Here is a 44,043-nt window from a genome sequence, read left to right on the forward strand (position 1 = left end):
ATGCACGAGCGCAATGCTCACAACTTCCCCCTCGACTTGGCCAGCGCCGAGTCTGCACCTGTGGCCATGATTGCTCCTAGCATCAACGGCTAACTCTCAGAGCAACTCTAACTAGCGTTTTAGTTAAAGGAACCGCTCCTTCATCGGGGGCGGTCTTTCTTTTATGATGGTCAAAGGGTAGAGCCTATATTAATGAATGGCTGGACGAGTCTCTTGATAGTAGCAGCACCCCTTGTGGTTCAAGCGGTAACCCCGGCGCCAGAGATCATTGCGCGGGCGATCGCGATCGCTGCCGAGCAGTTTGGTGAAGAGCCAGAACAAATTACCGTGGTTCAAGTTCAGCCCAAGGTTTGGTCTGATGGCTGTTTAGGTTTGGGGGGATTGCGGGTTGATTGCAGCGAGCGCTTGACCCCTGGTTGGGAAATTACGCTGACGAATCCTAGCGCCCCCTACCCCCAACAGTGGGTCTATCGCACCAATCAAAGTGGTTCGCTAATTCTGTGGGATGCTGCAGGCAGTCAGATGATTGGCACCCTGATTCAGCGACCCCAACGCCTGAGTCCAGAAGAGTTGCCACCCTCCCTGCCTGAAGGGGTGAGTTTTCGCGTGATTCGGCAAAGCGATGCCTCTGGGAACCGCCCACCCTCAACGACAACAACACTGCTCTATAACGATGGTCGGATTGTGCAGCAAACCACGAATGCTCGCGGGGAAACTCTCAGCCGCACGCTGCGTACAGTGACACCTGCTCAAGTGAGTCAGTTTAATCAACTGTTGAGCGATCGCCGATTTGATCGGTTCAATGGCTTTGATTTTGTGCCCACCCCCCTAGAGCGATCGGTGCCTGTTAATCTCGTCTCTACCCCCACCGCAACGGTGCGCTTTGCTGAAGCCAATGAATACCGCCTTGCTTCTGACTTGGTCGCTGTTTTGCGCTCATGGGAGCTATTGGTTGCTAAGGGTCAGCTTCCTAAACCCGCATCGAATTGAGAGTATGGAATATGCTCAAAACATAGCTATGATTTGCGATATTTGCAACTAAAACTCAATCGGCAGTGTTTCATTTGATCTTTGACCAGCAGCCAGAGCTACTTACCGCTTGAAATTTTGAGTTTTGTTGCACGATTCAACACTTCTGCTGGGTTACTAGTGATTAGATAACATCTTCAAATAGCTTGAAGTGATCCTCTAGCTTAGGACATTGCTCAAGATTTAGAGGAATCCCTATCAATTTTAGGGCTTTATAAAATAAGTGGGGGTTATCTAATTTGCTACAGAGGACAAAAGCTATACTGAGCCATCTTGATCTGAAGCTTGGGTAAGGTATCAATTGAAACTCATCTTCGTCAGCACTCAAAAATAATTTAATTTCTTTAATTGATGAAACTTCAGAAACTTCAAGTTGATCAGAATAGACTTTAATTTTTAAATGGCTCTTACTAAGATAAATATCTCCAAAACAAGCATCATTACCTTGTTCTATTAAATTTTTAACTTCTGACCACTGCGTAGCAACTATATTACCTGCCCACATAACGCATTAAGACTAGAGATTCAGAAGACAAAAAGCATTCTTCTTGATTTTCCAAATAATACTTATAGATAATTTTAGCCGAAGAAGGAAAAAATAATCGTATTGCACTGATATCATGATATCTACCAGCTTTGTGTCTGTGTTTTTTAGGGAGTTTGATATCATCATAAATAAAGCCATGAGTTAGGATAATAGTCCGAGATTCATAAGGTTGTATCGAGTACCAGTAGAGCCAACCGTAAGTTCCAAGAAAGCCTAAGGCTCCGATAAAAGCCATGAAATTTTCAAGCGACACTGACTTTATGAAAGCAGTGATAGCCTCATATTCGCCTTGAAATAGCAGGATTACCTCTATAATTGCAAATAAAGGGAAACCTATGAATGCTGCTGCTGATAATCCAAAAATCGTGGCTACAACGAGTGAAGTAAAAAAATTGAATTTATATGGTGGTACTTCCTCAATATCAACAATACTGCCTAAAGAATTACTGAAGACTAACTGCGGCTCTACTCTAGATAAAGACATTCGAGATGAAGACATAATGCAAATCCTTGAAGTATCAAAATACTTTAAAAGACAAACAGAAGCAAAATCTTTTTACCTGACAAACACTAGCAAGCTAGTGTACAACGCTTTTCTAAAAATATGCAGTACATAAAGGAGATGAAATGCTGTTCTAGATTAGCTTCTACACAGAGGCTTTAGCTATGTTATCATAATTATCCGTCACCAGAAGTGTTGAATCCTGCAACGAAACTTAATATTCTAAGTTAAAAAAAGCTCTAGCCGCCGATCAAAGCTCCAATGGACGATAGAACACCGCCGACTAAGTTCTAGTTACCAGTATCATAACTAGTTTAATAGTTCCTTCTCCAAGCATTCTAGTATATCCACCATCTCTAAAATTGAATATTTAATTCATCCCAGCGGCTTGAGGGAGCAATTGCTTTCAGTTCATCCACAGATTTAAATCTTCTACCTTCCTGAATTTGCTGGATGATTATTTCAGCTTCTTTATTTTTTAAGTTGGGAACACGTTTAGTAAGATTCTGAGGGTTTCTATAGCGGTTGATTAACACACGCTCCTCAGTCATTGTTTGCCTAGAGATAGGCTGCTGTAATTCACGAAGACTTAAGCGTTTTTTGAGTTCATCCAATTCCTGACTGATTTTTTGCAGAGAGTTATTTTGTTCATCCAATTTGTTTTCGAGCTTGTCAAACTGATTCTTAAATGTCATCTTATTCTCTTCTATAAGAATCCTCACTAATTGAGCAATCTGATCCATAAAGGTACTTTGCAGCAACATTTGTGAATAAGAACTGCTAGCTTTTTGATTCATTCCGAAAATAGACTTGAGTCTTTTTTGAAAGGGTAAAACATCTTCATCTTGCAGCTCGATTCTCGATGCGAATAAGTGATTAATACCAAGCTCGCGGGCAAATTCAACTATCTCTTTGCCAAAAATAACTTCATATTCTCCCTCCTCTACTGGCCGAATAATTAGCGGTATAAGGTTTGTTCGATGCCGTTGCAAGTCCTCACGAATAAGCTGCGGTGAGGAGGACAGTAAGTCCGGAGGGTAACTGCTTGGCACTCTCAAAGAGTCAACATGAATTTGACCCTGAAATGCTGGGCGGGGAGTCAGATGTTTTGAGATTTTTTCTAGATCACTCATCATTTTGCGAGAGCTTTACTAGAGAGGTAACGAGCTAAGTTTTGAAAGGATTGAGTTAAATCATCAATCGAGTTTCTGTCTCGTCTAAGTTCGTGGTAAAGTTTTTCGCTGAAGATGGGTTGACCGAAGTTTATACTGTGCAGCATGGTAACTTTCTCCGGAATCCATGTACTCTCAGGTAAAATCTCTATGGCATGGTTGTACTTTGAAAGGATGCTCTCTAGTTTGCTTCTCATCTGCTGGTTTGCTGCGGATTTGGAACGGTTGTACATACTAACAGCAATACCCAGTGGGCGAGGTGGATTTTCCATGGCATTTCTCATGGCTTCTAGTCGAGCAAGCACGTACTCTATTGCTCGAATGGGGTAAGGGGCAAGTTGAGTGGGGATAAGCACACCGTGAGAAGCCATGAGTGCAATTGTATTTACTTTGCCGAAGGCTGGTGGTGGATCAATGAGAATGACATCATAACTGTGATTAGAGAGCTTTCGTTGCAACACCCGATCAATATCAATAGTATTAATCAGAGCAGGTTCTTTGTCAGCAAGGCGAATATGAGAGGGAACCACATCTAGCTGTAAATCATCCCAAGATTTTCTATAGATCACTTCCTCTAGGCTGACCCGTGGCTCTAGCAACAGATCGCTAATGTCTTTCCTCCCTTGTTCTTCGACATCCCTGAGGGGGTCAATCCCTACACCGATGGTTAAATTTGCTTGTGGGTCGATATCAATCAGAAGAACTCGCTTACCCATTTCAGCAAAAGCAGCACCAAGGTTAAGGGTCAGCGTGGTTTTACCAACCCCTCCCTTGTGGTTAAAAACCGTAATGATCATGGATGCCTCCTTAGCTGGGATTGATGAGATAAAGAATGAAAATTTCTTAGTCAACTCTTTTTCAAAATGATGGTAAACTTTCAATTGCTGGTGAGTAAGGGCATTCATCAATGCTGTAGCAGTGGAGCGCTGGAGAAGTTTACCCAATTTTTGCAACGCTTTTTTGTCAAGTTCTCCTGAACAACAGTTGATTTGCCGCCGTGGCTCCTTCAGCGGGTTCTGGTAAAACAGTTGGTATTCTCGACCATTGGTCAAGAGACCAAAGACAGTGCGGCCAATTTCCATGTATTGCTTGAGTTGTTGACTGCCGCTGAGTTTTTTTTGTTGCGGACTTTTGACTTCAATGATGAGATAGTTAAAGGGGGAAACATCAGTTCTGGGCAACCTGACAACGAAGTCGGGATACCCATTGCCAATCCGTGGCTTGGCTTGGTACTCAGCGTCACTGTAGCCCCACTGCTTGAGCAACGGCAGGATAATCTTCTGTTCAATGTTTGCTTCATTGCTCATGGGAAGCCGCTAGGCAGGGAGCCCGCTTAGAAACACATCCAGCAAAATTATCCTTGATAACAATGAGCAATTCAATATGTTAACAAATCTTTAAGACAAGATGAGCAGAAAGTTATTTTCCCTGCGTGAAGAACCGCTCCACAATAGCAATAGATGCTTGAGGTAAAACTGATGCCCTCTCTCCGTTATCTCGATGCGTTGGAATATGCGGCTCTTCTGCATCGTGAACAAACTCGTAAGGGGTCAGATGTGCCCTATATTTCCCACTTAGTTGCTGTGTCCATGATTGCCCTTGAGTATGGTGCCGATGAGGATGTAGCGATCGCCAGCCTCCTGCATGATGCAGTCGAAGATCAAGGGGGATTGCCGACCCTAGAGGCGATTCGTGAGCGTTATGGCGATCGCGTGGCTGCAATTGTCCGGGCTTGTTCTGATTCAGTGGTCAATACCCAAGACGGTGAAACCAAACTCCCTTGGGCAACTCGCAAGCTAGCCTATATCCAACACATCCAACAGGGAACCACCACTGATCGCGATGCTCAACTGGTTTCCGCCAGTGATAAGTTCCACAACCTACTGTGTATTCTTAGAGACTATTGCAACATTGGCAGTGAGCTTTGGCCACGTTTTCAGGCAGGTCGGGAGGGTGTTCTTTGGTACTACCGCGAGTTAATTGCCGCCTTTGAGCGTGCGCATCTGATTCCTCCGGAACTGTTAGCGCAGTTGCAAGACACCTACCAAGAACTGACCCGTGCAGTTGCAAGTCGGGAGGGCTTTGTATTGCCGTCTGGTTATGTACCTGTGGCATAGGCCAAGGGTGTTGCTTCCCTGGAGTCTCTACTGGAGTAGTATCATGAAAGCAACTTCAAGCCCGTTGGCGTCACCAAATTAGGAGCAGCAATCAATGGATGGCTTTTGGGAAAATGTTCTGCGCTACCAACGCTATTTTGTCACCGTCTTACTGGGGGTGGTGTGGAATTTGGTCGAGCCATTGGTGCCTCTTTTTAAGCGTCCGCTGAGCGCGATCGCCCTTATTAGCCTCATGGTAGGACTCCTTACATTTGTGGCTCTGACGTTACGCGCAATGTTGGGCTTGACCACTGCATAGGGTGGCACGATGGCCTCTTCCTTGCCCATCAAGGCACAAATTGACCTGATTTTGCTGAGTCTGGAAGCCTTGGCGCAGGTGGGTTCGGCAGAGGTACTTGCATTGGCAGAAGCCATGGGGTTTGAGGCCTATTTGCCGGATCGCGTGGGGTTATGGCGATTGCGGCAATCGAGTCCCCTGCGGCGGGGTCGCAATGGGCGACGCAAATTAGATGTGGATGAAGCCCGTGCCTTGGCCTTGATCTGCACCCGCTTAGCCCAGCAACACCGGCAAGCCATCCGCACCGCTATTGAACGCTGGCAACAGCAGACAAGCCAAGGTTGCCCCCCTCATTTAGATCCTGTTCTTGGGGATTATATTGACCGCTTTACCAGTTTGTATCAAGAGCGAATGGCCGACGACAGTAGCGATGGTACTGCATTGGCACAACTGGCCTTAGATTTACTCGTGGATTTGCTCTTTTACAGTACGCCCCAAGGGGCGCGTCGGCTTTGGATCACCCTGCTAGAGCGCACGACTCCCGCGACTCCTTCCCTATCGTTGGTGGAACCCGACCCTGTACCTGCACCGGCACCTGAATTACCCACTCTGTTTCCCCATTCCGATGTCTGATGAGTACGACCCTTAGCTATTCTCAGCCCACCTGCCAACTGGATGTTGCGGCTGAATTTTTGCCCTTCAGTCAGAAGTTGCGCCGTGTGCCGGTGCGATCGCTCCACTTTACGCTGGCTCTCGGGGAAAAACTAAGCTTTGAGGGCAATGATCGCCAGCTCTATCAACTAAAAACGCTCGTCAACGAGTATGTTGAGGCTTTCCTTAGTCACCACCCAGCACCGACAGAAGTAACCGCAGCGGGCTTTGTCTTGCGATCGCGATCGCCCCTCGAACATGAACTGCATCTCCCCGATGGGCGGGTGATTCTGCTACAACTAACCGAGCTATACGATTTGGTAACCGTTCTTGACGAGTGGTCTGCCGTTATGGAACCGTTGCCAGAACTCGTGGAGCGCGCTCAATCAATCATTGCTCAAATCCCAATCTGGGTCAAAAGTGCAGCGGTGGCTGTGGGTGTGGTTGCTGCCTTTACCCTTGTTACCCAACGCTGGCTAATACCCCCAGCTTCGATGGTTGTTACCTCCCCTGAGGCTGCCCGTGAGGAACCCAACCTGCCTTCCCCTTTGCCAGAATCTCCAGAAACCCCACAACTGGCTCCTCTACCCAGTCCACCTGCGACTCCTCCTGCAACTTCTACCCTTGTGCCGCTACCCTCACCCCCAGAAATGCCTCCCTCGGCTAGCTTGCCTGCGCCCCCTCCGCCCGCCGTTGCTCCACCACCTCCCCCCATTGCTCAACAGCCGCCATCCCCTCAAACCCCTGATCAAAATAACATCGTGGTACAAGCTCCCCCTGACCGTGCCCCTGCGGCTATTGAACCTACGCCGATGATTGTGCCACCCATTGAAACACCCCCTGTTTCTGCAACCACCCTACAGGAGGTGAAAGCCTATTTTCAAGATCGCTGGCGCCCACCGGCCAGCCTAGACACCGCTCTGGAATACCGCATCGTCCTGAATCCCGACGGTACCCTTGCCCAAGCACTGCCCCTCAATGGTGCGGCGGTTCGTTTTATTGATCGCACGCCCATTCCGCTGCGGGAAAGTCCTCTAGTGAGTCCCTTTGGGGGCGATCGGCCAATCTTACTGCGCTTGGTCTTAATGCCCTCGGGAAGCGTGCAAGTATTTGGGGAAAATTGATGTTCTATAAGGCACTTGAAGAGACGGCAGGGGTAATAGTCGCCATTTCCTGCAAGCGTTTCTTAACTTCGGCAGCATTGGGGTAGCGTTCCCGAGGATCGGGGTGGGTCAAGCAATTAATCAAATCCACCATCAGCGGATCTAAATGGGGAATATCCTCCGCATAGAGACGATACTCACGGGTGCCCCAGCGGAAATAGGTCTCCGGCTCATAACCCGTCAGCAAATACACCATCGTTGCCCCCAAAGCAAAGAGATCTGAAGCGGGTTCGGGTTTTCCCTCCTGCTGCTCTGGCGCCGAATAGCCCACGGTACCAATAAATGTTCCAGATTCAGAAGTTAAAACGGATGCTTTGCCCCAGCCCACAAGCACGAGTTCTGTTGTTTCCCGTTTAACGTAGGGATAAATGAGATTGGAAGGACGAATGTGCAAATGCAAAACAGGGGGATCTTGCTGGTGCAGCAGTTCGAGCAACTCACAGACAGGAATCAGCCAACGACTGACCTCAATTACGTTCATTGGCCCTTGTTCCTGAATCCGCTGTTTCAGGGATTGGCCATAGACCATTTCTGAGACCAAGTAGGAATCGCTGCCGCACTGAAATGCTTCCCAAAACTGGGGCAGGGCAGGATGCTGAAGCTGACACAATTGGCGTGCTTGGCGTTGAAAGGCACGGATTTCCTTGCGTGAGGCAGCAAGACTATGTCCCTTAATCACTGCCGTTAACCCACTGCGCCAGCCCAAATAAATGTTGCTTTGACCAAGGGCGCGAATAATCTGGTAGTTACCCAGAGTTTTCCAGACGCGCAGCGGCACACCACAGTCAATGCAAAAAATATCATTCTCTTGGGCATGGCTGTGCGGGCAATCGGGGGGAGCACGCCACTCACTCAATAAATGCACCGGCAGTTGACCTTGAACTGCAAACTCTTCTTCCTCTTCTTGTTCTGTGGTAGCACCCGTCGCACTTGATGTAGGCGCACTTTGTTCAGGAGCGGCAATAGGCTCAGCCTCTGTTCCAAGAACTTCTTCACCCCCTGAATAAGTCCCTTTCTCCATTTCCTTCAATTGTGCTTCTGGGACTGTTTCCATGCGGGCAGTGGGAGTGGCAGGACGCTGATCAGAACCGAGGCGAATTTGAATATTGGGTCCAGAGCGAGCCAGGCGAAGGATGCCGCCATCCATCAAGGTTGCCTGCTGAATGCGTTTGCCATCCAAATAGGTGCCGTTGGTACCAAGATTGACCACTTCCCATTGCAAGCCATTACGACGGAGTTCCACATGGTGACGCGACACCACCGCGCTATAGAGCACGACGTGATTATCAACTGCTCGGCCAATGCGAATGACATTTTCATTCTCAAAAGTCCAGCTTTGGACTGGGGTGGCTTGAACGGGATGGAGTAATGTCAATGTAATCACGTTGTCTAACCGCCTCTTCGTACCTGAATACACTCTAAAGAACTAGGAGATGCGTTCATAGATGAAAGTGACTAAATCCCCCTTGCCCAATGCAATGCGATCGCCTGATTGCAGGCGGTGACGATTGCCCGGATAAAGGGGAGTATTGTTAATGTAAGTGCCATTGGCACTTCCCACATCTTCAATATAGTGGGCATCCCCCTCAATCCGCAGATCCGCGTGGATACGAGAGACAATTTCTGAGTTGGGAAAGCCAGCCACATCAATGTCCGGTGGAATACGATCATTGGGCTTGCCAATATGAATCACAGGACGCCCTGTGGGAATTTGCAGTTCTGTGCGCGTTTGCACATGAATCAGTTTAGCTTCAATGGTGGGAATCTCAATTGAGAAGACATGAGCTGGTGGTGGGGGCGGCGGCGGTAGCGTTGTTAGCCGTCCTTGATGAGCAACGGTTTCCACTGTTGGTGCAGCACTTGCCATGTGTTGCATCACCTCTGGCATCGGAGGTGGGCTGACGGCAATGCGACGCAGATTGAAACCACATTGGCCACAAAAACTAGCGTCTGGTTGAACTGGGGCACCACAATTTGGACAAGGAGTCATACTGGGCATGGGCAAAAAGCACGCTTCACATTGAACAGCACCAACGGGATTGGGATGGAAACACTCGGAACAGATCATCATAGCAATGATGCCCTATTCCACTGCCGATCCAACCAACCTAAGATTAAGGCACCCATGGTTTATCTCTACTTCCCAATTCTATACGGGTTCATTGCCAAACTGCTGCTCAGTGGGAATTATTAGAAACGACTACTGACATAATCGCGGGTTAAGGAATGCGCTGGCCTTTGAACAAATTTAGCCTGCACAGGCGCGGCAATGAAGCGAAGCGGAGTTGCCAATAAATGAATCATCGTAGCCCTGATTCTCAATGTACTCACTTCCTAGCCATCATCAACAGCATGCTAGTAAAATTGCTCTAGGGTCAATCGAACCCCCATCATCCGCACTGACAAATGGTGACTTAACCCAATGGCTGAACAGCGTCAACTGTTTGCCAAAACGGTGAAGGTTTGTCGTTGTTTGTGCAAGCATCTGCTGGGAATTCTTAAACTCACTTTCCGAAAGGACAGTGAGGCGTATGCGGGCAAAAGTCCCCGATACTCGCCTAGAAGCTGGGCTTGGCAGAGGCGTCACTACCAATCTAAGACAGTGATGTTGGCCTACGGCGTTAGCCTTCCTGAAGTTCCTCAGGGGAGGGACTCGTGGGGGGTAGAGTGGGCACGGGCAATGGGTCAGGAACACTGCGGGGGGTAGCACGCTCAAAGCCATGGAGAATCACATAGAAACAGGGAATGAGAAAGAGGGTGAGCAGTGTTGCCACTGCCAAACCAGAAAACACAACGATGCCAAGGGGCTGCAAAAATTCTGAGCCTTCCCCTAACCCCAATGCCAAGGGAAACATGCCCACCACCGTTGTAATCGTGGTCATCATGATCGGGCGCAGACGGGCAGGGGCAGCTTTGCGAATGGCTTGGCTACGACTACAGCCCTCCTGTCGGTAAATCTCGTTGGCAAGTTCCACCATGATGATGGCATTGTTGACGACAATCCCCACGAGCAAAATGGCACCGACAATCACCGTGGCACCAATCGCTGTCTGTGTCAGGTACAAGCCCCAAATGCCGCCCGCCAAGGCCAAAGGAATGGTAAACATGATCACGAGGGGGTCAAGCAGCGAATTGTACTGTACCGCCATGACCACAAACACAAGAAAGGCTGCCAAACTGCCCAAGACCACTAGAGCTTGCTGCAATTGCTGATTGGCTTGAGCCGCTGTACTCGGCATCAGGGACACTCCGGGTGGAAACTCCAGATCGTTGAGAATGTCATTCACTTGGGCTAGGGCAGCACTGAGACTGGCACCTTCGACAAGATTGCCCGCGAGTATAAAGACCTGCTGCTGGTTAATGCGGCGAATTTCACCGGGGGCTTGACTGGGTTCAATGCGAGCAACATCCCCAAGGCGGAGGGGACGGTTATTGGCGGTAAAAAGGGGAATTGTTGTCAGGTCAGCGGGCGTTTGAATACTTTCACTGTCCAGTTGGACACGAATATCCACTAGACGATCGCCCCGTTGCAGGCGGCTGGGCACAAATCCCTCCAAGGCAGTTTGAATCGTCTGGCCAAGGTTGAGGGTATTTAGCCCCAGTTCGCTCACGCGCTCCCAATCCGGCAGAATTTGAATTTCGGGCTGGCGAGGATCTGCATCGGGACGAAAGCGCACCAAGGTGGCTTTTTCATCAAGGACTTGCAGTACTTGGCGACCAAAGCGGTTGAGGGTTTGCTCATCGTTGCCCCGAAGCACCACATCCACATCGGCACCGCGTACAGGTGAGTTGGTGAGAATAATTCCCCGCACTTGACTAGGACGTAGGCGCAGTCGCACCCCCACAAGGTTGAGTTGATCAAGGGCTTTTGTTGCTTCTGTAATATAGCGATCCACATGAACGCCCCGCCGCAGAATGATGTTGCTATTGGCTCGCAGCGGGTTAGCAATTGTATTGGTGCCAAAGAGGGCACCCCCAGTGGTGGTAAAGACTGCTTCCGTGCCCGGTTGTGCCATCAGCACCTGATCTACAGCCTCCATGACTCGGCGACTGGTCGGTAGGGGCGTTCCCGGTGGAAAAATGGCCGTTAGGTTGACTTGACCGGTATTAATGCGCGGTAGCAATTCTTGGGGAATTTGCTGGCCTAAAAACCAACTGCTCCCACCAAGGAGGGCGATCGCCAGACCCACAACCAGCCAGCGTGCCCGTAGCACCTGTCCCAGCATCCATTCATAGCGTCCGGTGAGCCAGAGAAACCTCTCATTAAAGACACGAATAAAAGCCACCTGCCGTAGGCGATTTTGCACCCGCACTCCCAATAAGCGTGAAGCCAACGCTGGCACCACCGTCAGTGCCACCACGAGCGACGCTGCAACGGCAAAACTAATCGTTAGGATCAGTTCATTAAAGAGCAGCGCAATTAAGCCCCCCAGCAACAAAAAGGGCAAAATAGCGACCAAGTTAGTGAGAGTAGAGGCCAAAAGCGCCGATTCAATGCCTTGGCTACGCCGTTTCACCTCCTCAAGGTACTGCTCTTGGCTCATGTGGTGGGGGTCAATATCCGCCAAGGTTTCCAACATGACAATGGCGTTATCCACAACAATGCCGACACCGAGCGCTAGCCCCCCTAAACTGAAGACATTGAGGGAGAAGTTAAATAGCCTCATCAGCAACATCGCCGCCATCGTTGACAGGGGGATGGCTAGCAAAATAATCAGGGTTTGGCGCACAGAACCAAGGAATAGCAGCACAGCGATCGCTGCCAACAAAGTTCCCGTCAGCCCGGCGGTGATCACATTGTTCAGGGAGTTGCGGATATAAACCGACTCATCAAGGACAGGAATGATCTGCGCATCGCGGGGCACGAGATTGGCTGCCTGTAGCTCGGCTAAACGCCGCTTGATACCATCGGCCACCTCCACCGTATTGGCTTCCGGCTGCTTGAGAATACTGACTTTGACGGCAGGCTGGCCATTGAGCGTCACAAAGACTCGCTGCTCGGCACTGCCATCCACCACTTGCGCCACATCCCGCAGATATACCCGCTGACCATTGACGCCCGTCAGCACCACATCCTCAATTTCACTGGCATTACGAAACCGCCCCACCGTGCGGGTTAAGGGTTCTGCAGTTTGGCCACGAATGCGGCCCCCAGAGACATCTTGGTTGCGATCGCCGAGCGCCGTTAAAATTTGGTTTAAGCCTACGCCTGTGGCCTGCAATCGGTTCAAATCCACAAGAATTCGTACTTCTTCGGTCGTCCCCCCAGAGACGTCCACCCCTGCCACACCAGGGACAATACTGAGTTCGCGATCCAAATCCTCATCGGCAAAGACCCGTAACTCGCGGCCACTGAGGGTTTCTGAGGTCAGCGCAAACTCATAGATGGGCAATTGGGACGGATCAAACTTAAAGAGTCGTGGCGACCCAATAATATTGGGCAAGGTGCTGCGGGCACGGTTAAAGGCAGCAGTGGCTTCATTTAAGGCCTGATCGACATCGCCGCCGGGTTCAAAAAATAAATCAATACTGACTTGACCTTCACGGGTTTGGGAATAAACCTGCACCACTCCCTCCGTGCGACTGAGGGCTTCCTCAAGGGGCTTGGTTACCTCCTCAACAGCCACACTAGGCACCACCCCCGGAATATCCAGTCGTACACCAATGCACGGGTAGGTAATCCCCGGCAGTAGATCCACTTGCAGACGCAAAAGGATAAAGACCGCCAACACAATAACCGTGAGGGTGAGCATGAGAGTGCCGATGTGGCGGGTCACCGCCAAGCCGCTAAAACTAAAGGGTGGGGAGGTCATATCAGTTCAACTGGTGCAAACGTCATCCCTTAGACACCGCTACTCTAACAAATCGTTTCTAAGCTTATCAGCGTAGTTTTCTTCCTGAAACATTCCTCAGGCCTGCCGACGTGCTGATGGAACTCTCACTAAAGTTAGTGAGTACGGTTGGGAGCAGGGTATCATGCCCAGACCCAGGGATCGCGCCCCTCATGTTTCGCTTTATACAAGGCTTGATCCGCGCGAGGAATTGAGTCACTGAGCACCTGCTCTCTTGGTCGAAAAAGGGTGCCACCCAAGCTAATGGTTGCAGCCAAAAACTGCTGATCCCCTAGTTCAATCAGCATAGCTATAACAAATGACTGTGTCGTTGCAGGTCGTAGCGGCGTAGCGTGTCTTCATCAGAACTACAGCCTGCAAGATCATGCAGACGGTGTTCCCCTTGCACTAGCCTAGAGAAGGCAGAGATTCAGAAGAGACAAAGATGCAAGACGGGCGTGTGATTGCCGATTCAATTTCGCCAGCAGGGGTGCGCTTGGTGACGCTACAACTGACATATCCGCGTTTTATCCATAGTGAACTTCTCACCCATCGCGTGTTTTCCCGTAACTCCGCCAGTTCGCGGGCGGTTCCAGTCACAAAGATGATGGCACAGGTGGAAGAGAATCCCGTTATTCCCTACCATTGGGGGCAAAACCAGCGGGGCATGCAGGCACGCCAAGAGAGTGAACACAAGGAGGCAGCAAAGGAAATCTGGTTAAAAACTCGCCTTGCAGTTCTTGAGGGGGCACGCCAACTCCATGAGCTAGGAATCCACAAGCAGGTAGTCAACCGCATGCTGGAGCCGTGGATGTGGATGCAAACAGTGGTCAGTAGTACCGAGTGGGAAAACTTTTTGCGCCTGCGCAACCATCCCGATGCCCAGCCCGAAATGCAAGCCTTGGCCAAGTTAATTCAGCATCTGCTGGAAACCCATGAACCGACACCTGTGGCTGTGGGGGAGTGGCACCTCCCGTATATTGATGCCCATGAACGCGAACAGTACAGCCTTGAAGAGTGTAAGTATATGTCGGTGGCACGTTGTGCGCGGGTGTCCTACTATTTGCGGGATGGCCAACGCAGTGACCCTGCTTCTGATCTAGCGCTTTATCAACGCTTGGCAGGGGCAGAACCCAAGCATTTGTCTCCCCTAGAGCATGTGGCTGAATGTATGGGCGATCGCCAGCCCTATGCCAATTTTGTCGGTTGGCGACAATTGCGTTACTTTGAGGAGAGAAAATCAGCGAATCCCCGCGAATCATCCGCGATACACTGAATAGCAGAAGACACCCTTGATTCAGTTCACTACAGCGAGGAGCGTAGCCATGGACGTTGCCATTAATGTGAAACCCGTTCTGCTAGCCATGACACCGCTGTTTATTTTGCTGTGTTTGGTCTTTGGCACCCGCAATGGTTTCTACGACACCGATCACTACCACGGCAACGGTTCGGCTCACTAAAGCTGACTAAGGAGGGGGACTGCTCGCCATTCATGCTCGAGTGCCTCAACTATGGGGTGGGTCACGCAGATGAGGGGGTGTGCATTGGCTTAGGAATTGGCACCTATCGGATTTTGCTGGACTGTGGTGTGCCCTCGCTGGATGTCTTGCCCCTCGATGAGATTGAAGAGCATCCCTTTGACTTGGTGCTCTGTAGCCATGCCCACGCGGATCATGCCCAGAGTCTCTTGGCACTTCATCGCCGTTTTCCCCATATTCCCATCTATGCCAGTGAAGTAACGACACAGCTACTGCCCCTCAACTGGCCGGATGAAACCGTTCCCCCCTTCTGCCGCGCCTTGCCTTGGCGATCGCCCGTTGAGTTTGGCGATGGTCTGACAGCGGAACTCTTTCCGGCGGGGCATTTACCGGGAGCCGCCGTTTTTGTCCTCACCTACCAAGACCCCAACTCAGAGCAACCGCCCCTGAGCGTAGTCTATACGGGGGATTTTTTCCTGTCCCATACTCGCTTTACGGAAGGATTGCCCCTTGTGGATCTGCGGGGATTGCAGCCGGATGTGCTGATCATTGAGGCAAGCCTAGGCACGGCGCGGCATCCCCACCGTCGTCAACAGGAAAACCAACTGGCAGAACGCATTCGCACCGCAGTGGATCAAGGCTACAACGTATTGCTTCCGCTGCCGCCCCTCGGTACTGCCCAAGAAATTCTCATCCTGCTGCGCAGTCATCATCTGTTTACGGGACAGCCGATTCAAATCTGGGTGAGTGCGGCGATCGCTCGCGGCTGTGATGCCTACCTCACCATTTTGCCCCATTTACCCACCGCGATTCAAAATTTTGCCCAACACCAGTCCCTCTTTTGGGATGAGCGGGTCAAACCCCAAGTGCAGCCCTTGAGCAGTTTGGCGCAAATTCGTGACGAGGCACGCACGATTGTCCTTGTGGAGGAAGATCAGAATCTTCGTCCCTATTTGGCACAGGGGAGACGACCTTGGCTGGTACTTTATCCGCGGCTGCGCTATGGCCAACCCTTTCGGGGAGTGGCTCCTGATTTAACCGCATTACCCAATGTTGAGGTGGATACGTTTTTACTATCTCTCCATGCCGATGGTCCTGCGACAACTCAACTAATTCACAATATTCGCCCGCAGCACGTAGTACTTATCCACGGCGATCCTAACTACCTTGCCGATTTAGCCAGTCTGAATGAATTGAGTAACCGCTACCATCTGCACACCCCCACCAGTGGTTCGACCATTCAATTTCCCATTGGCCAACTGACGCTTTCAACACCGAGTTCCCTTGTGCAACTGGCCTATGAGGGGGAGGTGAGTGAGTGGAACGATGAAGCTATGATTCGCCTCCCCGCTTCTATTACCACAGATCCGCGCTGGCGACGGCTGGCAGATACGGGCTTTGTCCTTGCCTCATGGCAGGGGGAGCAATTGCTGATTCGCGGTATGACCCCCAAGGAAGTGCTGGGTGGCACATCAGCTCCGATCGCCCCCGATCAGGAGAGCTGTTTTCATTGCCAGTTTTATCGAGGGCAACGCTGCTGGAACGAGGCCTCTGCACTCTACAACTTCAAGGTGGCACCGGAGGGCTACTGTCCGGCCTTTGAGCGGGCAGAAACGCAACCGGAACCCGAAAGCTAGGTCACTTGCAGCTGCCGCCGCAGGGTCACCGTCGGACTTTCAGCCCCTGTTTTGGGGTCAATGGCGATCGCCATCAGGGCAATGGAGCGCACGCTGGTGGGCACGTCAATGTGAAGGATCGTTTGCCAGTAATCCCCATAGCGATAAAAGTCAAACTCCACTAGCCAACGGGGGCCAGCAATTAACTCTCCGGTTTCACCATTGGTGATCCAGACTTTGACGGAGCAACCCCGTTGGGTACTAGACAAATTCACCTTGAGGTGCAGCGGTGATACCGGTGGCTCCGGTGACAGTATGAGCTGGGGTGGGGTCAATAGATAAGGACTCTCAGAATTCGTGGATGCTGGGGGTGCTAACTCGGCTAACTGTTGCAATCGCAACCAAAATCGCTCTTGACGATCCATGGGCAAATCCCGAGGCGGTGGTACGCTGACCGCAGAAAGAGGCTGGCAAAAACTGGGCAAATCCACGACGTCGGGTGCTTTTACGGGCTTTAGTTGGGGCGGCAGGGCAAAGCCGCTCACCGGCACAGGTTCGAGGGTAGTATCCCCTAAGATGGGCAACTGCGGGCTAGGGGATGTTTCGCTCTTAGGTGGGGCGGAGACAGCCGAAATCTCTGGTGCTGGTAACACCGTGACCATAAAGGCTTGGACTTGGCGGAGATCACTGTGCTCTAAGGGATCATTGGGTAGGAGGCGGGCTTCCCCAACCATGACTGGATAATTGGCTAAGGGAGTAAGCGTACAGTGAAAAGACCACGTCCCCTCGCGGGCGATCGCCACCACCGATTGCTCCTGCACCACATCGCGGGTAATGGGATTGCGCAAGCGAATCACCACCGTACCCGGAACTGCAACCGTGCCTTCTAAAACCAACGTTTCATCCGCAAAGATCGTATAGGCACTTTGGGGCAGCTCAATCAGCGTTGTGGGCCGCTCGGCAGGGGAGGGTTCTTGAGGTTTAGGGGGTTCGGCAGCTTTAACTGGCTGCTCTGGAACGGCCGGCAAGGTTTCTGGTGCCGGCAAATCCCACTCTTCACTCTGGGCAAGGACATCAAGGGCGATCGCAAACACTTCTGAGTCGAGAACTCCCTCTTGCGCCACACGGCATTGAAATTCCCAGCGTCCCGGCTGCAAATATGTAAAGGGCAAAATACCCATGAGTCCTGTGGAACTACTGCGATGGGTGCGGCGTTGATAGCGCTGCTTCGGCACGCCTTGGTCATCGTAAAGATGGGTAATTTGGACTTCCACAGAGGTTTCGGCCACAGGACAGCGCGCCATCAAGCGGTAACTGCCCTCCAACACTTCCGCTGAGGGTGGCTCTAGGGGCAACCAAGCGCGATCGCCCTCCTTTTGTAATAAAAACTCCCATCCGCCCATAGATCATTTTCACTCTGCCACTGCCTACGATATTGCATAGAAAGGGCAACATTATGCAATCTCGGATGCTGATTTAAGCTGAGGGGAATGCCACTTGCACCAATGAAACATCGTCACTGCCGAAGGCGTTGGTCGCTGCATAAATCTGCACTTGGCGGATCAATTGGGGCAACGAGGGCACAGGATTTTGGGTATGGGCAGCAATGAGCAACTTTGTAAAAGATTCGAGTCCCCAAACTTTATTGTCGGTTGTTTCAAACTCATAGATGCCGTCACTAAAGAGGTAGAGAACTGCCGAACTGGGCACCTCAATCGTTGCTTCCGTAAAGGCCATGTCAGCAAACATGCCAATGGGGATTCCCGGTGTCTTCAGGAGGGTGGCTTGCCATTGATCGGCCTCGAGGGTCAATAGGAGTGCCGGCGGGTGTCCACCACTGGCATAGGTCAATTGCTGCGTTTGGCAATCGTACACGCCGTACCAAATTGTGAAATACTTTTCGTGCTGATCGGCCATTTGGAAGCCATTGTTAAGGGCTTCGAGGACTTGGGCAGGGTGCAGGTAGTCAAACGTGCCGGCGGTTTGCTCTCCTCGCGTTGTACTGCGAAGCAGGTTCAAAACAGACACCGACGGCAGTGCTGCCCCCAAGCCATGGCCTGACATATCGAGAATGTAGAGCACGAGATAGCGATCGCCCACCCAAAAAAAGTCAAAACAATCGCCGCCCAACTGACTGGAGGGCAAGAAATAGTAGTTGATTTTGCAGGGGGCTTCTTGGGGAGCCGGCAGGAGCGATCGCACGTAGTCGGCAGCTTCGTGGAGTTCGGCCTCAAGGAGTTGTTTTTGCTTGAGCAGATCTTGGTTGAGTTGATAAAGGCGCAGGCCTGCTTGAATCCGCGCCCGCAATTCGTTGGGGTCAATGGGTTTTGACAAGAACTCATCGGCACCGGCATCCAACCCCTGAATACGATCCTCCAGTTCTCCCCTAGCAGTGAGCAGGACAAAAAAACTGCGGGAGAGTTCCCGATCCTGCTTGATTTGACGACACACCTCTAGGCCGTCCAGTTCGGGCATCATCCAGTCACAGATGATCAGGGCAGGTTTCTCAGCAGTCGCGATCGCAATCCCCTCGCGGCCATGACTCGCCACGGAGACCTGATAGCCTAGCTCCTTGAGCCTTTTCCGCAGCAAGAGGCGGGTGGTGGGATCATCATCAATCACCAGAATTCGATAGAGCCGGCGATCGCCACTCATAGCCTATTTCTGAAAATCTCCCCCTAGTGTATCCCAAGGGTCTCGGCTATTTTTCTACCCGCTTAGGATCAAGGGCATCCCGCAGACCATCGCCAATAATGTTGAAGCAGAGCACCGTGAGCACAATCAGCGTGGCCGGTGCCCAAACAAGCCACGGCTGCAAAACCAAGATGGAGGCATTGGTTGCCAAGGAGAGCATATTGCCCCAAGAGGGATCGGGCTGCTGAATCCCTAGACCAATGAGGCTCAACACTGACTCCGCAACGATGAAGCTCGGAATGGAGAGCGTTGCGGCAATAATCACGTAGGTCGCCGTCTGGGGAATAATGTGCCGCACAATAATGTAGAGCGATCGCCCCCCCATCACCTGCGCCGCTTGCACAAAGGCCATCTCCTTGATGCTGAGCACCTGACCGCGAATCACCCGTGCTAGCCCTGCCCAACTCACAAACGATGTGATGACGGTAATCAGTAGAAATCGCTCGCCACTACTGAGTCCCACCGGAAGTACCGCCGCCAAGGCAACCAGCAAATAGATCGTCGGCAGCGTCATCAGCACCTCAACACCCCGCATCAAAACTACATCCAGCCAGCCGCCAAAGTAGCCGGAAATCGCACCCACCAGAATGCCAATTGGGAAGGTGATCGCCACCCCCACAAGGCCAATACTGAGGCTAATGCGGGCACCAAAGAGCAGCCGGCTCAACTGATCGCGTCCTTGATCATCCGTTCCCAACAGATTCAAGTAGCCCTTGCCGACTGTGCCAAAGAGGTGGCGATCGCTGGGGAACCCCGGAAAGATGGTACGCGGTTCAATTTGCAGATTGGTCAGACGCCAGCGCGTCGGCAGAGGCAGGGTAATTTCCAAGAAGCGATAGGGACTGCCCTTGACAAAGAGGCGAATCGGCGACGGCTCGTTCCAGTCCACGATCAGAGGCCGTTCTCCGGTTTCTAAGCTCACAGGACCTAAGCGGGTGGGATAGACGTGGGGACCTATCCACTGACCTTTGGGGGTGCGCCAATAAATGCGGGTGGGGGGCAGTAGGGCACCGTCCACTTGAAACGTATAGGGACTATAGGGGGCAATAAAATCGGCGGCGATCGCCAGCAGGTACAACGTCATTAGCACCCCCAAACTAAACATCACTAAAGGGTTGCGCCGCAACGTTTGCCAAGGGGTCATTCGTCACTCATCCGCAAGCGTATAGCCACTATACAGCCTTTTTATACCCTAGGATTGCTCTAGCAGGCTGAATGCCTGACGACCTATAGGCTACGGACTTTTGATTAAAAGCACTTAATTCTAGATAAGTTTGGCCAAAAAATCAGCAACTTATAAATAAAACTTAATAAATCAAATTCCAATTCCTTTCAGGAAGATTGCAGAGACTCACATGTATCAAACCTCCTGTATCAATGAGTTAGTGTCTAGATTCGGTATCGTTATATGATTATATTATTGATTATAGCCCTTTTCTAAAATATGGTAGCCATAAGCAAGACGTGAGCCTTTTCTATAGTGGCTTCAATCATTTTGATCGTGTTCTGCCTTTGGCAAAAGGAGTGCATCACTAACGTATTGTTAAAAATAACACTCTATGTTTCAACTAAAATGTTAGCTTAGTAAAAACCAATGAGCTGTTGTTAACTCATTGAAACAAATTTAGTCATGAGCCGTAGAGTGTGAGTACCTGTTGATTAAAGAACAATTAAGTTGTTTTATTCACTTGAATAGCGTTCTGATAGAGGAAATATAGAGCGAATGAAAAAAACAAAGCCCCTAACTGGTAGAGCACTCTTGCAGCGCTTAGGTGAACTGGGTTCTACATCCCGTAAGGAAGCCGCAAAGCTCTGTGGCTACTATCGCGTCACAAAATCCGGTGAGGTGCGTGTCAACTTAGGGAAATTTTACGAAGCAGTACTTGCCGCCGAGGGACTACAGGTACACTCATCGGAAAAAGAAGTCAATAGTCAATCAGCACGAGGGCGATCGCCCTCCTATCGGGTGAAAGTGCACCAAAATGGTCAGATTGTCATTGGTTCTGCCTACACAAAAGCCATGAACCTAAAGCCGGGGGATACCTTTAAAATTAAGCCGGGGTACAAACATATTCATCTCTATCTCATGAATTCAGAAGAAGTGGATGATGCCTCCACAGAGTAATCAATGGTTCGCCCTAATGATTGGCAATAGTCGGCAGCACTGGGCACTCTTTACAGGTGAACACCTCAGCCGCACTTGGCACCTGCCCCTTGAGGATTCTCCCGGCAGCCTTGGCAAGGCCTATTCCGACCTGCCCTGCTGGGGGGCAAGCGTGGGGGCGCAGTCTATCCGGCAAGTTCATCCCAATGCTGTGGAACTGACCCTTGCCGATATTCCCATTCCGCAGATGTACTCCACCTTGGGCATTGATCGTGCCCTTGCCCTCTGGGGAGCGCTTCAGATCTATGGGGCACCCGTGTGCGTGGTGGATGGGGGCACTGCATTAACGTTGACTCTGGCCGACGATCGCGGCGCGTTTGCCGGCGGGGTGATTCTCCCCGGTGTTGGCTTAATGGCACGGGCACTGGCAGACTATACGGCGGCTCTGCCCCATGTGACGCTTTCGCCGGAACCGCCGCCGCGGTGGGGTACCAGCACCCCCGCTGCCATTGCCAGTGGTCTCTACTACGGCACCGCTGCTATTTTACAGGCCTATCTGGTCGCCTTCTTTGAGGCCTATCCCCAAGGCAGGGTGATTGTCACCGGGGGCGATCGCCCCTTTCTCGGTGAGCTATTCAAAACATTTTTAGACGCCGATCGTTGGCGCGCGGACGATCATCTGGCTTTTTGGGGTATTCGTGCCCTCCGCAGCCCAACCGCTAAGATAGAAGTGAACTCATAAATTAGGATTGACGAATTCCGGCAATGGAGCGACGGGATGACTTTACGGATTTAGCCTTGGGATTGGTTTCTGCCCAGAGCTTTCCGGCGATCGTTGGCATTGCCGATCACATGCTCAAATCCTCCGATGTCCTCCTCGTGGGCTACGAAAAAATTGGTAGTGGCTACTGTACCGCGATTGTGCGGGGTCGGATTGCCGATGTGCGGCTGGCGGTAGAAGAGGGCGCCGAACGGGCACAGCAATTTGGTCAAGAACTCAGTACATTGGTGATTCCTCGACCCGATCCCAACCTAGAGAAAATTCTGCCCATTGGGAGTCTTCTTGCCCAGATTGCCTCTAAGCATCGCGGCCATCGCCTCAGTAGCCATGCGGTCGGTCTATTGGAAACTCGTGGCTTCCCCGCCATGGTAGGGGCAGCAGATGCCATGCTCAAGGCCGCAGATGTGATGCTGACCGCCTACGAAACCATTGGAGCGGGTCTATGTACGGCCATTATTCGCGGGACGGCCTCCAATACGGCGATCGCCCTTGAGGCGGGGATGGCAGAAGCAGATCGCATTGGTGAACTCCATGCCGTGATGTTGGTTCCCCGTCCCCTTGAGGATTTGGATCAATCCCTGCCCTTGGCACCCGCCCTGCAACGGGAACTGCAACCCCTGCGGCTCCCCCTCAGCCTCAAGCACAAAGAGAGCGAACCCCTTGCCCTCCGAAGCGCAGCTCAAAACAGTGTGGCAGTGGAAGCCCCTGCCGAAACGGTGCCCGTTGAACCTTCGGCCAATCCCTGACCGGCAATCCAGCCCGTTGTCCACGCACTTTGTAGGTTAAAGCCCCTCGTCACCCCGTCAATATCGAGAATTTCCCCTGCAAGGAACAGCTCCTCGCAGTGGCGGCTGGCCATGGTCTTAAAATCCACCTCCTGAAGATCCATACCGTCACAGGTGACAAACTTCTCCTTGAAGGCGCCCTTACCGGCGATCGCGAATGTGCCTCGGTGTGAGGCCTCTGCCAGTGCTAGGAGTTGTTTTTTGCTCAGGTGCGCCCAAGTTTGCTCGGCGGGAATCCCCACAGTGGTTGTCCAGTAGTTCCAGAGGCGACGCGGCAAGGGTTTACAGCAGTAATCTATAAGTTATTCAAGATTATACATATTTATACTTTTATCATGTATAATAATTGTTATGAGTAAACTATCCATCTCTCAAGCGGCAAAATTAAAGGGGGTCTCCACGCAAACTCTGAGACGGTGGGAGGCAGAGGGGAAGCTTATCCCGGAAAGAACAGCGGGTGGTCATCGCCGTTATGATTTGGCACAATTAATGGGCACAAAATCGGAGCTATCCTTCACCGTAGGTTATGCTCGTGTATCTAGCCACGACCAAAAAGAAGACTTGCTTAGGCAAGTTGAAGTCATCGAGTTATTTTGTGCTTCCAATGGGTGGCAAGTAGAAATTATCCAAGACATAGGCAGTGGTCTAAACTACTCTAAAAAGGGGTTAAAACGACTGATCAATTTAATTACTGACCATAGAGTTGAAAGATTAGTACTTACCCATAAAGACCGGTTATTGCGTTTTGGCAGTGAGTTAATTTTCTCCTTATGTGAGATATTTGGAACAGAAGTTGTCATTATAAATAGAACTGAGGATAGTTTTTTTGAGGAAGATTTAGCAGAGGATGTATTAGAGATAATAACCGTATTTTCTGCTCGACTTTACGGTTCAAGAAGTCATAAAAACAAGCAATTGTTGCAGGAGTTAAAAAATGTCGCTCGTCAGCTTTAAGACCCGTCTCAGGCTTAATAATCAATCAGCAAGCCACTTTGGCGGCTAAGCAGGCTGGAGTAGCGAGACATGCTTATAACTGAGGCTTGGATGCTTATTTAGAGGCTTTAGAAAATAAGCAGAAAGTGCCGAGTGCAATAGAGTTGCACAAGAAACTGGTCGCAGAGGTTAAACCTGTCAACAGGTGGTACTACGAGGTTAGCAAATGCGCTCCTCAAGAAGCTCTAAGGAATTTAGAACGCGCATTTAAGAATTGGTGGAAACATAAACACTGCAAAAAACCAACATACAAAAAGAAAGGCAAGAGGGATAGTTTTTACTTGGAAGGTGCTATTAGAATATCAGGAAACAAAATCAGAGTCCCGATATTTGGATGGTTAACTTGTGATGAAGTTTTGCCGTCAGTTTCGCCAAAGAACGTAACCATCAATAAAAGAGCAAATAGATGGTGCGCCTGCGGACGGCGCATACATCATCTTTAAGTACGAAATAGAACACAAGCCCACCCCTAAACAAGTAGATAAGGTTGGGGTGGACGTAGGCATCAACGCCTTAGTAACTTGCTCCGACGGTACAGTCTTTCCGAATCCTAAACCCTATAGGAAAGCGAAGAAAAGACTCTCCCGACTACAGAGGAGGTTGAGTAAGAAACAAATCAACTCCAACAACGGAAAGAAAGCTAGAGCTAGGTTAGCTCGAGCCTACAAAAAAGAGCGGAAGCGACTCTTATCTCCTGAAGTGAGGTTTAAAATGCTGGGCATTGGCGCACTGGGGAGAAATCCCGAACGACTGGAGAGACAATCGCCTCTACGGTGGAGGGAAAACCTGAAATCGTAAGTGATGTTGCGCAACCGTAACCAGAATCCCTTGCCTTTAGCTGACGCAAGTATGTCAATTCCCAACACTCATCTGAATTGAAGTTTTCTGCTGCACAGCCGGGGTAGTTCCGAAGCCTTCATAGGTACACAGATAACGTCCAGCCCCATAGGAGATAACGACTGCGTATTACTGCCACTGTGCTTATCTTTGTATCTGTTTGGGATAACGCAACTTGACCGCAATTCCCCATGTCACTAAGCTACGCTATAGTGGCAGTACCCTTGTGAGGTTTATGATGGGTATTCAAGTTATTGCTACCACTCCCTTTAAGGATCAAAAGCCCGGCACCTCTGGATTACGCAAGCCCGTCTCGTTTTTTCGGCAACCCCACTATTTGGAAAATTTTATTCAGGCCATTTTTGACACCATCCCGGCTCCCCAAGGGCAAACCTTGGTGTTAGGGGGAGATGGCCGCTACTTTAATGCTGAGGCAATTCAGGTCATCCTCAAGATGGCCGCTGCCCATGGCTTTGGCCGGGTCAAGGTGGGGCAAAACGGCATCCTCTCCACGCCGGCTGCCTCCTGTGTGATCCGCAAATATGGGGCGATCGCCGGCATTATTCTCTCCGCCAGTCACAACCCCGCCGGGCCCCAGGGAGATTTTGGCGTCAAGGTCAACATGGCAAACGGCGGCCCTGCCCCTGAAAAGGTCACTAATGCTATCTATGAGCGCAGCCTTGCCCTCACCCACTACAAGATTTACAAGGCTCCGGATGTCAATTTGCACAACCTAGGGGAGTTTCCCTTGGGAGAGATGATTGTTGAAGTGATCGATCCGGTGGCCGATTATCAAGCCCTTTTAGAAACACTCTTTGACTTTGACCGCATCGCCGAGGTCATTCGGAGCGGCAAACTGCGCCTAGTTTTTGATGCCATGCACGCGGTTACCGGTCCCTATGCCCACCAAATCCTTGAAAAACGCCTCGGCGCCCCCCAAGGCACAGTGCAACACGGGGTGCCCCTACCGGACTTTGGCGGTGGTCATCCCGACCCCAATTTGGTCTATGCCCATGACTTGGTGCAGCAACTCTTTGGTGAGGATGCGCCGGATTTTGGCGCTGCCTCCGATGGCGATGGCGATCGCAACATGATTTTGGGGGCAAACTGTTTTGTTACCCCCAGTGACAGCTTGGCCATTCTGGCTGCCAATGCCCAACTTGTGCCCGGCTACAAAGACGGATTAGCCGGCATTGCCCGTTCAATGCCCACCAGTCAAGCAGCGGATCGCGTCGCCGCCCAGCTGGGGATTGACTGTTATGAAACCCCCACCGGCTGGAAGTTCTTTGGCAACCTGCTGGATGCGGGCAAAATCACCCTCTGCGGCGAGGAAAGTTTCGGCACCGGCTCCAACCATGTGCGCGAAAAAGACGGTCTATGGGCCGTGCTCTTTTGGTTGAATATCTTGGCGGTGCGCCAAACCTCGGTGGCTGAGATTGTCAAAGACCACTGGCGCACCTATGGCCGCAACTACTATTCACGCCATGACTACGAAGGGATTGAGAGCGATCGCGCCCACACCCTCATGAGCCAACTAGAGCAAAAACTGCCCCGCTTGGTGGGTCAAACCTTGGGTGCCTACACGGTCGCCACTGCCGATAACTTCAGCTACACCGACCCCGTGGATCACAGTGTCAGCCAACACCAAGGCATTCGGCTTATTTTTGAGGATGGCAGTCGCATTGTCTATCGCCTATCGGGAACGGGAACCCAAGGGGCAACCCTGCGGGTCTATTTGGAGCGCTTTGAACCCAATCGGGCGCAGCAACACCTCGATGCCCAAGTGGCCCTTGCCGAGTTAATTCAACTGGCTAATACAGTGGCAAATATCCAAGAACTGACGGGTCGCGATCGCCCCAGCGTCATCACCTGATGCCATGAAGATTCTCCATCTGTCGGATATTCACCTAGGCAGTGGCCTCAGTCATGGGCGCATTAACCCCGCCACCGGCCTGAATACGCGCCTTGAGGATTTTATTGCTGCTCTGGCTGCCTGTATTGACCGCGCCCTCGCTGAACCGGTTGATTTGGTGCTCTTTGGTGGTGATGCCTTTCCCGATGCCACTCCGCCGCCTCTGGTGCACCAATCCTTTGCCCGTCAATTTCGCCGCTTAGCAGATGCCGGTATTCCCACGGTTCTGTTGGTGGGTAATCACGATCAGCACGCCCAAGGACAGGGGGGCGCCAGCCTCAGTCTCTATCGCACCCTGGGGGTGCCCGGCTTTCTCGTGGGCGATCGCTTGGCTACCCATCCCATTGAGACTCGCCGAGGCAGTGTGCAAGTCATTACCCTCCCCTGGTTAACGCGATCGACACTCCTCACCCGACCGGAAACCGGCGGTCTTTCCCTTGCGGAGGTGCATCAACTGCTCCTTGAGCGACTGCGCCTTGCCCTTGAGGGGGAAATTCGCCAACTCGATCCGACCTTGCCGACTGTCTTGCTGGCCCATGCCTTGGTGGATACGGCTCAGTACGGCTCTGAACGCTACTTGAGTGCCGGCAAGGGCTTTACGATTCCCCTGAGTTTTTTAGCTCGCCCGGAATTTGACTACGTAGCCCTTGGCCATGTGCATCGCCATCAAGTGCTGTGTCAGGATCCGCCGGTGGTCTATTCCGGCAGTATTGAGCGGGTGGATTTTGGCGAAGAAGGGGAAGAAAAGGGCTATGTCTTGGTGAATCTCGCCAAGGGGAAAACGGAATTTCAGTTTTGTCCCCTGCCCACCCGCCCCTTTCGCACCATTCGGGTGGACTTAACCGAAGTGGCACAGGATCCCCAAGCGGTGCTTTTGGGGGCGATCGCCCGCGTGGATATTAGAGAAGCTGTGGTGCGGGTCATGTATCAAGTGCGTGCCGATCAAATTCCCTTGATTAACCTCCACGAACTGCAAAAGGCTCTCGAAAGCGCCCACAGCGTTAGCCTCCTGCCGCAACTGGTGAATAACCAGCCCATTGCCCGGCTGCCCGAAGTGGCTCTCGAACAGTGCCTTGATCCCAGCCATGCCCTGCAACTGTATCTGGATCATCATCCCGGCCTTGAACCCCTGCGGCAGGACCTGCTAACGGCACTCCAAACCCTTGATGGCAATCTTGAACAAGTTGACCAAGAGAATCTAGACCCTCCAGAGAGACCGCGATCGCCCGAACCTGTGATTCAGCAACTGACATTGCTCTCCTAGTCTGAATTTAAGCTTTGATTCAAGTCCTATAGACCAGACGGGAGTTATACCAATTCAATTTGAAGATGACACAATAAAAGCTGAATAATCAATGACCAGCTCCTCAAAGAATCAGGCACTGCAATTGCCGTCCCCCTTGAGACCTGCTTATTAGAGCCAATACTGACAAAGAACTGGTATTAGTCGCTCAATCTTATCAGCAGTTCAGGAGGGGGAATCCAAGGAAGACAGAGTAAGAGGGCGCTCGGCATCTGGGGCAAACTTTTTTCCTTGGACTTGTTGACATTTTTTCTCATCTATTCTAGGCTAAGTTTTAGTGTTCTCCTCTCTGAGGAATCGGCAGGCGGGGTCAGTCATTGCGACGACTCCATTTTTTCTTTAGGCGCTCCTCTTGATCCTCAGAAAGCGCTCGACCTCACGTCCTTTAGGGATAGTTCGCTATTGCCAAAGATTTGCAAACTCTGGGTAGGGAATATGGCGGCTACAGTACCACAGCACGGTATAGGGAGCCATCAAGTCAACCTTTTCTTGGGTCTCAAAGCTGGCAATTGTGCGGCAAACCCATGGGATCACCGTAGTTGTCAGATAAGGATTCAGGGGTTCGGACAATTCATCAAGGGTCGCCAAGCCATAGTAGAAGCCAAGAATATCGTCCTTTTTCTGGGCTTGCTCTACTAGCGATCGCAGGGTCGCCACCACAAGGGGATGTTCAGGGGCAATACGGTGGAGAGCACGCACCGCCGCCATCAGTGTTTCTAGATCGTAGGCCTGCTGCTCAATGATTAACTCAAGGGTGTCAATGGCTTGGGGATGATTGGGACTGACCATGCCAAGGGCGCCGCAGAGGGCAATCTGGTGGGACTGCACCGTGGCCAAACCCAAATAGCGCTCTAGCCGTCCGACAACCTCCCACTGACACACCCCTGCTTGGTGTAAACACCGACTGGCCAGAGTTACATCCTCAAGGTAGGAGGAGTTACGAAAAATCTCCAAGGCAGCATTGGTGGCTTCAGCGACCCAGCGGCCTTTTACAGTAATCAGAAGGGAGGCGATCGCCAGTTTCAGGCGGTTTGACTGTTGGGGATGATGGAGCAACCGCTGTAAAAACTGCTGTAGGCGCTCGCCGGTGGTACTGTCCCAGATGCTCCTGACTGGCGCAGGATCAAGTTCCTGAAGAAATTGTTGACACTCTGTCAACACCGCTTCTCGCACGTGCGGCTTCGTGGCCTGTCGTAACGTCTCCTCTACAACCTGCAACGCTTGACTAAGGTGGTTGACATTGGTAGCAAGCTGAGCAATCAAGAAAGCTGCACGGACGCGGGGGAGTTCCCGCTGTTCAACAACTAGGGATTCAAGGTAGGGCAGTAGCTCTCGACTAGCAACCCGTGGTAGAGATTGGCGCACCTCTGCTTCGAGGGCAGGAAAGAAAAAGGTCAGCTCCGGCTGCTGGGAAAAGCCGCCGATGGTTTGTGGTAAACCGCAGACCCAGTGGCTAATATTGGCAAGGGCGTGTTGGTAGTTTTGCTGCGGTGTTTGGTGATTCCCACCCCTAGGTATGACTGTTACCCAGCGACTGGGATCATCTTGTAGCCCTTGAGGCCTTAGTTGTGCCAGTTCCAGTTGCCAGCGACACCAATAGAGGAAGTTGGGAAATTCAGAGACCTTTGGCGAGGGGCGATCGCCCCCATAGACCGTCACAGAACTGGTCTCGGATTGGCGTAAGTGGTGCCAGTATAGGCACTGGGCTTGGGGATGGCGACAAATTAAGGGTAGGGCCGATGTGCCCGGCAGATCATCATCCAAACGACTCAGTTCCCGCAATTGCGATCGCGCCTGCGCCACTGCTGCATAGAGATCTGCCCCCCCCTGAAAGTTCTGCAAAAAGTACTTTAGAAACCACTCGGCAGCAATATTGGGGATCGCTTCGCGCATGACGATCGCGTGGGGCAACCCCAACTGAATTAAAAACTGTCCCAACAGAATACTGTTGCAGGAATTAAAGATTACCAGTTGCAGCCCCTGTTCTACCGCCCGCCTCAGCGTCTGGCGCAGCTTGCAGATCTCTAAGGGGTGTTGTTCATCGTTGATATGAATCCCCTTCCCTTGACTGTGGCCGGCATAAAACAGAATGTCCCAAGACTGCCGCCAAAGGGGATCCAGTTCACTTAAGCGCGGCGATCGCAGGCAGTGGAGTTCCACATCAGGTAAGGTGCTGAGGGTTCCAAGATCACCCTTGAGATCAAGGCCATCATCCGCCCCAAAAATTGCCAAAATTCGCACCTTCTCATGCTGCACAGTCCGAGACTTTAGGGACTGATACACCAGCGGTGAAAAGACCACATCTACATTGCCGCGTTGGCAAATCGGTGCCCACTCATGCCATGGATAGTGCCACAGTTGCACAAAGTCTGTCTGCACAAAAATGCGCTGAACCTCATTCATGGGCGGTGGCAAGATAAAGTTGCCTAGGCCAAAAAATGAAGTCTCCTCTCCGCCATATTCTTTCCCCAGATAACTGATGCGAGTGCTGTTCAACCATGCGCTCAGGGTGGCCACGAGCGTTTTGTAGTGTTGCCGTACCTCTTGAAGGAGATGAGTCTGCTGAATACCAATGTTGGTAATTTGGCTATCGCTTGCCCCCAGACGGATCTTCTGCGCATAGCTGCGATAGGCGTTACGCCACTGCGCATACTGGTGAGGGAGATGCGGCATTGCTGGAAATGCCACAGAATACACTCCATAGGCATCCACTTGGGTATCGATCCCGAGAAGGAGGCGCCCCCCCAGGGAATGCTGCTCAAGGCAACCCCTATGGATTTCCAAGCAAACCTGTTTCATCGCAGTGGCAAGCAAAGCCAGTGCAGCTAGACCACAAAAGTTTCCGTGATTTTAGCATCCCGATAGGCCAGCGTGATAGCAAAAGTTTCGCCTATTTGTCCCCAAAAGCGGTACTGCACGGCTTGATCCTGCTGCCGACTCGTGACTTGGACAAAGGTATGGCCATTGGCCTCGGTAATTGTCAAAACCAAGTCCGGGGGCAACGTTTCTCCCACCTTGAGAGCCGTGACGCGCACCAGAATATTGGCAGAGGCCTGATCTCGCGGCAGTACCGCCATGACTAAGCCAAGGGACTGTCCCCCTAGGGCAATGCCCAAATCCACAGTGCGGGTTTTCCATACCCCTGCTTCTGGAGCAGTGGCATCCTTAGCGTGGAGGTATTCTGCTGCCATCCAACGCAATCCTTCATCGGCAGTGGTGGCAATCAGGTCTTTGAGGAGAGCAACCGCTTGGCGACAATCCTCCGTTTCCATGGCTTGACGTAATTGAGCCTGAGCTTGCAAGGCCGTTAACGTGTCATTGGAGCGCAATGTCCACGCTGACGATGTCCAGCCCAGTTTCCAGCTGAGGTAGGGATGGATCAGGGCGCCCTCCTCAAACAGCTCCTGCACGTCTTGCCACACTTGACCCAAGAGGCTCTCAATGCCCTTGGTCTTGGCGTAAAGCCATAGACTCAGCCGCTGTGGATGACAGGCCAAAAAGAGATCAAGGCGATGGCGAGGTTGACCGATGATTTGCAGCCATTCCCCAAAGGGCAACACTAAGCGAGGCAAGAGGATCTCGCCACTGGCGATTTGCTGAAGTGTCGCTGTGGAAATGGCAGTTGCCGCAGGTGATGGAACAGGGATATGAGGGCATTCTGGCAAGGCGGCAAGTAGGGGGACATCTTCGATCATGTCCTCGCGATCAAGGCTGTAGGTACGGCTTAGAGGATCAATCGCAGAGCGATTCACACTGCTGCTGGGGGCATAGCCCCAGAGCCTGATCTGGGCTTTTTCTGTAAAGACCTGTACGCCCAAGATGTAATCGGGTTGCCAAGGGGCAATGTAGAACCATTCTTGGGGAATGCGACACTTGTCCAGCTCTATGGCGGTATCGGGCACAATCAACACTTTACCGATGGGGGTCTTCAGGAGGGTGCCGTTGACAAACTCCCAAAAGATGGGCAGTTCGACGGTTGAGAGGAAGGGTTCGGCACTGATGCCCATTTCTGCGAGCCAGTCGCGCACGGCGACGTAGGCCATTGCATTCAGCCGAACACTGCCACGACGGTAAGCGCGGGCAGCCGCTGTGATCTGCTCAATCCACGGGCGATCGCCACAATCTGCCAAATCAATATGAACATGTTCTACCTGCGCCATTGCTGGCGCATTTATAGTCGTGAGAAACGCAAGGGATAGTGGGGTCATGGTTCTTTACCTAGGTACAACAACTTCCAAAAGGTCATATCATTTCCAAAACAGTCAAGATGCACCCTGATTGCAATTGGGTTATGCCATCGGCAGCTGAGCATGCTGCTGACAACACAGGACGGAAACTTGATCGCCCTCCTTCAACCAGAGAGAGATAGCTCCATTGACCGCCTCAAGGCGTTCGGGATACAGGGGTTGGTTAAAAGCAGTGAGTACCGCTTTCGCCAAATGGCTGCGGATTCGTTCTAGGACACGCGAGACTTGATATTGTTTTTTAAACCCCAACTGCTGGGCAATCTGTTGCTGGTTGACTTGCTCGTGATAATACAGACAAAATACCTGACGACTGGTGTCATCCAGCGCTTCAATCGCATTTTTCAGCACTTCAAATACCTGTTTGAGGATTTCCTCTTCTTCCTGCTTCAAGGTTGCTTCCCAAGGGCTATTTCCTCCTCCTTCTAGGGTGTCCCAAAACTTTGGCTCAGTAGGATTCACCACCGCCGGTTGGCGATCGGCTCGCAGGGCAGCGATCGCTTTGCGCAGCAGGGCTTCAACTTCACCGGGTGTCACAGCGGGGAGATCAGGACAACATTGACGATAGGTTTTAGCCACCTGATCTAAAAGTGCCTGATCGGGGGCAGCAGGTTGATCCACCAGCTCCTGCCACAATTGGACAACGGCACAGAGTTGACGAGTTTCCTCTTCTCTGTATCCTTGATTTTCTAGGGCTGAAGAGAGAGAACGACGACCGCTGTTTTTGAGTAAGCCCCAGTCCGATTGGCGTGCCCCCATCAGCTCAGCATACACCCCGTCATAGATGCGGCGATAGGCGTAAGTGGATAGCCGAGTACCCCGCTGCGGATTAAACCTATGCAATAGCTTCAGGGGGTCATTTGTAAGGCAACAGGCCTGCTGAAAATAGTCGGTGAAGTGATGTAGGCCGGGAACTTTTTCCCACAAAGCCCTAGCGACGGACCAACTGGTTTCTTGGAGATAGCAAAACACTGCCCGCCGCCAATAGTCGGCATCACTATGGTTCGGCTGACACTGTAATTTTTGGAGGAGGAAGCCAGCCATCGCATCTGGCTCCGTAAGACTGTACCCCGCCTCTGTAAAGTAGGCCTGTAGTTGGCGATCGCAAAACCAGTGCGGGCGACCCAAATCGTCAAATTTCAGGAAAGTAAAAAGTTTATTGCAGAGTTGGCGGTTCATGAATTTCTCTAGCAAGACATCCAAGGACAACCGTAGAGGGAAACGTGACGTGACCACCTGCTTCCTTCACTGGGCATTTTCATTCATCCTCCCGAGACTGCTTTCCATTCATTTATCCAATGGCGTTTTTGCAAATATGCACTCGCCTTGCAGATTTTAGAAAAAATTTTTCGCGCACCTTGGGGCGATTTGTCTGGCCTCTATCAACTCTTAACATCACAAGGAGGGGATGATCCATATCACAAGTCAAGCGTGTTTTCTGTGGCACATTACAAGCAAGATTTGCGATATGCCCATGTTTAACCCACTGACCGTTCGGTTTTGGGGCGTGCGCGGCAGTATTCCCTGTCCCGGTTCCCACACGGTTCGCTATGGCGGTAACACATCCTGCGTAGAAATTCAGGCCAATGGTCAACGGATTATTTTGGACGGCGGTACGGGTCTGCGAGTCCTAGGGGAGCACTTAATGAGTCAACAGCCGCTGGTGGCCCATCTATTTTTTAGCCATACCCACTGGGATCACATTCAAGGCTTTCCCTTCTTTCAGCCCGCCTTTGTACCGGGGAATCAGTTCCATATCTACGCCGTGCCCGGAAAAAATGGTCAGGGGATTGAACGACGACTAAACGATCAAATGCTGCACCCTAACTTTCCCGTCCCGTTGCAGATTATGGGGGGAGATTTGCGCTTTTATGACTTAGAGGCGGGTGAGCAGGTGCACCTAGAGGGGGGTGTGGTGGTGAGAAATGAAGCCCTCAATCATCCGGGCGGTGGAGTGGGCTACCGCATCAGTTGGCAGGGGATTCACGTGGCCTATATTACAGACACAGAGCATTTGCCGGATCGACTGCATCCGGGAGCCTTTGCCTTGGCCGATCGCGCCGATGTGATGATCTACGATGCCACCTATACCGATGAGGAGTACCATCACCCACAGCAGAGCAAGGTGGGGTGGGGGCATTCCACTTGGCAGGAAGCGGTCAAGCTGGCTCAGGCGGCCCAAGTCAAGCAACTGATTTTGTTTCACCACGACCCCAGCCACGACGACGACTTTCTCGACCACATCGGTGAGTTGGCACGGGCACGATTTCCGCAGACGCTGCTGGCTCGCGAGGGACTCATGATTTCCGTCTATCCAAATGTGATAGACTTCCCGGCGACGCCTCAAGCCAGTTAGCCCTGTGTTGCCTGTCGTGGTTTTGCCCGGATATTTAGCAGCGGCTCCTGACTACTACCCCCTGCGGGACTATCTGCGGCAGTTGGGGTTTGTGGCGGAGGTGGTGCCCCTTAAGGTGCGCTCGTGGTTTCCCACGTTGGGGGGGCGATCGGTGGCGCCGATTTTAGAGGCTTTAGATACCACCATTCAAAACATTCTGAATGAAACAGGTGCCTCCTGCGTGCATCTTGTCGGCCACTCGGCAGGGGGTTGGATTGCTCGCATCTACCTTGGGGATCAGCCCTATGATGGGCGAGTTTGGGCCGGTCACCAACGAGTGCACACGCTGATCACCTTGGGGACTCCCCACCGAAGTCAGGAGCGCTGGACACGCCGCAACCTCGACTTTGTTAACACCACCTACCCCGGTGCCTACTACGGGCACGTTCGCTATGTCTGTCTGGCGGGCAAGGCCATCTATGGCACACCGCGCGGGTCATTGGCCAATTGGTTTACGTATCAAAGCTATAAACTCACCTGTGGCGAGGGTGCCTGTTGGGGGGATGGGGTGACCCCCGTGGTTGCAGCCCACCTTGAGGGAGCAGACAATCTAGTCTTTGAGAATGTGCTCCATGCGCCGCGCAGCCGCTTGCGCGATCGCCCCGATGCTCCTTGGTATGGCTCGCCGGCAATTGTGGCCATGTGGCAGCAGTATCTCCAGGCCGATTAGACAGCACAGCGCTCAAATTGCCAGCGGTAAACGGGTAATCCTTTGGCAAGAACACATTTTTCCCGTTCCGTTGCGACAGGCCAAGGACTCTGAGGTAACCAAGCGGTACAGGTTGAGCGAAAGGCCGGATGGGCACGAAACTGCTGCACCATGGATTCAGCCACCTCAAGCACATCCGACTGAAGGACAACCCGCCCCCCAATGGGGAGGAGTTCGGCAAGGAGGGTCACCAGTTCTGGGGTCACAACCCGGCGTTTATGGTGGCGGCGCTTGAACCAAGGATCTGGAAACTGAATCGTGACGGTGTGCAGGGGAAGTCCGTCGAGAAGTTTGCCCAAGTGTACGTTGGCATTGCCCCAGAGGTAGTGAAGGTTGCGAAGTTGCCGGCGATCGCGCCGCTCATTGGCCAATATCACCAGTGGATGGCGAATTTCCAGACCCAGAAAATTTTGCTCTGGATAGAGCGCTGCCATTTCTAGCAAAAAGGTTCCCTTTGCACAGCCAACATCCAAATGTAGAGGCTGTGAGGGTTGCTCATAAATTGTTGACCAATCGGGAACAGCAATATCTTGCTGGAATTTGTGACTCAGAGGGTTAACGTGTTGTCGCACCCGTACCGCCATGGCGCGATCGCTCATCCAAAACTCCCTAACCTACTGCCGCTATAGCGTAGCGTATCTCATTGCAAAGTCAGAAAAAACTGCCCTCAATCGCTGAGGACAGCAAAAACCACCTAGGGCAATGGGATCGTCCAGCGGCGTGGTATGACCCCAAACTTGTTGACAGGCGAGTTACTCTTTCAAGAAACCGCTGTAGGCTTCGATGCCGTGCTCGCCGATGTCCAAGCCTTTGAGTTCCTCTTCTTCGGAAACACGAATGCCAAGAGTTTGTTTCAGAGCCAGCCAAAAGATACTAGACATCAACACCGTAAAGCCACCAATACTCAAGATGCCAATGATCTGGGCAATCAACTGAGTTAACCCATGGCCGGTTAGCAAGCCTAACTCTTTGTCAAACAAGCCAACGGCCAAGGTGCCCCAAGTGCCGCACACCAAGTGGACTGAGGTGGCACCCACCGGGTCGTCAATTCCGATGCGGTCAAAGAAGAGAATAGCATAGACCACCATCACCCCGCCCACGGCACCGATGATCACGGCACTCCCGTAAGACACAGCCGCACAGCCTGCTGTAATGGACACTAAACCTGCCAGAATACCGTTGATTATCATGGAGAGGTCGGGTTTGCCAATGCCACACCAAGCCGTCATTGTTGCCGCAACACCGCCTGCTGCCGCCGCCAAGTTGGTTGTCAGGGCAATGGAGGGCACAGCTTCATTCGCGGCCAATTCAGAACCGGCATTAAACCCAAACCAACCGATCCAGAGAATTAAACACCCCAGCGTGGCAAAACCCATATTGTGACCCGGTAGAGCTTGGGGTCTACCATTAGCCGCATATTTGCCAATCCGTGGCCCGAGGAAAGCCGTACCCATGAGAGCTGCCCAGCCGCCTACAGCATGCACCACCGTCGAACCGGCAAAGTCCTTGAAGGCGACGCCCTCCCCAAGAAAGTTGAGATTGCTGAGGAGACCATCCCCCCAAACCCAGTGCCCCGTAATCGGGTAGGAAATGCCGGTCAGCAGGAGGCTGAAAATTAAAAAGTCAATAAACTTAATCCGCTCGGCGACCGCCCCGGAAACAATGGTGGCTGCCGTCCCTGCAAAAGCGGCTTGGAACAGAAACGCCACAGCAATAGGTAAGCCTTGCGGAAAAGGCTCAAGGCGGTAGGTTTCAGGATTTTCACTGCTGAGGAAAAAGCCCCCCCAACCAATGAAGCTATTGCCTTCAGCACCAAACATGAAGGAGTATCCGATCGCCCAGTAGGCCAAGGTAGCCAAGGCAAAAACGATTAAGTTTTTAGAAAGAATGTTGACCGCATTTTTCTGGCGGCAGAGGCCGGTTTCCAACATCGCAAAACCGGCATTCATGAAAACCACCAGAATGGCTGCCACCAATACCCAAATGGTATTCAGAACCCCTTGAACGTCTTCAGGGGTGAGGGGCTTATCCTGTGCTTGAGCAGCGACTCCCCAAACTGCCACAATGATTAAGGCGAGCGGCATGCAGGCGACAAGGGCTGGCGATCGCCAGCGGAAATTGGGCTTCCAGTCAAGGTTCAGTAACGGTCGCTTTTGCCGTCTAACACGTTTCGGTTTTAACTTAGACATCGCTTTCATTCTCAACGGCTATAGAGTAGAGTTGCATATGAGTTCAGCGGAGGAGAAATCGCAGTTGCGGTACCATACCACCAGAAAGCAATCTGGCTGTTGTTTGGTTTGAGCTAAGCGAAGCATTGACCCGCAGTTAACCTTTGATTGCACCAGTTCTCAGATTGGAAAATCTGTATCGCGTTATACATTTACCTTGATGACCAAAACCGCCTATCCTAGGAAGGGCAAATCGCATCAAGTTTGCAGGTAACGTTCCTGATAGGTGTGAATGGATACGATCTGGGAGTTGGATTTTTATTCCCGTCCCCTTGTGGACGAAAACAACAAAAAAATCTGGGAATTGCTGATTTGCGATCGCCAGCAACAATTTCAGTTCAGCAAAACTTGTGCAGGAGCACAAGCCAATGCCCGCTGGTTAGAGGCTGCCCTCAAGGAAGCAATGGCACAATGGCGGCAGCAACTGGGACTGGCAGACAGTATTCAACCGGATCGAGTGCGTTTTTTCCGCCGCGCCATGACCAGTATTATCACGCGGGGGGGAGAAGCGGCAGGCTTAGTCATGGTGCCCAGTCGGCGCACATTCGCCCTCTACGATTGGCTGCGCGATCGCGCCCTGAACTACTATCCAACTTTGCCCAACTACCAAGCGGATCTAGCAGCGCCCCCGCCGTTGATCTCCCCTGCCCCCCAGCCGTTACCGTCGGCTCTTCAGGGCGATCGCTGGCAATTGAGCGGCCTTCCCCTGGGGGAAATTAAAACCGCTGCCGAATGGGAACTGCCCTTTGGAGAGGTGCCGCCCCTGCCCTTTTTGACCCTCGCCGACAATGTGATGCTGCCCGGCCTGATTATTTATTCACAGCGGGCACTGCCCTTGGCCGGTTGGCTGTCGGGATTAGAACCCGCCTATTTGAGTTTTGAGGAGGAACCCCAGCCGCTATTGGTGTTAGAAACGGGAGCAAGCGATCGCTGGGTTCTCATTAGTGGTCGCAATCCCCAGATTCAAAAGGAACTTGCTGCTTTTAGGGAGGCCTGCACCCAAAGCCAAGGGCTGCACTTTATTGCCGTGAAGGAGAGACCCGAACAGGAAGCACTGCAAGGCTTTTGGTTGTTGCAGCACACCCCTGAAGTTTGACTAGAGCAGCTTCTCTAGGCCATAGATCAAGCGTTTCAGTTGCGTGACTTTGCGAATGGCAAGCAAGACCCCCGGCATATAGCACTGGCGATCGCTGGTGTCATGGCGCAGCGTGTAAATTTGCCCCGGTGCCCCAAAAATCACCTCCTGATGCGCAATCAGTCCCGGCAGGCGAACACTATGAATGCGAATTTCGGCGTTAGCACACGCCCCGCGCGCCCCCGTGAGATGTTCGGACTCCTGTACCTGAGGCAGGTTAAAGGTTTTCCCCAATTCGGCTAGGCGCTGCGCGGTTTGCAGAGCCGTCCCACTGGGGGCATCGGCTTTTTGGTTGTGGTGCAGTTCAATAATCTCCACATGGTCAAAGTATTGGCTGGCACGAATGGCTGCCTCCTGAAGCAACACCATGCCAATGGAAAAGTTGGGGGCAATCACGGCGCCCATATCCGCCTTGTCAGCAAACTCGGCGAGATCTTCAATTTGCTCTGGAGTCAAACCTGTTGTCCCCACCACGGGATACACCCCGTAGGCGATCGCCATGCGCACATTCTCATACACCACTTGGGGATGGGTAAAATCCACCATGACCACGGGTTGTTTTTCTTGAGCCGCCGCCACACAGACCTCTTGCAAACTACCACTAATGGGAATCTCTAACGCACCTAAACCTAGAACAGTGCCAATATCTTCTCCCACTTGCTTGCGATCGACAGCGGCATAGAGAGTCGTATCGGGAGCCTGCTGCACCGTTTTCACAACTTCACGCCCCATTTTACCGAGCGCGCCAACAACAATCACTGGGATGGGTGTACTCATGCAAAACTCCGACACAGACCACAGGCTAGGATAGCGCGATCGCTTGGCGATACAATAAGCCAATACTGAGTATTTTGTCCTAAAGGCATGATGTTAGTCTTTTCCTTTCCTGAGTTGGTTGAGCGCTGTCAAACATGGACACCAAAACGGCCGGGCTATGCCGTCTGCCCTTTGGATCACCACAACCCCGAGCTAGCCTCTAGTCTCTATCGCATTGAGCCAGGGCAAGCCAACTATCCCCATTACCACCATCGCGGTGATGATATTTTCCTAATTGTCTCGGGTGTCGGTGAACTGATTACCTGCCCGATGACGCCGCCTGCCAATTCTGTGGCTGCAAGTGCTTTGACGCGTACCCCCGTGGAAACTGGCTCTTACGTCCATGTGGATGCCCAATGTCTGCACTGGCTGCGGAATCTCTCTGCCGATCAGCCGCTGTACTACCTCAACATTGCACCCCTGTCCCACGAGGGCGATCGCGTAGATGTCACCATTGAGGGGTGGAGCTAGCCTTGCCTAGCGGTCTGTCCAATGGATCGGTGCACTAACCGTGAACAGCCCTAGTCTTTAGGGCCATGCTAGTTCTTGAAATTCTCCAATAAACAGGCTAAGGGGAACTCTCTACAATCCTACAGCGTACATAGGCCTACACAATACATAACATATAAATAAACAACACATAAAAATAAACAATACATAAAAATAGATTATGAATAGTATATGGGCAGATAAGAAACATGTGTCTATATGTTAATTATGCTAATATATATTAATTTTAATTATGTTAAGTACATGGGTTACAAAGACTTATATGGTATGGGGAAAGAGAACATAGGAATTAGAGGTCATCTATCAGATTTCTCCCTTGGTGAACTCCTGCGCTTTTTAGAACAAGGTAAAAAAAGTGGCTGTCTCTCCTTGGACTCCACAGAAAAACAGCAAGTGGCAGTCACGCCAGCAAAACTAGAAACTCTTCACCTACGGTACATTGAACGTGAACGCGGGGCGCCCTTGTGTCGTCTCTTCTTTAGTGATGGCCAAATCGTTGCGGCCACTCATTCTTCCAATCACAAGGGGCTACAATATCTGATTGAGAAACGCAGCTTGCTGCGCGAGACTAGCTTGCAGCGACTGTTACAGGTTCGCCCCCTCACCAGTCCACTGGGCATCTACTTAAAAGAACAGGGGATTCTCACCTCAGAGGATTTGCAACTGCTTTTTAAGCAGCAGGTGTTGACTCCCATTCCCCGTCTATTTGCTCTCAAAGAGGGATGGTTTGAGTTTTCTCCGAGTTCGTCCCTGCCCTTGATCGAGATGACCGGCCTGAGGGCATCACCCACCAGCGTAGCCTTGACGGGCTTACGACTGCTTAAAGATTGGACACCGCTTTTGGATAAATTGCCCTTGGCAACCTCCACACTAGTGAGCGTGATTGAGGGTCGTCCCCCCTATCACCTCAATCCCCAAGAGTGGCAAATTTGGGAGTATGTTAACAGCAACTTAACCTTGCAAGAGCTTGCCGAGCACCTTTCTATGGCATTGTTAGAGGTGCAAAAGGCCACTTTTCGTCTGATGGTGGCGGGTCTTGTGGAGGAAGTACCGAAAATTGATCAAGAGGATCCCACGATTGGCGAACCGAATCCTGATTCTCCGCCGGCGGCTCAGCCCCTGAGTGAGCAATTTCTGCATCGGTTCCTTAACTTTCTTAGAGCTTCCTAGGGCTATCGAGGACAATCCACTGCTCTGTCAATGCTCCAGAAGCGGTAGAGTCAAAGTAGGGTTGCGTAGGCGTTATCGTTCTCCGAGCACAATGGCCAAACAGCGGATTCTTGTCAAGCCGAACGCACGCCGCTCTTCTGTCTCGGTGGGGCCTGAGGGTCAACTGGTGGTTGCGGTGCGTGCCCCGGCCACGGAGGGTAAGGCCAATCAAGAACTCATTGCGGTTTTAGCGGACTATTTTCAGGTGCCCAAGTCCCGCATTCAGTTAGTCAAAGGTCACACCAGTCACCATAAGGTGATTGAACTTCTAGATTAAGAGCGATCTAGACTAAGAGGAAGTGCTGTGCGATCAAGCCTATGACCCTCGATGTCACCTCTACCAAATCCTTTGTTCTCAGCGGTGCCCGCCCCCACTACAGTCCCGATCGCCCCGGACAGGTGGAACATCTCTTTCTTGACCTGACGCTGGATCTAGAGGCGCAGACCTGCTGGGGACAGTGCCATATTCACCTGCGCCCCCTTCACGCGCAACTGCGCCACCTGCGCCTCAATGCCGTGGGGCAACAGATCAAAGCGGTGACCGTGCAGCGCCAACCCCAAACCTTCCACTACGACGGCGAATTCCTTGATATTGTTCTCGATGAGCACCTAGGGATTAGCCCCGAGCAGGTGCTGCTCATTACCATTGACTATGGCCTTGAAAAACCTCAGCGAGGGTTGTACTTTATCCCCACCCAACCGCCCCAAGCTTGGACGCAAGGGGAAGATGAGGACTCCCGCTATTGGTTTCCCTGTTTTGACTCTCCCGGTCAACTGGCCACCTCCGAGATCAGGGCACGGGTGCGGCAACCCTTGCAGGCCATTTCCAATGGGGAATTGCGGGCCTGCGATAGCGAGGGAGAGTGGCAAATCTTTCATTGGTACCAACCCCAAGTGCATCCCACCTATTTAATGACCTTGGTGGTGGGGGATTTTGCCGTTGTGGACGATCGGTGGCAGGACAAACCCGTGACCTACTATGTCCCTAAAGATCGCGCTGCCGATGCCCGCCGCACCTTGGGCAAGACGCCAAAGATGATAGACTTTTTTAGCCGTATCTATGGCTATCCCTACCCTTACCCAAAATATGCCCAGGTTTGTGTGGCGGATTTTATCTTTGGGGGCATGGAAAATACCTCGACCACCCTCCTGACCGATCGCTGTCTTTTGGATGAGCGGGCGGCAGCGGAAGATTTTCGCACTGAAAGCCTTGTGGCTCATGAGTTGGCGCACCAGTGGTTTGGGGATCTGGTGGTGATCAAGCATTGGTCCCATGCGTGGATCAAGGAGGGGATGGCCTCCTATGCCGAGGTGCTCTGGTTTGAAGAAGAATACGGCGCCGATTTTGCGGCCTACTATCGCCTTGGCGAGCTGCGCAACTACCTGAGTGAGGATAGCGATCGCTACCGTCGCCCCATTGTCACCCATGTCTATCGCGAAGCCATTGAACTCTACGATCGCCACCTCTACGAAAAAGGCGCCTGTGTCTATCACATGATCCGCCAAGAACTCGGCGACGCCCTCTTTTGGAAAGCCATCCAAACCTTTGTCCAAACCTATGCCCATCAAACCGTGGAAACGGTGGATCTGCTGCGGGCCATTGAAACCGCCACCGGGCGCAACCTGCTGCCCCTCTTTGACCAATACGTGTTTCGCGGCGGGCATCCCGACTTCCATGTCAGCTACCGCTGGGAGGCGGCGGATCAATTGGCCGTGCTGACCGTCAAGCAGCAGCAGGTCACCGAAGGGGTAACTCCCCTAGAGCGCAATCTCTTTGATCTGCGGATTCCTGTCGGCATCGGCACGGTGGATGACCAAGGCCAAGTTGCGGTCAAAATAATTCCCCTGCGGATTTATGAACCGGAGCAGACGTTTTATCTCCCGCTGACGCAGCAACCTACCTTTGTGAGTTTTGATGCCGGCAACCACACGCTGAAAACGGTAACGCTGGAGTATCCTCTGCCAGAACTCAAAGCCCAGCTCCAGTATGATCCGGACGTTCTCGGCCGCATTCAGGCGGCCATTGCCCTTGGCAAAAAAGGGGGCTTAGAGGTTGTGCAAGCCTTGGCGGCGGCATTGCCACGGGAACCCTTCTGGGGGGTGCGGCGTGAGATTGCCAAAGTCTTAGGCACCATTCAACTAGATCAAAGTTTAGAGGCGCTCAAGCTGGCTCTGGCCGATGCTCACCCCCATGTTCGCGCCGCAGCGGTGGAAGCCATTGCCACCTTTAAGTCGGCCAAGGCCTACGAACTCCTTAAACCCATTGCCAAGCATGGGGATTCCAGTTATAGCGTTGAAGCCGCCGCCCTAAAGGGAATTGGGGTCATTGCCGCTGCCAAACCGCAACCGAAACCCAAGCCCGAAAAAGTTCTGAAGCGGCTGCGCAAGGCCTTGGAAACTCGGCAAGGTTGGAATGAAGTCGTGCGCTGTGGGGCGATCGCCGGCCTAGGGCAACTGAAGGAGTTTCCGGAGGCGGTGAATTTGGTTCTTGACTACACCGCTCCGACTGTGCCGAAACCCCTGCGCTGGGCCGCCATTCGCACGCTGGGCACCATTGGCGATCGCCACCACCCCCAACTACAACAAATCCTAGAGCGACTGGCACAACTTGCTCACGAGACCTGTTTCTTTACCCAGCTGGCCCTTGTTGAGGCATTGCGGCAAATAGACCATCCCCAAGTTCTCACCCTTTTGCAACAGGTGGGCGATCGCACCACCGATGGCCGCATTAAACGCGCAGTAGATGAAGCCCTTGCCCAGGTGAAGCAGAATTTAAGCGCAGGCGATCGCCTGAAAACCATAGAAAGTACCCTTGAAGAACTCCGCAAAGAAAATCAAGCCCTCAAAAGTCGGCTAGAAGAACTGGCAGCCAAGAGCAAATTGCCTACCCAAGACCCTTCCCCCTTGGGCGATAATGAGAAAACTAACTCTACCTGAAAAGTGCCGCAGTGCTGGTGAAGCGGCAGACGACCAGCGGGAGGAATTACTCAATTTCAGCTTGTTGC

At 52.0% G+C, this 44,043-nt stretch carries 41 protein-coding genes; 23 read left to right on the plus strand and 18 right to left on the minus strand.

Annotated elements, in window-relative coordinates:
• Positions 1 to 93: photosystem II protein D1 (locus ACK4IR_RS09355; RefSeq protein WP_409874137.1), on the plus strand; the 93-nt coding region annotated here is incomplete at its 5' end.
• Positions 94 to 192: 99 nt separating this feature from the next.
• The gene (locus tag ACK4IR_RS09360; protein ID WP_409874099.1) at positions 193 to 990 is read left to right on the plus strand and encodes a hypothetical protein; all 798 of its coding nucleotides are present in this window, start codon (positions 193 to 195) and stop codon (positions 988 to 990) included.
• A 163-nt stretch (positions 991 to 1,153) separates the two neighbouring features.
• On the opposite strand, the gene ACK4IR_RS09365 is transcribed toward ACK4IR_RS09360, so the two are convergent.
• The 4 genes from ACK4IR_RS09365 to ACK4IR_RS09380 all read right to left on the minus strand — a co-directional run bounded on the left by ACK4IR_RS09365 (position 1,154) and on the right by ACK4IR_RS09380 (position 4,557).
• On the minus strand, positions 1,154 to 1,534 hold the full coding sequence (locus tag ACK4IR_RS09365) for a hypothetical protein (RefSeq protein WP_409874100.1): 381 nt from the start codon (positions 1,532 to 1,534) through the stop codon (positions 1,154 to 1,156).
• Positions 1,521 to 2,075: a hypothetical protein gene (locus ACK4IR_RS09370; protein WP_409874101.1), complete on the minus strand. Its 555-nt coding sequence runs from the start codon at positions 2,073 to 2,075 to the stop codon at positions 1,521 to 1,523. The genes ACK4IR_RS09365 and ACK4IR_RS09370 overlap by 14 nt, the downstream gene beginning before the upstream one ends.
• Positions 2,076 to 2,434: 359 nt before the next feature.
• On the minus strand, positions 2,435 to 3,214 hold the full coding sequence (locus tag ACK4IR_RS09375; protein WP_409874102.1) for a hypothetical protein: 780 nt from the start codon (positions 3,212 to 3,214) through the stop codon (positions 2,435 to 2,437).
• Entirely contained in the window at positions 3,211 to 4,557 is a 1,347-nt protein-coding gene (locus tag ACK4IR_RS09380) for an AAA family ATPase (RefSeq protein ID WP_409874103.1), read from the minus strand. The genes ACK4IR_RS09375 and ACK4IR_RS09380 overlap by 4 nt, the downstream gene beginning before the upstream one ends.
• A 171-nt stretch (positions 4,558 to 4,728) precedes the next feature.
• On the opposite strand from ACK4IR_RS09380, the gene ACK4IR_RS09385 reads away from it, so the two are divergent.
• The 4 genes from ACK4IR_RS09385 to ACK4IR_RS09400 all read left to right on the plus strand — a co-directional run bounded on the left by ACK4IR_RS09385 (position 4,729) and on the right by ACK4IR_RS09400 (position 7,419).
• Complete coding sequence (locus ACK4IR_RS09385; protein ID WP_409874104.1) at positions 4,729 to 5,367, plus strand: HD domain-containing protein; 639 nt, start codon at positions 4,729 to 4,731, stop codon at positions 5,365 to 5,367.
• Positions 5,368 to 5,461: 94 nt separating this feature from the next.
• A complete protein-coding gene (locus ACK4IR_RS09390; RefSeq protein WP_409874105.1) occupies positions 5,462 to 5,665 on the plus strand; it encodes a DUF751 family protein in 204 nt (67 codons plus the stop codon).
• 9 nt (positions 5,666 to 5,674) lie between these two features.
• Positions 5,675 to 6,277: a DUF3038 domain-containing protein gene (locus tag ACK4IR_RS09395; RefSeq protein ID WP_409874106.1), complete on the plus strand. Its 603-nt coding sequence runs from the start codon at positions 5,675 to 5,677 to the stop codon at positions 6,275 to 6,277.
• The gene (locus ACK4IR_RS09400) at positions 6,277 to 7,419 is read left to right on the plus strand and encodes a DUF4335 domain-containing protein (RefSeq protein WP_409874107.1); all 1,143 of its coding nucleotides are present in this window, start codon (positions 6,277 to 6,279) and stop codon (positions 7,417 to 7,419) included. The genes ACK4IR_RS09395 and ACK4IR_RS09400 overlap by 1 nt, the downstream gene beginning before the upstream one ends.
• A gap of 4 nt (positions 7,420 to 7,423) precedes the next feature.
• Here ACK4IR_RS09400 and ACK4IR_RS09405 read toward each other — a convergent pair whose 3' ends face one another.
• From ACK4IR_RS09405 to ACK4IR_RS09420, 4 genes are all read right to left on the minus strand, one after another.
• Positions 7,424 to 8,842, minus strand: coding sequence for a protein kinase domain-containing protein (locus tag ACK4IR_RS09405; protein ID WP_409874108.1), 1,419 nt, complete (start codon positions 8,840 to 8,842; stop codon positions 7,424 to 7,426).
• Between the two features lie 42 nt (positions 8,843 to 8,884).
• On the minus strand, positions 8,885 to 9,529 hold the full coding sequence (locus ACK4IR_RS09410; protein ID WP_409874109.1) for an FHA domain-containing protein: 645 nt from the start codon (positions 9,527 to 9,529) through the stop codon (positions 8,885 to 8,887).
• Between the two features lie 550 nt (positions 9,530 to 10,079).
• A complete protein-coding gene (locus ACK4IR_RS09415; RefSeq protein ID WP_409874110.1) occupies positions 10,080 to 13,271 on the minus strand; it encodes an efflux RND transporter permease subunit in 3,192 nt (1,063 codons plus the stop codon).
• Between the two features lie 161 nt (positions 13,272 to 13,432).
• The gene (locus ACK4IR_RS09420; protein WP_409874111.1) at positions 13,433 to 13,597 is read right to left on the minus strand and encodes a hypothetical protein; all 165 of its coding nucleotides are present in this window, start codon (positions 13,595 to 13,597) and stop codon (positions 13,433 to 13,435) included.
• Between the two features lie 137 nt (positions 13,598 to 13,734).
• On the opposite strand from ACK4IR_RS09420, the gene ACK4IR_RS09425 reads away from it, so the two are divergent.
• The 3 genes from ACK4IR_RS09425 to ACK4IR_RS09435 are packed head-to-tail and all read left to right on the plus strand — an operon-like array spanning position 13,735 to position 16,404.
• Positions 13,735 to 14,565, plus strand: coding sequence for an FAD-dependent thymidylate synthase (locus ACK4IR_RS09425; protein ID WP_409874112.1), 831 nt, complete (start codon positions 13,735 to 13,737; stop codon positions 14,563 to 14,565).
• 49 nt (positions 14,566 to 14,614) lie between these two features.
• Positions 14,615 to 14,749 (plus strand): hypothetical protein, encoded by a 135-nt coding sequence (locus ACK4IR_RS09430; RefSeq protein ID WP_409874113.1) that lies wholly within the window; start codon positions 14,615 to 14,617, stop codon positions 14,747 to 14,749.
• Between the two features lie 32 nt (positions 14,750 to 14,781).
• Positions 14,782 to 16,404, plus strand: a complete 1,623-nt coding sequence (locus ACK4IR_RS09435; RefSeq protein WP_409874114.1) for an MBL fold metallo-hydrolase — start codon at positions 14,782 to 14,784, stop codon at positions 16,402 to 16,404.
• Here ACK4IR_RS09435 and ACK4IR_RS09440 read toward each other — a convergent pair.
• The 3 genes from ACK4IR_RS09440 to ACK4IR_RS09450 form a co-directional block, all read right to left on the minus strand.
• Positions 16,401 to 17,786, minus strand: coding sequence for a hypothetical protein (locus tag ACK4IR_RS09440; protein WP_409874115.1), 1,386 nt, complete (start codon positions 17,784 to 17,786; stop codon positions 16,401 to 16,403). The two genes, ACK4IR_RS09435 and ACK4IR_RS09440, sit on opposite strands and share 4 nt — an antisense overlap.
• A gap of 73 nt (positions 17,787 to 17,859) precedes the next feature.
• Positions 17,860 to 19,038, minus strand: a complete 1,179-nt coding sequence (locus ACK4IR_RS09445) for a PP2C family protein-serine/threonine phosphatase (RefSeq protein ID WP_409874116.1) — start codon at positions 19,036 to 19,038, stop codon at positions 17,860 to 17,862.
• Between the two features lie 46 nt (positions 19,039 to 19,084).
• Positions 19,085 to 20,221 carry an ABC transporter permease gene (locus tag ACK4IR_RS09450; RefSeq protein ID WP_409874117.1) on the minus strand — a complete coding sequence of 379 codons (1,137 nt, stop codon included), beginning with the start codon at positions 20,219 to 20,221 and terminating at the stop codon, positions 19,085 to 19,087.
• A gap of 579 nt (positions 20,222 to 20,800) precedes the next feature.
• On the opposite strand from ACK4IR_RS09450, the gene ACK4IR_RS09455 reads away from it, so the two are divergent.
• The 3 genes from ACK4IR_RS09455 to ACK4IR_RS09465 are packed head-to-tail and all read left to right on the plus strand — an operon-like array spanning position 20,801 to position 22,708.
• Entirely contained in the window at positions 20,801 to 21,202 is a 402-nt protein-coding gene (locus ACK4IR_RS09455; protein WP_409874118.1) for an AbrB family transcriptional regulator, read from the plus strand.
• Positions 21,183 to 21,923 carry a pantothenate kinase gene (locus tag ACK4IR_RS09460; protein WP_409874119.1) on the plus strand — a complete coding sequence of 247 codons (741 nt, stop codon included), beginning with the start codon at positions 21,183 to 21,185 and terminating at the stop codon, positions 21,921 to 21,923. The genes ACK4IR_RS09455 and ACK4IR_RS09460 overlap by 20 nt, the downstream gene beginning before the upstream one ends.
• 23 nt (positions 21,924 to 21,946) lie before the next feature.
• Positions 21,947 to 22,708 (plus strand): carbon dioxide-concentrating mechanism protein, encoded by a 762-nt coding sequence (locus ACK4IR_RS09465; RefSeq protein ID WP_409874120.1) that lies wholly within the window; start codon positions 21,947 to 21,949, stop codon positions 22,706 to 22,708.
• Here ACK4IR_RS09465 and ACK4IR_RS09470 read toward each other — a convergent pair.
• Positions 22,642 to 23,025 (minus strand): NAD(P)/FAD-dependent oxidoreductase, encoded by a 384-nt coding sequence (locus tag ACK4IR_RS09470; RefSeq protein ID WP_409874121.1) that lies wholly within the window; start codon positions 23,023 to 23,025, stop codon positions 22,642 to 22,644. The genes ACK4IR_RS09465 and ACK4IR_RS09470 overlap by 67 nt on opposite strands.
• Positions 23,026 to 23,098: 73 nt before the next feature.
• Here ACK4IR_RS09470 and ACK4IR_RS09475 point away from each other — a divergent pair, with 73 nt between their 5' ends.
• From ACK4IR_RS09475 to sbcD, 4 genes are all read left to right on the plus strand, one after another.
• A complete protein-coding gene (locus ACK4IR_RS09475) occupies positions 23,099 to 23,701 on the plus strand; it encodes an IS607 family transposase (RefSeq protein WP_409874122.1) in 603 nt (200 codons plus the stop codon).
• Between the two features lie 531 nt (positions 23,702 to 24,232).
• On the plus strand, positions 24,233 to 24,538 hold the full coding sequence (locus ACK4IR_RS09480; protein ID WP_409874123.1) for a transposase: 306 nt from the start codon (positions 24,233 to 24,235) through the stop codon (positions 24,536 to 24,538).
• A gap of 277 nt (positions 24,539 to 24,815) precedes the next feature.
• On the plus strand, positions 24,816 to 26,450 hold the full coding sequence (locus ACK4IR_RS09485; RefSeq protein ID WP_409874138.1) for an alpha-D-glucose phosphate-specific phosphoglucomutase: 1,635 nt from the start codon (positions 24,816 to 24,818) through the stop codon (positions 26,448 to 26,450).
• A 4-nt stretch (positions 26,451 to 26,454) separates the two neighbouring features.
• Positions 26,455 to 27,753 (plus strand): exonuclease subunit SbcD, encoded by a 1,299-nt coding sequence (sbcD, locus tag ACK4IR_RS09490; protein ID WP_409874124.1) that lies wholly within the window; start codon positions 26,455 to 26,457, stop codon positions 27,751 to 27,753.
• A gap of 438 nt (positions 27,754 to 28,191) precedes the next feature.
• Here the strand turns inward: sbcD and ACK4IR_RS09495 are convergent, their stop codons facing one another.
• The 3 genes from ACK4IR_RS09495 to ACK4IR_RS09505 form a co-directional block, all read right to left on the minus strand.
• Entirely contained in the window at positions 28,192 to 30,465 is a 2,274-nt protein-coding gene (locus ACK4IR_RS09495; protein ID WP_409874125.1) for a CHAT domain-containing protein, read from the minus strand.
• A gap of 152 nt (positions 30,466 to 30,617) precedes the next feature.
• A complete protein-coding gene (locus ACK4IR_RS09500; RefSeq protein ID WP_409874126.1) occupies positions 30,618 to 32,000 on the minus strand; it encodes a DUF1822 family protein in 1,383 nt (460 codons plus the stop codon).
• 81 nt (positions 32,001 to 32,081) lie between these two features.
• Positions 32,082 to 33,272 carry a sigma-70 family RNA polymerase sigma factor gene (locus ACK4IR_RS09505; protein WP_409874127.1) on the minus strand — a complete coding sequence of 397 codons (1,191 nt, stop codon included), beginning with the start codon at positions 33,270 to 33,272 and terminating at the stop codon, positions 32,082 to 32,084.
• A gap of 232 nt (positions 33,273 to 33,504) precedes the next feature.
• Here ACK4IR_RS09505 and ACK4IR_RS09510 point away from each other — a divergent pair, with 232 nt between their 5' ends.
• Together ACK4IR_RS09510 and ACK4IR_RS09515 are read left to right on the plus strand one after the other, a co-directional pair.
• Positions 33,505 to 34,392: an MBL fold metallo-hydrolase gene (locus ACK4IR_RS09510; protein WP_409874139.1), complete on the plus strand. Its 888-nt coding sequence runs from the start codon at positions 33,505 to 33,507 to the stop codon at positions 34,390 to 34,392.
• A gap of 4 nt (positions 34,393 to 34,396) precedes the next feature.
• Complete coding sequence (locus ACK4IR_RS09515; RefSeq protein WP_409874128.1) at positions 34,397 to 35,101, plus strand: esterase/lipase family protein; 705 nt, start codon at positions 34,397 to 34,399, stop codon at positions 35,099 to 35,101.
• Here ACK4IR_RS09515 and trmB read toward each other — a convergent pair.
• Both trmB and ACK4IR_RS09525 read right to left on the minus strand, forming a co-directional pair.
• Positions 35,098 to 35,739: a tRNA (guanosine(46)-N7)-methyltransferase TrmB gene (trmB, locus tag ACK4IR_RS09520; RefSeq protein WP_409874129.1), complete on the minus strand. Its 642-nt coding sequence runs from the start codon at positions 35,737 to 35,739 to the stop codon at positions 35,098 to 35,100. The genes ACK4IR_RS09515 and trmB overlap by 4 nt on opposite strands.
• 153 nt (positions 35,740 to 35,892) lie before the next feature.
• The gene (locus ACK4IR_RS09525; protein WP_409874130.1) at positions 35,893 to 37,338 is read right to left on the minus strand and encodes an ammonium transporter; all 1,446 of its coding nucleotides are present in this window, start codon (positions 37,336 to 37,338) and stop codon (positions 35,893 to 35,895) included.
• 262 nt (positions 37,339 to 37,600) lie between these two features.
• Here ACK4IR_RS09525 and ACK4IR_RS09530 point away from each other — a divergent pair, with 262 nt between their 5' ends.
• Entirely contained in the window at positions 37,601 to 38,464 is an 864-nt protein-coding gene (locus ACK4IR_RS09530; protein ID WP_409874131.1) for a Tab2/Atab2 family RNA-binding protein, read from the plus strand.
• Here ACK4IR_RS09530 and dapB read toward each other — a convergent pair whose 3' ends face one another.
• The gene (gene dapB, locus ACK4IR_RS09535) at positions 38,465 to 39,280 is read right to left on the minus strand and encodes a 4-hydroxy-tetrahydrodipicolinate reductase (RefSeq protein WP_409874132.1); all 816 of its coding nucleotides are present in this window, start codon (positions 39,278 to 39,280) and stop codon (positions 38,465 to 38,467) included. It abuts the gene before it with no gap.
• Between the two features lie 87 nt (positions 39,281 to 39,367).
• Here dapB and ACK4IR_RS09540 point away from each other — a divergent pair, with 87 nt between their 5' ends.
• From ACK4IR_RS09540 to ACK4IR_RS09555, 4 genes are all read left to right on the plus strand, one after another.
• Positions 39,368 to 39,790 (plus strand): cupin domain-containing protein, encoded by a 423-nt coding sequence (locus ACK4IR_RS09540; protein WP_409874133.1) that lies wholly within the window; start codon positions 39,368 to 39,370, stop codon positions 39,788 to 39,790.
• Between the two features lie 306 nt (positions 39,791 to 40,096).
• The gene (locus tag ACK4IR_RS09545) at positions 40,097 to 40,999 is read left to right on the plus strand and encodes a DUF4388 domain-containing protein (RefSeq protein ID WP_409874134.1); all 903 of its coding nucleotides are present in this window, start codon (positions 40,097 to 40,099) and stop codon (positions 40,997 to 40,999) included.
• A gap of 91 nt (positions 41,000 to 41,090) precedes the next feature.
• A complete protein-coding gene (locus tag ACK4IR_RS09550; RefSeq protein WP_409874135.1) occupies positions 41,091 to 41,315 on the plus strand; it encodes a DUF167 domain-containing protein in 225 nt (74 codons plus the stop codon).
• A gap of 41 nt (positions 41,316 to 41,356) precedes the next feature.
• Positions 41,357 to 43,975, plus strand: a complete 2,619-nt coding sequence (locus ACK4IR_RS09555; protein WP_409874136.1) for a M1 family aminopeptidase — start codon at positions 41,357 to 41,359, stop codon at positions 43,973 to 43,975.
• Positions 43,976 to 44,043: the final 68 nt, after the last annotated feature.

This window comes from Thermosynechococcus sp. (genome assembly GCF_046299635.1).
Taxonomy (GTDB): Bacteria; Cyanobacteriota; Cyanobacteriia; order Thermosynechococcales; family Thermosynechococcaceae; genus Thermosynechococcus.

Coding starts and splice junctions, on each gene's coding strand:
- ACK4IR_RS09360 (WP_409874099.1), top strand. CDS start 193: ATGAATGGCTGGACGAGTCTCTTGATAGTAGCAGCACCCCTTGTGGTT.
- ACK4IR_RS09365 (WP_409874100.1), bottom strand. CDS start 1,534: ATGTGGGCAGGTAATATAGTTGCTACGCAGTGGTCAGAAGTTAAAAAT.
- ACK4IR_RS09370 (WP_409874101.1), bottom strand. CDS start 2,075: ATGTCTTCATCTCGAATGTCTTTATCTAGAGTAGAGCCGCAGTTAGTC.
- ACK4IR_RS09375 (WP_409874102.1), bottom strand. CDS start 3,214: ATGATGAGTGATCTAGAAAAAATCTCAAAACATCTGACTCCCCGCCCA.
- ACK4IR_RS09380 (WP_409874103.1), bottom strand. CDS start 4,557: ATGAGCAATGAAGCAAACATTGAACAGAAGATTATCCTGCCGTTGCTC.
- ACK4IR_RS09385 (WP_409874104.1), top strand. CDS start 4,729: ATGCCCTCTCTCCGTTATCTCGATGCGTTGGAATATGCGGCTCTTCTG.
- ACK4IR_RS09390 (WP_409874105.1), top strand. CDS start 5,462: ATGGATGGCTTTTGGGAAAATGTTCTGCGCTACCAACGCTATTTTGTC.
- ACK4IR_RS09395 (WP_409874106.1), top strand. CDS start 5,675: ATGGCCTCTTCCTTGCCCATCAAGGCACAAATTGACCTGATTTTGCTG.
- ACK4IR_RS09400 (WP_409874107.1), top strand. CDS start 6,277: ATGAGTACGACCCTTAGCTATTCTCAGCCCACCTGCCAACTGGATGTT.
- ACK4IR_RS09410 (WP_409874109.1), bottom strand. CDS start 9,529: ATGATGATCTGTTCCGAGTGTTTCCATCCCAATCCCGTTGGTGCTGTT.
- ACK4IR_RS09415 (WP_409874110.1), bottom strand. CDS start 13,271: ATGACCTCCCCACCCTTTAGTTTTAGCGGCTTGGCGGTGACCCGCCAC.
- ACK4IR_RS09420 (WP_409874111.1), bottom strand. CDS start 13,597: ATGCTGATTGAACTAGGGGATCAGCAGTTTTTGGCTGCAACCATTAGC.
- ACK4IR_RS09425 (WP_409874112.1), top strand. CDS start 13,735: ATGCAAGACGGGCGTGTGATTGCCGATTCAATTTCGCCAGCAGGGGTG.
- ACK4IR_RS09430 (WP_409874113.1), top strand. CDS start 14,615: ATGGACGTTGCCATTAATGTGAAACCCGTTCTGCTAGCCATGACACCG.
- ACK4IR_RS09435 (WP_409874114.1), top strand. CDS start 14,782: ATGCTCGAGTGCCTCAACTATGGGGTGGGTCACGCAGATGAGGGGGTG.
- ACK4IR_RS09440 (WP_409874115.1), bottom strand. CDS start 17,786: ATGGGCGGATGGGAGTTTTTATTACAAAAGGAGGGCGATCGCGCTTGG.
- ACK4IR_RS09445 (WP_409874116.1), bottom strand. CDS start 19,038: ATGAGTGGCGATCGCCGGCTCTATCGAATTCTGGTGATTGATGATGAT.
- ACK4IR_RS09450 (WP_409874117.1), bottom strand. CDS start 20,221: ATGACCCCTTGGCAAACGTTGCGGCGCAACCCTTTAGTGATGTTTAGT.
- ACK4IR_RS09455 (WP_409874118.1), top strand. CDS start 20,801: ATGAAAAAAACAAAGCCCCTAACTGGTAGAGCACTCTTGCAGCGCTTA.
- ACK4IR_RS09460 (WP_409874119.1), top strand. CDS start 21,183: ATGATGCCTCCACAGAGTAATCAATGGTTCGCCCTAATGATTGGCAAT.
- ACK4IR_RS09465 (WP_409874120.1), top strand. CDS start 21,947: ATGGAGCGACGGGATGACTTTACGGATTTAGCCTTGGGATTGGTTTCT.
- ACK4IR_RS09475 (WP_409874122.1), top strand. CDS start 23,099: ATGAGTAAACTATCCATCTCTCAAGCGGCAAAATTAAAGGGGGTCTCC.
- ACK4IR_RS09485 (WP_409874138.1), top strand. CDS start 24,816: ATGGGTATTCAAGTTATTGCTACCACTCCCTTTAAGGATCAAAAGCCC.
- sbcD (WP_409874124.1), top strand. CDS start 26,455: ATGAAGATTCTCCATCTGTCGGATATTCACCTAGGCAGTGGCCTCAGT.
- ACK4IR_RS09495 (WP_409874125.1), bottom strand. CDS start 30,465: ATGCCGCATCTCCCTCACCAGTATGCGCAGTGGCGTAACGCCTATCGC.
- ACK4IR_RS09500 (WP_409874126.1), bottom strand. CDS start 32,000: ATGACCCCACTATCCCTTGCGTTTCTCACGACTATAAATGCGCCAGCA.
- ACK4IR_RS09510 (WP_409874139.1), top strand. CDS start 33,505: ATGCCCATGTTTAACCCACTGACCGTTCGGTTTTGGGGCGTGCGCGGC.
- trmB (WP_409874129.1), bottom strand. CDS start 35,739: ATGAGCGATCGCGCCATGGCGGTACGGGTGCGACAACACGTTAACCCT.
- ACK4IR_RS09525 (WP_409874130.1), bottom strand. CDS start 37,338: ATGAAAGCGATGTCTAAGTTAAAACCGAAACGTGTTAGACGGCAAAAG.
- ACK4IR_RS09530 (WP_409874131.1), top strand. CDS start 37,601: ATGGATACGATCTGGGAGTTGGATTTTTATTCCCGTCCCCTTGTGGAC.
- dapB (WP_409874132.1), bottom strand. CDS start 39,280: ATGAGTACACCCATCCCAGTGATTGTTGTTGGCGCGCTCGGTAAAATG.
- ACK4IR_RS09540 (WP_409874133.1), top strand. CDS start 39,368: ATGATGTTAGTCTTTTCCTTTCCTGAGTTGGTTGAGCGCTGTCAAACA.
- ACK4IR_RS09545 (WP_409874134.1), top strand. CDS start 40,097: ATGGGGAAAGAGAACATAGGAATTAGAGGTCATCTATCAGATTTCTCC.
- ACK4IR_RS09550 (WP_409874135.1), top strand. CDS start 41,091: ATGGCCAAACAGCGGATTCTTGTCAAGCCGAACGCACGCCGCTCTTCT.
- ACK4IR_RS09555 (WP_409874136.1), top strand. CDS start 41,357: ATGACCCTCGATGTCACCTCTACCAAATCCTTTGTTCTCAGCGGTGCC.